Here is a 56,954-nt window from a genome sequence, read left to right on the forward strand (position 1 = left end):
GCCATGGCCGCCGACCGCTCAGGTCTCGATGACCCAGTCTACCGGTACGCCGTGGCGCACCCACTCGACCTCGCTGGCCTCGACCGCGTCTCCAGGCAGTACTCCGGAGCAGGAATCCAGGTGCAGCTCAACGGGATCGAGGGCCCGCTCCCAGGCCCGGAGGCACAGCGTGTGCTCGACGAACGCTGGACCCGCCGGAAGAACGCGCTCGGCCACAGTCCGGCCGACAACCTCTCGGTCGGCTTCGTGTGGGTGGGCGCCGTCGCCCGCGGGATCTGGGACTTCCGGGACGGTTACGTCGGCGGGGTCGCCCCAGTCGACCTGTCCAGCGTCCAGCTGTCACTCGGCTGCACCCGGATCAAGCAGACCATCACCAGGACCTACGACTACACGAACGAGCAGACCCCGAACGCGGCGTACCTGTATCACGGCGGGCTGGGCACCAACGCCCCGATCAGTGCGGTCAAGGATGCGACCTCGGGCCACAAGATGGTCACCGATCACGGTGTGACCGACGTGATCCTCACAAAGCCCAGAGGATGCGGCAAGCACAGCCATGGAGCGCAGTACACCTACGAGCACAACCAGGGACAGTCAGGGTTCAGCGGCTCGGCCGGCTGGGGCTTCCTCAGTGTCAGCTACACCGGCGGCGGCGTGCACTTCCAGAAGGGCACCGACCCGTCCTGGAAGACCTTCTGACATGTACTTGCTGACAGCAACCACTCTCACCGCGACCCTGCTCACCACGCCGACCGCGGTCGCGACGGACTGGATCACCGAGTGCCAGTTCGGCACGTATCGCGACCGGGCGAGCAACGCGCTCAGCTCCGGCAAGCTGGAAACCGGCCTGTGCAGCTACTCCACCAAAGCCGTTTCGCAGGTCAACATCCGCTACGCGAAGGCCCGCGGCGCCACGGTGACGCTGCGGTTCGCGTGGGAGTTCGTGAACAAGCGTGGCACTGTGCTCACCGGCACCCGCCACGACCTGGGGAAGTTCAGGCAGAGCGCGGGCGAGACCAGGTACTACGCCTGGAAGTATCCGTTCCCCGGTACGCCGAGGCCGGCCGCTCCCTTGACCTGTGGTCGCGGGGTGATGGTCGCCTACGACGACCAGGGTGGGACCGTGGCCGGACGGTTCGAGACCGGGGTGATCTGCTGGTGACGATCAGAGCCCGGAGTAGGCGTGGAAGCCGGACAGCAGCAGATTCACGCCGATGAAGTTGAAGAGGAAGACCACCCAGCCGACGATCGCGACCATAGCTGCCCGGCGGCCGCGCCAGCCGGCGGTCGCCCGCGCGTGCAGGTAGGCGGCGTAGACGACCCAGGTGACCAGCGACCAGACCTCCTTGGGGTCCCAGCCCCAGGCGCGACCCCAGGCGTAGTACGCCCAGATCGGTCCGGCTACAAGCACGCCGAACGTCCATACCGGGAAGGCGAAAGCGTGCACCTTGTAAGCGATCGCGTCCATCGCCTCGGCCGACGGCACCCGCAGCAGCGCGGTCGACATCGGCTTGCCGGAATCGAGCGAACGCCGCTCGGCCCTGCTCTTGATCAGGTAGAGCACCGACGTCAGGCCGCCGATGGTGAAGCCACCGCCAGCGATCGCGGCCGCCGAGACGTGGATGACGAGCCAGTAGGAATGCAGGGCCGGCAGCAGGTCTCCGGCGGGCACATAGAAGGCCAGTACTGCGACGCCGAGCGTGCCGGCCAGTACGAACGTCACCCCCAGGCCGAGCCACTGCAGCCGCTGCCGCTTCAGCAGAACCAGGTAGACAGCCGCTACTGCCAACGAAGCGGTGATGGAGAACTCGTACATATTGCCCCACGGCACGCGCCCTGCGGCGAGTCCGCGGGTCAGCACGCCCCCGGCGTGGAACACGAACGCCAGCACGGTCAGCAGTACGCCGATCCGGCTGGCCTGCTCCACCCGCACCGAAGCAGCCGGCTCGGCGGTATCGGCCGGGATCGCGGTATCGGCTGTGATCGCAGGGCCGTCCGCGCCGACCAGCACCTTCTGCTCGGCCTTCTTCGCCACCCGCAGCCCACCGGCCCACTCGCCGGTGTGCGCCAGCAACGCCAGCACGTAGACCACCGTGGCCGTCGGGATCAGCAGATTGGAGACGGATGCGAGGGTCGCCGAATTCATGACTGCTCCTGCTTCTTCAGGATCTTTGCGATCGCGTCGAGCTCGTCGCCGAGGCCACGCTCCGGCCCCCGGTCGAGCCCGGCGACCTCGACAACGGTACGCCCGTCCTCGGTCCGGACCCGCACCCAGGTACGCCGCGGGTGGATGAACAGGGATCCCATCACGCCGAGGATCATCAGCAGGATCCCGGCCAGCGCGAGGTTCAGGCCAGGGGTGTGGCTGATCTGCAGCTTCACCCACTGGTCGTAGGAATCGAACGTGAGCGATCCCCTGCCATCGGGCAGCGTGATGCTCTGCCCCGGCGCGAGCTGGAACCGCAGCTTGTCGCCCTTGCCGTTGTCGAACTGGGTGAGTTTGGACTTGTCCAGCTGGTAGACCGACTCCGGCTTGCCCGATTCGACCCCCGGCCGCCCGTAGTACGCCGTCATCACCAGCGCGGGGTTGAGCGCGTCGGGGAACATCGAGACCGGCCCGCGCTGGTCGATCACCGCGGTCGGCAGGAAGAACCCCTCGAAGCCCAGTTGCTCGGGTCGCGCGTCGGGTGCCTTCACCACGCCGAAGGACGAGAAGTTGGCGTCCTGCGGCAGGAACGGCGCCGGTCCGGAGAACGCGACCTGTCCCTTGCCATCGCGTACGGTCACCTTGGGCGCGTAACCGTGGCCGAGCAGGTGAACCTTGGTGCCGTCCACCGACAGCGGGTGGTTCACCTGCAGGTCCTTGGTCTGCTCCGGCGAGTCCGGCGTCACCTGGTAGGTGATGCCCGCGTCGAAGGAGCGGGCCGCGCCACGCTGCGGGCCGTCGGTCTGGAAGGTCGCCTTGAAGCTGTTCACGGTCAGCGAGAACGGCGGCAGGTCGTCCGGGGTGAAGGCCCGGCCGGGGATGAAGTCGTCGTACTGCGCCACGGAGTTGGAGAATCCGTGGCCTACGACAACCAGAACGGTGCCGCGGTAGCCGAACAGCGATCCCCAGGCGATCCCGACCAGGGCAAGGATCAGCGAGAAATGGAAGACCAGGTTGCCGGCCTCACGCAGGTAGCCGCGTTCCGCGCCGATCGAGGCGTCGTAGGTCTCGACCCGGAAGCGGCGTTCGCGCAGCTCGACCCCGGCAGCGGCCAAGACGTCGGCCTCGCTCTGGTCGGTCTCGAAGCGCTGGTACCCGGGCAGCCGGTTCAGGTTGCGGGGCGCCTTCGGCGGCCGGGCGCGGAGCGCCTTCAGGTAGACCTGGAGGCGCGGGACCACGCAGCCCATCAGCGAGATGAACAGCAGCAGATAGATTGCCGAGAACCAGACCGACTTGTAGACGTCGAAGAGACCGAGCTTGTCGTACCAGGGGGCCAGGTCGGGATGCGCGGTGTAGAAGTCCGACACCTTGATCGGGTCGACCGGCAACTGTGGCACCAGCGACCCCGGCACCGCGCCGAGAGCGAGTAGGAAGAGCAGCACCAGGGCCGTCTTCATCGAGGTCAGCTGCCGCCAGGTCCAGCGCAGCCAGCCGATCGGGCCGAGCGCGGGTGGCTCGCTGGGCGGCTCCTCCGACGGCGCGACGACGCGATCCTTGATCTCGGTCATCTCAGACCGCCGATCCGAAGTTGGCGACCCATTGCCGCAAGTCGGCGGTCATCGAATTCCATACCCCTGTCAGCAGCAGTAGCCCCACGACGATCATCAGTACGCCGCCGATGCGGATCACCAGCAGCTGGTGCTTGCGCACCCAGGCGACGGCGCCGAGCATCCGCCGGAACGCCAGCGCGGCCACGATGAACGGAATGCCCAGCCCGAGGCTGAACACGAACGCCAGCGTAGCCCCCCGCGCGGTACTGCCCTCGGTCGTCGCCAGGCTCATCACCGTCCCGAGCGTCGGGCCGATACAAGGCGTCCAGCCGAACCCGAACAACACACCCAGCAACGGCGCGGCCGCGATCCCGACCGCCGGCACCCGGTGCACGCGCAGATCCCGTTGCAAAAACCCGAACCCACCAAGGAAAATCAGGCCCAGTACTACGGTGGCCGCGCCCAGCACCCTCGTGATCGCCGTCTGGTGATCGACCAAAGCGTTGCCGACGGCACCGAACAGCACGCCGGTCAGGATGAAAACGGCCGAGAAGCCGAGGACGAACAACCCTGTCCCCGCGAGCATCCGGCCGCGCCGCGCGGAGCCGAGCTCGGCGGCGGACAGTCCGGTGACGTACGAGAGGTAGCCGGGCAACAGCGGTACGACGCAGGGCGAGAAGAACGAGATCGCACCGGCCAGCACCGCGATCGGCAGTGCCACCAGCATCGAGCCCGTCATCGACTGGGCGAACCACTCAGCCACGGAGCTCACCCAGCTCGCTGATCCTTTGAGGCAAAGTCATCGCGGCGTCACTCAGCGTCCTTCACCATGCCGACGAGAGTGTCCTTCGTGACCGGCCCCAGGACCTTGGCGGCCACCCGGCCCTGCTTGTCGATCACCAGCGTCGCCGGGATCGAGGTCGCCGAGATCTTCTGGCCGCGGAACCGCAGCAGCTGCTTGCCGTTCGGGTCGTAGATGCTCGGGAAGGGAACACCGAACTCCTGGACGAACTTGAGCGGCGGCGCCTTGTCCAGGTCCCGGGTGTTCAGCCCGATGAACTGCACGCCCGCGCCGAGCTCCTTCGCCGCGGCGGTCAGGTCCGGCGCCTCCTTGCGGCACGGCGGGCACCAAGAACCCCACACGTTCAGTACGACGACCTTGCCGGCCTGATCGGCCGAATCCCACTGCTTGCCGTCCAGCGTGGTGCCCTTGAAGTCGGGCGCCTTCTCCCGCTTGTCCGGCGCGAACGTGGACACCCGGCCGGAACCGCTGACGAAGCCGGTCTGGCCGTCGCGGCTGTCACTCGACTTCTGGCCCGAGCCGCAGCCCGTCGCGGCGATCAGCACCGCGGCGGCGAGGAGCGGCGTACGGCGGAGGCGAAGCATCACGCACCGCCCGCGAACTTCTTCGGGTTCTTCACCGGCAGCAGGTCCTTCGCGGGCTCCGCGTAGCCGACCGAGACGATCTCGTCGCCGTGGAAGGTGAACGAGGTCAGGCTGGCCAGGCTGCACTGCCGCTTACGCGGGTCGTGCATCATCCGGCGGCCCTCGATCGCGGACCGGACGATCCAGATCGGCAGCTGGTGCGACACGATCAGCGCCTCGTGCCCGGCCGCCTTCTGCCGCGCGGTCTCGATCGCGTCGCGCATCCGGCGTACGAGCTGCTGGTACGGCTCGCCCCAGGACGGCTTCATCGGGTTCCGCAGCAGCCACCAGGCGCTCGGGTTCTTCAGCGCGCCGTCGCCGACGCCGAACTTCTTGCCCTCGAACTGGTTCGCCGCCTCGATCACCCGCTCGTCGATGTCCGGGGTCAGCCCGAACACCTTCGCGATCGGCTCCATCGTCTCCTGGGCCCGCTCCAGCGGCGAGCTGACCAGGTGCACGATGTCCCGGCCGGCGACGTGCTCGGCGACCCGGTCGGCCATCTTCCGGCCCAGCTCGGACAGGTGGTAGTCGGGGATCCGGCCATAGAGAACACCGGTCGGGTTGTGCACCTCGCCGTGACGCATCAGGTGCACGACCGTGGTTTCGGTCACCGGGCAGTTCCCTTCAGTTCTGTACTGCGGCGGCCGCGCGGGCCGCCGGGACGAGTGCGGACTCGAGATCGGCCAACGCGTCGTCGTCGATCGCCGCACTCACGAACCAGGCCTCGAAGGCGCTCGGCGGCAGGTAGACGCCGGCATCCAGCATGGCATGGAAGAACGCGGCGAACCTTGGCAGCACCTGGGCACCGGCCCCGGCGAAGTCCCGGATCACTCCGCTTCCTTCCGTTGAGTCCACGAAGAAGACACTGAAGAGGTTCCCGGCGGCCTGGATGACGTGCGGCACACCTTCCTTCTCCAGCGCCGTCGCGACCAGCCGCTGGATCGTCAGCGAGGTCTCGTCGAGCTTCGCGTAGACGTCGTCGGTCGCCAACCGCAACGTGGTCAGACCGGCCATCGTGGCGATCGGATTCCCGGACAGGGTGCCGGCCTGATAGACCGATCCCTCGGGTGCCAGCTGGCTCATGATGTCGGCCCGGCCGCCGAACGCGGCGGCAGGGAAGCCTCCGCCCATCACCTTGCCGAAGGTCATCAGGTCGGGCTGCACGCCGTCCACGCCGTACCAACCGGACTTGGTGATCCGGAACCCGGTCATCACCTCGTCTGAGATGAACAGTGCGCCGTTGTCCGTGCAGGTCTTGGCGAGGAAGGCGTTGAAGTTGTCGGCCGGCGGTACGACGCCCATGTTTCCCGGCGAGGCCTCGGTGATCACGGCTGCGATCAGGTCGCCGTACTGCGCGAAAGCGGCGCTCACGGCGGCCTGGTCGTTGTACGGCAGCACGATCGTGTCGGCCGTGGTCGCTTCGGTGACTCCCGGCGTACCGGGGATGCCGAGCGTGATCACGCCGGAGCCGGCCTGGGCCAGCAGCGCGTCGACGTGACCGTGGTAGCAGCCCGCGAACTTGACGATCTTGTCCCGGCCGGTCGCGCCCCGCGCGAGTCGCAGCGCCGACATGGTCGCCTCGGTGCCCGACGAGACCAGGCGCACCTTGTCCACCGGCGTACGGGCGACGATCTCTTCGCCGAGCTCGACCTCTGTCTGCGTCGGCGTCCCGTACGACGTTCCGCGGCTGACCGCCGCCTGGACAGCGGCGATCACCTCGGGGTGCGCGTGGCCCAGCAGCATCGGGCCCCAGGAGCAGACCAGATCCAGATAGGTATTGCCGTCCACATCGGTGATGTGACATCCGTCACCGGAGGTCATGAAGCGCGGTACGCCGCCAACGGCCCGGAAAGCCCGCACCGGCGAATTCACTCCCCCCGGGGTGACGGCGGAGGCTCGCTCGAACAAGCTGGCGGACTGAATCTGATTTGCGGGGAGGTCGGTGTCGGACACGCCGCCATTCTCCCCGACAGACCAGTGCGTCAGGTGGGCGGGGACCGCCGCGACCCGGCCACGATTCGCTGTCAGTACCGATTGGGGGCTTCACTTGTGCGTTGTTACGCGCCAGTATGGGTACCCGGTGACCGCCCGAGTACTGTCAGCGCCCGCTCGTAACCCCATGCACGGAACGAGCGTTAGACGAGGTAACGGGCGGTGGCCGGGACCGAAGAAAGAGACGTGTCCGCAGCGTGGGGCGGGGCAGGTCGATGAGTCACGGAGGGGATCATCGATGGCGAAGGGCAAGCGTCGCGCCATGAATAGCGGGTGGCGTCAGGTGGCGCCGCTCGTTCCGCTGGCGCTGTTCGCGTGCGCGTTCACCGTCAGCGCCACGGACGATCCGGCCGTCGCGACAGCGGCGCTGGACCAGGGCCTCAACAAGAGCAGTCCGGTGGTGGTGCCGCAGCAGGCCATCGCGGACCCGGCCAACATCCCGGTGCCCGGCAAGGTGGGCAACGGTGTCGATCCCGGTGAGCAGCCGACCCAGGTGATCGGCGGGCTGACCCGCAACGGCATCCCGACCGCGGCCCTGCGGGCGTATTCGCGGGCCCAGCAGGTGATGACGCAGGTCGACCCGGGTTGCAAGCTGCCCTGGACACTCGTGGCCGCTATCGGCCGGGTCGAGTCGAACCACGGCCGCTTCGGCGGGAACGCGCTGACGACCAGCGGCGTCGCCGTACCGGGCATCTACGGACCCCGGCTGGACGGTTCCAGCACCGCACGGATCAGCGACTCCGACGCCGGCAAGCTCGACGGCGACTCCGGCTTCGACCGGGCGGTCGGGCCGATGCAGTTCATCCCCGCCACCTGGCAGTCGGTGGGGGTCGACGGTGACGGCGACGGGATCAAGAACCCGCAGGACATCGACGACGCGGCCATGTCGACCGCTGTCTACCTGTGCTCGGGTGACACCGACCTGTCCGACGCCGGCGACCTGAACAAGGCCGTCCTGCGCTACAACCACTCCCAGGAGTACGTCGACCTGGTGGTCAGCATCGCCAAGGCCTACGCGGACGGCAGCTGGATCGCCGTCGGCAACGGCACCGAGAGCGACGGCCAGGGCGTGGACACGGCCGGCGACCAGATCGGCGACCCGACCATCGACGCACCGGCGGACAACAACCTGCCGCAGGCGATCGACCTGCCGGTCTACCCGGGCGGTGTCCGGCCGACCCAGACGACCACGCAGGGCGGTGACGGGAAGCCGACGACGACCCAGAAGCCGGGCACCAAGCCGACCACCACACCCGGCAAGCCCGGCACCACCAAGCCGCCGGCAGACAAGCCGCCGCCGCCGACCAGCAAGCCGACCCCGCCCCCGTCGACGACACCGACCAAGCCGGGTGCGAACACCCTGCAGACCGCGGCCGGACTGATCGTGGGGACGGTCGGCAGCACGTTGACCGAGCTCACCACGGCCACGACCTACTGCCAGGGGCGGCTGTCGAAGGTCACCATCACCCACCCGACCCAGGAGCAGTTGCAGAAGTGCGTGACCGCCTTCCAGACCGGCGGCGTCGCAGCTGTCGATCAGGCGATCCGCAACATCCTGTCCCTGCTGGGTCTGCTCGGCCTGCTAGGCGGAGGCATCCTCGGGAACTGACCACCACGGACCGGCGCGCCTGCCCCCACCCCTCCCTCGGCGCGCCATTGGCGACGCCACGGAGCACCTCCCCCCAGCTTCGTGGCGTCGCCCTCTTCTGGTCAAGCGCTTACTTGAATCTTTCTCACTTTGTCCACGCCCCGCAACTGCTTGCGTCCGAAGAGGTGCAGGTCAGGACCCTCGGTTCTTCGGACGCAACGGGATCAGGCGAAGCGCTTGGTGATCTGCTCCATCCGGGTGACCAGATCCAGGTCGTACGCGACACCCGGTACGTAGAAGATGATGTAGTCGGCGCCGGCTTCGAGCGCCGCCTCGACCTTGTTCGCGATCTCGTCCTCGGTGCCGATCAGGTTGTCGTTGGAGAACCGCTCCCAGTCCATCGGGCCGAGCGCCTTCGCGGTCGCCCGCTTCGGGTCGTCGCCCTTGTCGATCGGGAACGCGTTGATCCCGGTCGACTTGATGATCTCGTTGTAGTCGCGCCCGATCGTGTCGCAGTGGCCCTTGAGAATGGCCGCCTTCTCCTTGATCACCTCGGGGTTGCCGCCGCCGATGTTGGCCGCGTCGCCGTACTTCGCGACCAGCTTCAGCGTGACGTTCGGGCCGCCGCCGCCGATCCACAGGCTCGGGTGCGGCTTGCGGACGCCCTTCGGCTCGTTGATCGGCTTGTCGATCGAGTAGTACTTGCCGTTGAAGACCGGCTCGTCCTCGGTCCACATCTTGTAGATGATCTCGGTCGCCTCGCGGAACGCGCCCATCCGGTCCTTCAGCTCCGGCCACTCGTAGCCGTAGGCCTTCCACTCGTGCTCGTACCAGCCCGCGCCGATCCCGGCGTACAGGCGGCCGTGGCTCGCAACGTCAACGCTGGAAGCGATCTTGGCGTACAGCGCCGGGTTGCGGTATCCGTTGCAGCCGACCATCTGGCCGATGTTCACCCGCTTGGTGTCCCGCGCCAGCGCGGGCCGTGGCGGTCCAGCACTCGAAGGTGCTCTCCGTGCTCGGCTCCGGCACGGTGTGAAAGTGGTCGAACAACCAGATCGAGTCCCAAGACCCCTCGTCCGCCTTCTTGGCGACCTCCGTCATCGCCTCCCACTGCTCGACGGGATCGCTGAACCCCGCCAGATCCATCTTCCAGCCCTGCGGCACGAACATGCCGAATCGTGTAGTCATACCCCCAATCCAACCGGCCAGCGCTGAACCGGTCCAGCACTCCAGCCACTGAATCCCTTCTCAATTCCCCAACCATTTCTTCTTAATCCCCTCGTACTACACCCACGCCCGCTCCTCCGTCGCCTGCCCCCCAGCGCAGACGGCCACCTTTGTGCACGACCTGAGCACCCGTCGGCGGACGCCCACTCACCCCATGCACAAAGCCGCCTCCGTCCCGAAGCAGCGCCAGCCTTTGTGCACCACCCGAGCGCCCCAGCCACGGCAAACGCTCAACCGATGCACAAAGGCGACAGGCAGGGGGCCCGGGAGCAGCGGGGGAAGCCGGCGCAGAGGCGGCGCGCGGAGGGGTGCGGAGGGGTGCGGGGAGGCGTAGGCAGAAGTGGCGCGATGGACGGTGGTCGTTAGATTCGAGCCATGCGGATTGTGGCTGTGCTGGCTGTTGAAGGGCTGTCGGGCTGGAGTTGGCGGGGGCGTGTCAGGTGTTCGCCGCGGCGTACGACGCCGTCAGCGGAGAACCCCTGTACGACGTACGCGTGTGCGGTAGCGAAGCCGGTACGACGGTGCGGGCGCATCGGCTGGAGATTTTCCGGGCCGAGGTGCTGTACTTCGACGACGGCGACCTGCTCACCTTCGGCCGGAGTCACCGCGGGGTTGGATCTCTGCCTTCATCTGGTCCGCAAGGATCACGGTTCAGCGGTCGCGACCAACGTCGCGCGGCGGCTGGTGATGGCGCCTCATTGCGACGGGTGGCCAGGCGCAGTACCTGACCGCACCCGCGATGGGCGGCGAAGGTTCCCTGCAACCCGTGATGCGGTGGATGCACGAGCAGCTGACCGAGCCGCTGACTCTTGCCGCCATCGCCGAGCAGGCCGCGATGAGTACCCGAACCCTCAGCCGCCAGTTCCGCGCCCAGACCGGAAGCACCCCCCTCCAATGGCTGATCCGCCTCCGCGTCCACCGAGCTCAGGAACTGCTCGAGACCACCGATCTGAGCATCGACCAGATCGCGACCGCCAGCGGCTTCGGTACTGCGGTCCTCCTTCGCCAGCACTTCACGAAGACCACCCCGACCACCCCGACCGCCTACCGCCGGACGTTCACGACTGCCTGACTACTTCGAGAAGGCAGCGAACGCCGCGTACGTCGGGAGGTTGGTGAGACCGACCGTCCACAGCTTGCCGCCGGCCGCATCGGCGCCCGTCAGAGTGCCTTCCGCAGTCGTCGGACTCTTCGCCTTCACGAAGCTGGAACCGTTGAAATCAAGGACGATCGGCTTCGAGACGATCGTGTTGCCGACTTCCTGAAGGCTCTCACCGACGGCGACCGGGCGATTGTTCCGCAACGCCACGTCGTACAACTGCGCCCCACCGGCCGGAGTGGCAATCCTGTTCCAGGACACCCCGTCGAAGTGCAGCGCGAGTGGGCGTTCCCCGAGCGGACCACCACCGTGCTCAACCCCGACCGCCCAGACGTCCTTCGGCCCGGCAGCCACCAACGCGGTCGGAATCTGCGACCCGTCGCTCGGCACCTCCTTCACCAGCTTCCAGCTCTTGCCGTCAAAGTGCGCAAGACCGGCATTCAGGCCGAGCCACGCGTCGTTCTTGGCGATGACGGTCAAGGCGTTGCCGTTGATGGAATTCTCCAGTCCGGCATTCAGAGCCTGCCACGAGCCCCCGGCGTACCGGTAGACCACGGCCCGCTCGACCCCGTCGACGCTCGCCCAACCAGCCACCCAAGGTGCGCCACCAGGGCCGATCGTGACCTCGTCGAAGGAACCGGTCGGCACCGCCGGCCCCGGTACGACGCGCCACGCGGATCCGTTCCAGTGCAGGACGAGCGGCTTCGGCTGCGCGGGATCGGCCCGGTCCAGGCCGACGGCCCAGACATTCTTGCCTCCGGCAACCGCAACGCTGGTCAGGGTCGAGTTCGTCCGCATCGGCTGCGGCGTCGTCTTCCAGTGGCCTCCGATCCATTGGACCGCGAACGGGCGCTGATCCTGGAAATCGTCGATCAGATCGCTACCCACCGCCCAGGTCCCGGCCGCGTTGGCGTCGACATCGTCGAGGATCGCGGGCTGGTGTTTGACCGGGGTCGGCGTCCAGGTCAGCGGCGTACTGGCCGGGCGGGCCTGGGCCGCGGTCGATCCGGTCGCGATCGTCACCGCGACCACCCCGAGAACTGCGAACGTTCGGCACTTCCTCACAGCGAATCCTCCAGCTCGAAGGTCCCTGCAGGGCACACCCCCGCAGACGTCCCTTGTCTGTCTGACGCTGTTACCCCCGCCGCCCGTTACACCTAGGTCTGCCCGGACGGCGCCGTCCGGGCAGGCCGACCGGTACTACGCGTCGAGAGCGCTGAGCAGTTTCTCCAGGCCTGGCCGGGTCATCGGTCTGGTCAGGATGTCCACGGTCTCGCGATCGGCGAAGGTGGCGTGGTCGGCATCGGCCGGGCTGATCGCTTCGCAGATCGTGTTGTAGGTCCAGTTGAGATACCCGGTCACCGCCACCGCGAAGGACGCCAGCTCGAGTTCAGGCCAGTTGCCGGCGGCATCGACATAACCGTCGCGGAACGCCGCGACCGTCTTCTGGTTGATCGACGGACGCAGGGTCCACTGGGTGAGCCCGGTGCCGAGTTCGGACGCGGGCGTCAGCGACCCCGCGAAGTCCCACTCGGTGACGACCAGCTCGTCGTTGTGGCCGGTGCGAACATGCTCCGGGATGAGGTTGCAGTTGCAGAGAATGAGCGCCTCGCCGTCGATCTCGACATCGATCGTGCGCAGGTCCAGCAGGACCGGGAGCGTCTCGGCGAGCCGCTCCGCCCACGGCTTGCGAGCGACGCGCGCCCGCTCGAGAAGTCGTTCCCAATCCGCGTCGGACCCGCGCTGGGTCAGATACGGATTCACCGGCGCAGTACCCGGAATCGCCAACGAATGAAGGGTTCCGTACGTCGTACCGATCCGCCGGGCGATCGCTGCCGGCGGCGGAGCCACCGGCGACGGTCCGACCTGGATCCACTCGTGAACCCGCCAGCTCTGCCCCTGCACGGTTTCGATCAGCCGACCCTCGGTACTGCGGACAGGCGTCGGTGCCACGATGCCGGCGGCAACTGCCGCATCGCGAAGCCGGGAGCCGGCCTCGGCCTGCGCTTCGTCGATCCACGGAAACACAGTCACGGCCAGCCAACGACCACGATCGGTGGTCAGCGACCAGCAGCGGCCCATGGCGGTGAACGAAACCGGCGTTGCCTCCTTGGTGATGCGCCCAAGGCCGAAGGCATCGGCCAGCGCATCCGAAAGCCCCTCCGGTACTACGGGCAGCTCGGTGGCGCGTCGCTCGGCCTCCGACTTGAGCGCGTTCCAATCGCGCAGGCCGTACTCCGAGGCAAGCGCCTGCTGGGCATCGGCAAGTGACGCGCCGGGACTCGATTCGCGCAGGGCTGCCAGCAGGTCCTTGGCCTCTTTGCGCAGAAATCCCAAACTTGGTTTGTCAGGCAGAAATCTCACAGCTCGTCCTCTCGCGCCCGGACTCGCACGGGCCACAAGGGGAGCCTGTGAACTCCACTTCGATCATTGACCAAGCGGGGGTGGCTTCCAGCCTTCCGGCGAGTCTCGACGCGGCCCCTACCACGTAGGGCTCTGACGCTACCCGTGCTCCAACTGCCTGGTCAACAACGGCTTTCGCTCCGAACCAGACGGCCGTCGGCGGCGTCGTACCCGATCGAGTGTTGCCATCAAGGAGGAACGATCATCAAGCCGACGCAGCTTCGACCGGCCAAGTTCGACGAGTTGCACGACAACGCCGTACCGCTGATCGCAGCCGGGAAGCACGGCCGCGACACAGTCCCGGAAGAAGGCGGCCGCTGGCCGGTGAGCGTCGTACTACGGCCTGCCGTCGACGGTGATCTCAGTCGCCGATTGGACGCACTCACCCGAGTAGCCGCCGACCTGGCAGGCCCCCGACACTGGCACACCGGCCGACCCGGATCCGCCCACCTGACAGTCCGCGCCCTCGAGTTGTACCGACCAACCGTCGAGCCGACGGAGCCAGTCGTCCAGCGCTACCAAGCCGCCATGTCGCGCGCGGCCGCCGACTGTGGTCCGGCCCGGATCGAAGTGGTCGGCCTGACTCTCACCGCCGGCACCGTGATGGCGGCCGCAGTCTCCGCGGACGATCAGGCCGACCTGTTCCTGGATCGCCTGGCGGAAGAACTCGGCCCGGATGGCTGGCTCGAAGTCCCCTTCGGGCGCCGCGATATCTGGTACTTCAACCTGCTCCACTTCACCGGCGACATCCGCCGGCCCGGCACCCTGATCGATTGGGTCGCCGCTCATCGCGACCATCACATCGGCGACGAGACGATCCCCGCCGCGGAACTGGTCCGTTTCCACCACTCCCCCGGCCCTGAGCGCCCGTTCATGCGTCCGGAAGTACTCGCCCGGATATCCCTCGCCGGTCTGCCCGGCTGCCCGGGCTCGCGCCCGCGGTCGTTCGTCAGCACCTACTCCGAGACAGAACCGGAGTCCGGCCGGGTGTAGCCGACCTGCCGCCTCCCGCACTTGAGGTTGACACTGTGACAAGGTCTTCACTGGGTGCAGGAGGTGGTCCTCATCAACTCGCCACATGTAAATTCACCGGACGCGCGGCTGCTCGCCGCGTTGGACGCCGGGAACTCGTCGACGCGGCTCCAGGCCGTTCTGGCGGTCGGAACGGACTCCGACCCCGGCCTCGTCGACGCGCTGGTGGCGCGGTGCGCGATCGAGCCGGACTTCTTCGTACGCGACATGCTGACCTGGGCGTTGACCCGGCTGCCGGCGGAGATCACGGTGCCCAGACTGCGTGCGGAGCTCGGTTCCGAGCATGCTCAGGCGCGCAGTCAGGCGTTGCACACGCTGTCCAAGATCGGGGACGCGAGTGTGTGGCCCGCGATCACGCGGTCGTTGCTGCGCGACGCCGACGAGGAGGTCGCGCGAAGCGCCTGGCGTACGGCCGTCCTGCTCGTGCCCGACGGTGAACGGGACAGGCTGGCCGCGGAGCTGGTCACCCAACTCGGCCGCGGCGACCGGAATGTGCAGCTGAGCCTCAGCCGGGCGCTGGTCGAACTCGGCGACCTGATCGTGCCCGCCTTGCAGCCGGGGCTGGCGAGTGAAGACCAGGCGGTGCGTGCTCACGCCCGCGCCACCGAACTGCTCCTCCGCGACCCGGAGGCCGGTTTCGACCCAGCCATCGGCGAGGCGAAGCGGACTATCGCGCTTCATCCGGGGCAGGTCAGGGCAACCACCGGCGTCGCGGCCGGCGATGTCAGGGACGGGATCCCCTGGTGCTGATCGGCGAGGTCGCTCGCCGCTCGGGGGTGAGCGCCCGGATGCTCCGGCACTACGACACCCTCGGGCTGGTGCGTCCGACGGGCCGCACGGTCGGCGGCTATCGCGAGTACTCCGCCGAGGACATCCGCCGGATCTTCCACGTGGAGAGTCTGCGCACCCTTGGCCTGTCGCTGCGCGAAATCGGACGCGCTCTGGAGGACCCCGCCTTCACGCCGTCCGACCTGGTCGGCGACCTGATCCGACGTACTGAGGAGCGACTGCGGCGGGACCAGGAGCTGCTCGAACGACTCCGTACGGTCGATGCCTCGACGCAGTCGGGCTGGCAGGGCGTCTTGCGGATCGTCGAACTACTGCATGGGCTCAACTCGCCCAGTGCCGCCCGCCGGCAGCAGACCGTCTTGGCTCCGACTGAAGACGTGCCGGTTCCCACCGAGTTGCTGGCTGCGGCGGTGCTGGCCGAATCCGACCCGAACGTCGCCGGCGCCCTGCGGTGGGCCCTCGCCCGAGCGGAGGGCGACCCGGTGGCGAACGTTGCCTCCGGCGCCTATTCGGACAACGTCGAGATCCGGCGACGCGCAGTACGGGCGATCGCCGAGCTGCCGGAATCCCCGAGCGCGAACACTGTGCTCGCGGACGCACTCGGCGACTCCGACCCGGCAGTGCGCAGGAACGCTGCTCTGGCACTAGGTGCGCGTGGCGCCACCGCGGCCGTGCCAACCCTTGTCGCCATGGTGGTCGAGGGCACCAACGACGTCGACGCGGCCGAGATTCTCGGAGCCTTGTCGCTGGACCCCGCGAACGCGGCCCAGATCCTGACCGCACTGGCCGACGAACTCGCCGCACCCACTGCGAACTCCGGGGTGCGAATCCGCCTGGCCCAGGCCCTGGCCGAGCTGCCAGCCACCATCGCCCGCGACCTCCTGCAGCAACTGACCTCTGACGACGACCCTCCCGTCGCCCTGATCGCCACCGCCTTCCTCCACACCCTCAACAACCGCTAAGCCCACCCCCTTAGTGCACGGTGTCAGCACCCGGTGCGCGGGAAACGCTCACGCCGTGCACAAAGGCTGACCCCAACCCACCCCTTAGTGCACGGTGTCAGCACCCGGCGCGCGGGAAACGCTCACACCGTGCACAAAGGTCGCCTTGGAGCGGGCCTGGACCGAGGCCGGGCGGGTGCCCGACCTCGGTCGTTCGCGGTTAGCGGTCGTCTGCGGTTAGCGGGCGCTCAGTACGCCGGCGCCGAAGGCTGCTCCGTCGCGGTGGACGGCTCGGGCCGCCAGGATCGCGTTCAGCAGGATCGGGGCGACCCGTCCGCCGAACTCCTGGCGAGTCAGCGCCGCGATACCGACGGCGGTCGGCGCCGACGCCGACGTACCGAAGAAGCGGCATTGACCTTCGACGGCCGTCGGGCAGGTCCCTGAGCCGAACGGGCCTACGCCGCTGACCGAGACACCGTCCGAAGCGGCCCAGTACGGCGCGGGGAAGCTGAGCGTCAACGGACTCGCGACACCGCGGCACGGGCCGGGCTTACCACCCGGGCAACGCGTGCTGGTGATGATCTGGGTCGGCCCGGCCGCGGAGTACGCCTCGAGCGGGACCGTCTTCGGATCGACGGAGACGCTGACGTTGACCGCGCCCGCACTGGTCGCGAAGCCGAGGTAGTTCGAGTCCGGATTCATCGAGCCGGCCCGCTCCGGCGGGTCGATCGTCCGTACGCCGGCCGACAGGGCGCGCCAGCGCAGGTCGAGTACCGGCGCATTCTTGGCCGACGAGGTGCCCTGGACATCCACGACCAACTTCGCCGGCTGCGCGACACCGGTGGTGTTCTGATAGATGAACTGCTCGATGGTGTCGCCGACGCCGTCAGCCTGTACCGCGTTGCTGGCCGCGAGGCATTGCGTCCCGCTCGCGTCCATCAGGTACAGGTTGAGGTCGGTGAATCCGCCCTGACCCGCGGTCGGGAACACCGCCCGCGGCTCACTCCACTGCAGCGTCGGCAGGATCGCCGCACCCGGCAGGAGATTGAGGTCGTACGTCGTGTCGGCGCCGCGCAGCTTCACCACGTTGTCGGGTGCGTTCGGGCAACCGCTGAACGGTCCGACCACGCCGTCCGGCCCACTACCGGTCCCGGTCGCGGTGACTCGCGGCGCGTGCCGCCCACCGAGGTTCCCGGCCGACGAGCTGACGAAGATGCCGTGCTTGGCGAGCCCTTCGGCGGTGGCAGCGCCGATGCCCTGCTGGAAAGCGGGGTCGTCGTCGAGAGCGATGTCCTCGGCGATCATCGTCACGCCCGCGTTCGCGAGGGTGTGGAACGCGGCCACGTAGTCGGCCGTGGTGTCCTGGGTGCTGGCGAAGGCGAGCTTCGCCTGCGGCGCGAGGTCGTGGATGATCTCCAGCATCGCGGTGCCTTCGTCATCGTCGTACGTGCCCTGCTGCAACACCTGTACGTCGGGAGGCAGCTCGCCCTGCGCGACGGATTCGGCGAGGTGGTCCACGTCGCCGGAGATCGCGCCGATCTTCTGCCCACGCCCGGTCAACCCGCTGGACTGAGCGATATCGGCCTTGTGCAGCTGGACGCTCTCGGCGGTGACCGGCCCGACGTCGACGGCCGGCCGCAGCGACGGGCGCATCGCCGTCACCCAACCGAGTCCGGCGACCGCGTCGAGCTTGTCGTACGGGACAGAGGTCGACACCAGGCCGGTGGTCGGCAGGTCGGCGCCGGCTACCGGCTTGAAGTCGGCGGAGTTCTTCAGCACCGACACCCCGAGCGAGGCGAGCGATGCTTCCTGCTGCGCGGTCACCGGCGACGCGGCGTACAGCTGAACCCCGATCCGCCCACCCGCGTCGACGCCGAGCGACTTGGCCATCGGACTACTCTGCTTCGACTTCGCCGCGGCAGCCGCAACCTTGGCGCTGTCACGCAACAGGGTGGGCACTTTGGATGGAGTGTTCTTGGCGGCCTCGGCGCCAGGCGCGGCCAAGGCGGGTTGGACAGCGGTGACAACCACCGCCGGAACAATCAACAACACACTTCCCAGGACGTACGACAACTTCCTCACAGTTCCTCCAAGCTCGCGCATTCCGGAGGACCAACACCGACGGGCATCGGCCGACGGGTGAGACAGCACACCGTGAGCGGACCCCCCAACCCAACGCCCCACCGCAGCCCCAACCGTCACCCACCCCACCCACTCTGTCCAGACCCACTACCAACAACACGGGAATCCCCGCACACTTGCACTCCGCCCCCGCACGCTCCTCCGTCGACCCGCTCCCACCCACCCGGGGTCGCGGCTGTCTACGTCGCCGCTCGACGAACCCGCGCCCGCATCTGCCTCTTCTTGGTCGGCAGGATCAGCTCTCTTGCCACTCCAGCGCCAAGTGATTCCACACCATGGCCTTGACTCTGCCCGTGATCGCAGGGTCGGCGAAGGCGCTCACTGCGGCAATGACGGTTCCGAAGTCGGGTAGCCGGTCGTCCAGCTTCTGTTTGCGAGCCCAGGCTCGCCAGCGCGTTTCACCAAAGGCGACGATGCCGCCGAGTGTCACCGCGAGTGGGGCCAACGACACGCCACGATGGTCGGCAACGACCTGGAGTGAGTCCTGCAGCTCGTTCCCATCGATCGCCTGATGTCTGCTCAGCAAATAGATGTCGGCGAAATCCCGCCGGCGTGTGTTGGCCAACCGTCGCTCCATGGCCGTCACGACCTTCTTCGCGAACACCATCGACAACGGATAGGCCAGCAGGTCGATCTGTCCGCCCAGCAACCGCGGAAGTCGCAGCATGCCCGCGGACGGGCTGATCGGAGCGCCCACGCTGACGTCGACATGGAAGGCAATCCGAGCCTTGGCGAGCTGACAGGCCATGCTCACCCGCGTCCCGCAGTACTGGTCCTGGTCCCGGATCGTGTCTGCGACCGCATCGTCTACCTCGAAGACCAGTCCGTCATCGAGCGCGCCTCGAGCAACCTCCTGAATACGGTCGAGGACCAGATCGGGGTCATTGGAGAGGCAATGGCCTGGAGGTCGACGTCTCGGGTCGGGCGTCGCAGGTCGTAGGCGGCCAGCAGAGTCCCGCCCTTGAGCACGAATCTGTCCGCATCGGCCGAGTGAGAAAGCCGATCCAGGAATCCCTCCAGCGTGTACAGCGCGAGGAGTTCGTCAGTGGGGCGACGATTGCGTCGGGCCAGGTTCTGCAGATCCAGGTAGGCCTGGCCGGCGCGACTCTCTCGCGTCGGCCGGTTCACAACAGGACCTCGAGAGCGTGCTGCAAGGGACCGGCGGCCCTGGGCAACTGGCTCGCCAATTCCAGCAGCTCCCGCTCGATCGGAGCGATGGGCAGGGATGATCCTGCGGATCCGACAGTCACGCTGGGCTAGGTCGACCCGAGGTGTGGGGCACGCCTCAGGCACCAGGTGGGCGAACCGCGAGCGGATGCATTGCGGATCACGAGTGGGAGCGGGCGACGGAGGAGTGCGCGTGGGGCGGAGTACCAGGGTTTAGGGCCTGGTGGGTGGAATCTTGCGGTGTGAGAGCGCTCTAGTTCCGGAACCGGTGGGGTATTGACCGGCGGGGATTCTGCGCTGAGCATCAGGCGACGCGTGCGTGAGGCTCGCGCAGCAAACGAGGAGTCGCCATGCCCAGGTGGACTGCCATCCGCCCGCCGAGACGCCGTACCGCGTTGGTGACGACCGCCGCGCTGTTGACCGGATTACTGCCGTTCGGAATTGCTTCCCAGGCCGCGGCCGTCGACCCGGATCCGATCGTGCTGGCCGCGTTCGAGGGGGCGGAGGCGTTCGCCTCGCCGCCCAACGCGGGCATCTTCGGCTGGGGTAGCGATGCCGACGATCCGCCGACGATGGAGTTCCAGGCTCGCGCCGACGCGCCCGAAGGCGAGAAGGTGCTGCACGGGACGTACAACATCAGCGGGTACGGCGGGCTCAGCCACGACGTCACCTTCGACCAGAACCCCGGCGACTGGTCCGCGCACAAGGGGATCCGGTTCTGGTGGTACGGCCAGAACACCGCGCCGCTCCCGCCCGGTTCCGGTAAGCGGATCTTCTTCGAGATCAAGGACGGCGGCGCGAACGCCGAGGCGTCCGAGCTGTGGAACACGAGCTTCACCGACGACTGGGAGGGCTGGCACCAGGTCGAGATCCCGTTCGCGGACCTGAACTATCGCGGCGACTATCAGCCGGTCGGCGGCATCGACCAGGTGCTCAACCTGACCCAGATGTGGGGCTACGCGATCACCATGCCGGTCGGAACTCCTGGTGAGTTCGCGATCGACCAGGTGGAGGTCTACGGCAAGGCTGACCCGGCTCTGAAGGCCAGCGTGACCACCGACGCCGGGGTTTACCCGGTCAAAGAAGGTGGCACCGCCCAAATCAAGGTGACTCTCGGCACCGCCGGCAGTACTCCGCTGGAAGAGCCCGTCACGGTCGACTACCGCACAGGAACCGGTACTGCGGGCCCAAGCGACTACAGCCCCGTCTCGGGAACCTTCACCTTCCCCGCCGGTACGCCGTCCGGCACCTCCCAGCTCGTCACAGTGACGACCAAGAAGGACAAGATCCCCGAGGTCGCCGAGACGATCCCGCTCGAACTCACGGTCACCGGGGCCAAGGCGCCGGCGAACCCGCAGGTCGTCATCAACGCGCACGACCTGCCTTACTTGAACTCGAAGCTCCCGGTGAAGCTCCGCGTCAAGGACCTGCTCAGCCGGATGAACCTGGCCGAGAAGGTCGGCCAGATGACCCAGGCCGAGCGCAACGCACTCAAGTCGAAGTCCGACATCGCGACGTACGCGCTCGGTTCGCTGCTGTCCGGTGGCGGCTCGGTGCCGACGCCGAACACCCCGGCCGGCTGGGCCGCGATGATCGACACCTTCCAGCTGAACGCGCAGGCGACCAGGCTGCAGGTGCCGCTCATCTACGGCGTCGACGCCGTGCACGGGCACAACAACGTGATCGGCGCGACGATCCTCCCGCACAACATCGGCATGGGCGCCACCCATGACCCGGACCTGTCCCGGCGTGCCGGTGAAGTGACCTCGACCGAGGTCCGCGCGACGGGTATCCCATGGGACTTCGCGCCGTGCGTGTGCGTGGTCCGTGACGACCGCTGGGGCCGTTCGTACGAGGGCATCAGCGAGGACCCCGCATTGGTGAAGGCGATGGCGACTGTCATCACCGGCATGCAGGGCAAGGCCGACGGCAGTCAACTTGCCCAGAGCAACCATGTGCTGGCGACCGCGAAGCACTACGTGGGCGACGGCGGTACGACGTACGGATCGTCGACGACCGGCAACTACAAGATCGACCAGGGCATCACCGAGGTCACTCCGCAGCAACTGGAGGCGATCCACCTCGACCCGTTCAAGACCGCGGTCGATCTCGGCGTCGGTTCCGTGATGCCGTCGTACTCGAGTGTCGACATCATCGGTGACGACCAGGGTCCGGTGAAGATGCACGCGAACGCCGCGCTCATCAACGGCGTCCTGAAGCACCGGATGGGCTTCGACGGGTTCGTCATCAGCGACTGGCAGGCGATCGACCAGATCCCCGGCGACTACCCGAGCGACATCCGTACGTCGATCAACGCCGGCCTCGACATGATCATGGTGCCGACCAACTACCCGGACTTCATCACCGGTCTGACCGCCGAGGTCACGGCCGGCCGGGTCACTCCGGCCCGGGTGGACGACGCGGTCAGCCGGATCCTGACCCAGAAATTCAAGCTCGGCCTGTTCGAGCACCCGTACACCGACACCAGCAACCGGGACCAGATCGGTTCGGCAGCGCACCGGACCATCGCGCGCGAGGCGGCGGCCAAGTCCCAGGTGCTGCTGAAGAACGACGGCAATCTGTTGCCGCTGGCAAGCACTTCGAACATCTACGTCGCCGGTAGCAACGCCAACGACCTGGGCAACCAGATGGGCGGCTGGAGCATCACCTGGCAAGGTGCCTCCGGCAACACCACCACCGGTACGACGATCCTGGACGGGATCAAGCAGGTCGCACCGACGGCAACGTTCAGCCAGGACGCCTCGGCACCGTTGGAGGGACACGATGTCGGTGTCGTCGTGGTCGGCGAGAAGCCGTACGCCGAAGGCATCGGTGACGTCGGCAACAACGGCCACACGCTGGGCCTGACCGACGCCGACAAGGCGACGGTCAGCAAGGTCTGCGCGGCGATGAAGTGTGTCGTCCTGATCGTCTCCGGCCGGCCGCAGGTGATCGCGGACCAGCTCGGCGACATCGACGCCGTCGTCGCCTCCTGGCTGCCTGGCACCGAAGGCGCCGGCGTAGCGGATGTGCTGTTCGGCAAGCGTCCGTTCACCGGCCGGCTTCCGGTCACCTGGCCGCGCTCGGAGGACCAGGAGCCGCTCAACGTCGGCGACGCGGCGTACGACCCGCAGTATCCGTACGGCTGGGGTCTGACCACCCAGGCAGCGGCTCGCCGGCAGTTGGCGACGGCGCAGAAGGAGCTGCTGCGCAAGGGTTCTCGTGACGGCCAGGCGCTCGCAGCGGTGGTCTACATCGAGTTGGCTCTGCGGGTGAAGGACTGGTCAGGTCCGCAGGCGCCGGGCGCGTTGGCCGCACTTGGCCAGGCCGGGAAATTCCTGCAGCGGAGCAAGGTGGACTCGTTCTCGGACGACGACGCCGTGGTGGGGGCGGCCCGCTGGATCGCACAGGACCAGATCGGGCAGAACCTCGACGAGGCCACCTCGAAGCTGACCTCCGACGCGGCGCACCTGTCGCTCACCGGTGATCTGAGCGGCGCGATCAGCAAGTTGACCGTGGCGTACAAGCTGCACTGATCTATCGAAAAAGAAGGGCCGGTGGGAAACCACCGGCCCTTCTTGCGTTTCAGACCTTGACCAGTTCCCGGTCCGTGGCCGGCTCGGCGGCTGATGCGGCGTAGAGCTTGTTCGGCCACCACGCCTTCCGTCCGAGCAGGACCATGATCGAGGGCAGGATCACGATCCGGACCAGCGTCGCGTCGATCAGTACGGCGACCGCGAGGCCGACGCCCATCTGCTTCATCTCGATCATGCCCAGCGTCGCGAAGACCGCGAACACCGACACCATCACCGCCGCCGCGCTGGTCACCACCCCGGCGGATTCAGTGATCCCCTTCCGTACGGCGTCCCGCGGCGACAGCCCGTCCTGGACGCCCTCGCGGATCCGGCCGAGCACGAACACGTGGTAGTCCATCGACAACCCGACCAGGATCACGAACAGGAACAGCGGGATCCACGACACCACGAACCCCGGCGAGGTGAAGTTGAGCAATCCCTCCGCCCAGGTGTGCTGGAAGACCAGCGACAGTACGCCGAAGCAGGCAGCCACCGAGGCCAGGTTGAGCAGCGTCGTCACCAGCGCGATCGCCAGGCTGCGGAAGGTGAAGGCCATCATCAGCAACGTCAGCCCGAGCACGAACGCGATCACATAAGGCAGTTGGTCCCGCTGATGCTGCCCGTAGTCACTCGACGAGGCCGCCTCCCCGCCGACCGCCCATGTTGCTCCAGGCAAGGAACCCAGCGCTGCCGGACCCAGATCGTTCCGCAACTTCAGCAACGCGTCCTTGGCCTCCTGGCTGCTGTCCGGATGCGGCGACGCCATCGTCAGTACTGCGGTGTTCCCCGACGCCCGGATCTCCTCACCGGGCATCGCGACCAGCTCGCCCGTCTTCACCGCGTCCCCACGCAGCTTCGCCAGCGCAGCCGCAGCCGCCTGTCCGTCGGATGCCTTCACCACAACGGAGTACGACGTACCGCGGGACGGGAAGTTCTCCTGCAACGCCGTCATCGTGCGTACCTCGGGAATCGCCTGCGGCAGCGTGTTCAACCCACCAGGCTCTGTCTTCATGTCCAACGCCGGTACTGCGAGCGCCACCACCCCGATGGCCGCGATCACCAGTGCGATGCGGGGGAAGCGCAGTACAGGGGCGAGGATCCGGCGGCTGATACCGCCCGGACCGATGCGCCGGTTGAGCCGCCACAGCAGCGGGACCCGGGGCCGGTCGACCCGGTGGCCGAGCTTCGCCAGCAGAGCCGGGAGGACGGTCAACGAACCGAGGACGGCAACCGCCACTACGACGATGGTTGCCGTCGCCATCGACGAGAAGGTGGCGTCCTGAGCGACATACAGGCCGGCCATCGACACGATCACGGCCATCCCCGAGACGACCACCGAGTGTCCCGACGTGGCTGCCGCGATCTCGACCGCATCGATCGTGCTGTGCCCGCGACGGCGTTCTTCGCGTTCCCGCTTGAGGTAGAACAACGAGTAGTCGACGCCGACCGCCATCCCGATCAGCAGTACTACGTTCGCCACCGAGCCGCCGTCGGGGAAGAGATAGGACAGCGGCGCGTAGAACCCGAGCGCCGCCCCAACCGCGGAGAACGCCAGCAGGACCGGGATCCCGGCCGCGATCAAGGCGCCGAAGGCAAGCAACATCAAGGCGAAGGTGATCGGCAGGCTGAGCTTCTCGGCGTGACCCAGATCGGCCCCGACCTGCTTCCAGATCCCCTTGTCCAGCGAGGCTTCTCCGGTCTCGGCGATGGAGAGGTCCGGGTGCGCGCGCTGTACTTCGGCCGTTGCCGCGACGAGCTTGCCGACGTTGTCCGCGGCGTCGTCCGCGGTGCCCTTCAGCTCGATCGGGAGCAGCGCGGCCTTGCCGTTCTCCGCCCAGACCGGTTGGCCGACGTTGCCGACGGCATTGATCGCGGTCATCTTCTGGCGGAGCTGACCGATCACACTGGTCGCGGACGCCTTGTCCAGCACGGCTCCCGAGTTGGTGATCAGGATCGTCTCGCTCGGCCGCTCGCCGAGGTTCGCGTCCTCGATCAGCTGCGAAGCCACGCCGGACTGACCGACCCAGTTGTCCTTGTCCTTGGTCGCCTGCTTCGGAATCACGGCCGACATCCCGACCGCTACGACGACGAGCAACAGCCAGAGGCCGATCGCCCGCCACGGATGAGTAGCACTCCACCGTGCTGCGCGCACGGTCACCGATCCCCTGCTCATGTTCTGCCTCTCGCCGACCCCGCACCGAGCGCTGTGCCCGTACTGCGTCGAGCGTCGCGTGATCGGCGGCGGAACTCAGGAGCCCCAAACCCCCCTCACCGGTAGACCTAGGTCTACCCCGCGGCCGGGCGGGACCGGAGACGGCGGAGCATCCGCGCGTCCTCGAAGCCGACGGCTCGTGCGGCCGCCTCGATCGTGGTGCCGTGGCCGATCAGATTCTCGGCCCGCTCGAGCCGCAGGATCTGCTGGTATCGCAACGGCGTGAGGCCGGTCGCGGCCGTGAACACTCTGGTCAAGGTCCGCTCGCTCACCCCGACTCCACTGGCCAGCTCGGCCAGCCGGAGCTGATCGGCGTACCGGCTGTCGATGACGTCCTGAACCCGATGGGCGAGGTCGCTGACATGGCCGCGGTGCCGCAGCATCGCGCTCTCCTGGAGTTCGTCGCCGTTGCGCCGCGCGTAGACGACCATCTCACGCGCCACCCGGGCCGCAGCCTCGGCGCCGCGTTGGACCGCGACCAGGTGCAGCGCCAGATCGATCCCGCTGGCGATCCCCGCCGAGGTGATGACGCGGTCGTCCTCGACATACAGGACATCCCGGATCAGCTGCGCCTTCGGGTACCGCGCGGCGAGCGTCTCGGTGAGGTCGTGATGGGTGGTGTACCTGCGGCCGTCGAGTAGACCGGCCGCGCCCAGCGCGTCCGCCCCGGAACACACGCTCGCGACCTGACCGCCGCCCGCGTGGTGAGTCCGCAGCCGCTGCTTCGTCACCGCTGCGAGAGGCGCCTGCGGCGAGAACCTGGGCGACCGCCAGCCCGGTACGACGATGAGGTCGGCGGGGCCCAGTTCCGGCCAGTCCAACCGCGCCTTGACCGGGATCCCCTGCGCCGTGACGATCTCGTCGACCTCGGCCACGTAGTACAGGTCGTAACCATGACCGAGGTCGTTCGCGGTCGAGAACACCTGGGCCGGGCCGGCAAGGTCCAGCAGGTGCAATTTCGGCAGCAGGAAGAACACGACCTTGGTGGGCATGATCCAGTCAGGATGCCACGAGCACCGGGGCGACCTCGTCCAGCGTCCGGATGGTGGCGAACCGGCCGGCCAGGGCGTACTCGGTCCGCTCGGCGATCACCGCCGGGCTGAGCGTGCGGGGGTCGGCCAGGATCTCCTCGAGAGTGGCGTCGGCCGGCATGGTCCAGTGCGGCAGCGGGGTCGTCGCGGTGGCCTCGGTGACGAAGACGACGTCGTACCCAAGGTCGGATGCCACCCGGGTGGTGGTCTCGCAGCACTGCTCGGTGCGGATGCCGCTGATGATCAGTTCGCGGATGCCGCGCTGAGTGAGGATCTGCTGCAGATTCGTTGTGGTGAAGGCGTTGTGCGAAGTCTTGGGGATCACCGGCTCACCATCGATCGGCGTGAGGCCTTCGATCAGCCGGACGTGTCCTTCGGCCGGGTCGAACGCGCCGCCCGTGCCCGGCTCGCTGTGCAGGACCCAGACCACCAGGTCGCCGCGGTCGCGGGCCGCGGCGACCAGGCGGTTGACCCGGTCGGCGATGTCGGGATGGTCGACCGCGCTCCAGTTGGGGCGGACGCGGAAGGATTCCTGAACGTCGATGACGATCAATGCTGTCTGGCTCATACCTCGATCCTGCGGCCTTCCCGGCGCTTGCGGTAGGCACCGACCAGCCCTGAACCGGACGGATCTGGTCAGGGCCGCGCAATTGTCCTGACTTCCGGGCCGGAGCTGTCGGACGGATTCGAACCGTTCCAAACTATTCCAAACACCGGAGAAGCCTGCTTACAGTGCCCACGTCGGCACTGTGTGCACGCTCTCTCGGCCGACGACCGGCTACAACCAGTGAGGGGATCTAATGCCTGACAACCTGCCCCGCCGCCAAGTCCTGCGTACCGCGGGCGCGCTCGGCCTGGGTGCCGCGGCCGCCGGCGCCCTGCAGACCGGGGCCGACGCCGTGGGAACGCCCGATAAGGTCGCCGCCATGGATGCGCAGCGCGGTCACGGACGACTCGACATCCGCAAGGACCCGTTCGGCACCACGCCGGACGGCCAGGCGGTCGACGTCTACACGTTCACCAACGGCCGGGTCACGATCTCGATGCTGACCTGGGGGGCCACCATCCAGCGGGTCGACACCCCGGACCGGCGTGGCCACACCAAGAACATCAGCCTCGGCTTCGACAACCTGCCGGACTATGCGGCACTCAGCCCGTACTTCGGCGCCACCGTCGGCCGCTACGGCAACCGGATCGCCAAGGGCAAGTTCAGCATCGACGGCCACGCCTACCAGATCCCGATCAACAACGGCGAGAACGCCCTGCACGGTGGCACGATCGGCTTCGACAAGAGGGTCTGGAAGGCCAAGGTCGTCCAGAGCTCGTCTGCCGTCGGCGTCGCGTTCACCTACGTCAGCCCCGACGGCGAGATGGGCTTCCCGGGTGAGCTGACCAGCAAGGTGACCTACACGCTCGACAAGCATGACAACCTGCGGATCGACTACCACGCCACAGTTACCGGCAAGCCGACCATCCAGAACCTGACCAACCACGTGTACTTCAACCTGGCCGGCGAGGGTTCGGGCTCGATCGACGGACACATCCTGCAGCTCAACGCGCCGAAGTTCACGCCCGTCGACGCGGGGCTGATCCCGACCGGCGAGCTCACCCCGGTGGCCGGTACGCCGTTCGACTTCAACCAGCCGACCGCGATCGGCGCGCGACTGCGCGACGACCACCCCCAACTGGTGATCGGGCGTGGGTACGACCACAACTTCGTGCTCGGCAAGGCCGGCGCCGACGGGATGCGCTTCGCCGCCCGCTTCTGGGAGCCCGCGGCAGGCCGGACCGTGACGGTCCACACCAGCCAGCCCGGAGCACAGTTCTACAGCGGCAACTTCCTCGACGGCACCTTCCAGGGCATCGGCAACCGGGCCTACCGCCAGGGCGACGCCTTCGCCTTCGAGACCCAGCACTTCCCCGACTCCCCCAACCAGCCCAACTTCCCGTCCACGGTCCTCCGCCCCGGCGAGGTCTTCACCTCCACCACCGTCTACACCTTCGGCACCAAGTAGCCGGCAGCCCCTCCGCCGCCGGCTGGCGGCGGAGGGGCTGGGGAGATGTCCCGAGCGACAGGTAATGGCCGTCATTTCGGACCGCGTCGACCGCCGGGCACGCTCAGCACCCCCGGCCGGTCGCGACTATTACCTGTCCGTCGGGACACGATCGCCCGACCTGGCGTACGCCTGACAGAGCGGCGCAGTACGCCGAGGTCACCGGGGTGGTGGTCCGGGGCCCGACCCGCTTGGATGCGAGCGAAGGCCTACCTGACTCACTTAGGGTCGGGGTATGTCGGAGCCGGTGCTTGAGATTCCGTTCAGCGATGCGTTTCAGTTCGATCCTTCGCCGACGTTCGCCGCGCTGCGGGAGAACCGGCCGGTGGCGCGGGTGCGGACGTTGGCCGGGGCCGAGGTCTGGTTGGTGACCCGGTACGACGACGTGCGGATGGTGCTCGCGGATCCGCGGTTCTCGCGGGCCGCGGTGGTCAAGCAGGGGGCCCCTCGGGTCGCGTTGGCCAAGCCGATGCCGAACAGCCTGACCACGACGGATCCGCCCGGGCACACCCGGCTGCGCAAGCTGGTGTCGTCGACCTTCGCGCATCGGCGGATCGAGCGCACCCGGCCGTGGGTGGCCGAGTTGTCGGCCAAGCTCGCCGACGACGTCGCGGCGGCCGGGGACGGTGCGGACATCCGCGAACTGGTCGCGCTGCCGTTGCCGATCCAGGTGATCTGTCAGCTGCTCGGGGTCCCGTACGAGGATCGCAACCAGTTCCGCGAGTGGACCGAACTCGGCTACAGCATGCGGATGGCCGAGAAGGATCTGGTCGAGCAGGCGATGACCGACCTCACGGCGTACATCGAGGAACTCGTCGACCGGAAGCTGGCGAACAGCGACCAGCCGGCCGAGGACCTCCTCGACGAACTGGTCCGCGCCCGCGAGGAAGGCGACCGGCTCAGCCAGGAGGAGCTGATCTCGTTCGGCGTCAACCTGCTGGTGGCCGGCCACGAGACGTCCGCGAACCAGATCTCCAGCGTCATCGCGACACTGCTGCGCTGGCCGGACAACTGGGCCCGGCTGGTCGCCGACCACTCGCTGGTGGACTCCGCGATCGAGGAACTGCTGCGCTTCAACCGGTTCAGCGAGGTCGGGCAGTTGCGGGTCGCGATCGAGGACGTCGAACTGCACGGCGTACAGATCAAAGCCGGCGAAGGCGTGATGGCTGCCCTGAACTCGGCCAACCGGGATCCACGCCAGTACGACGATCCGGACGAGCTTCGCCTGGACCGCAAGGACAACAAGCACCTCTCGTTCGGCTTCGGTCCGCACTTCTGCCTCGGCGCCCAACTGGCCCGCATCGAACTCCAGGAGTCGTTGCTGGCTCTGCTCCGCCGCTTCCCCGACCTCTCGTTGGCCAAGCCCGCCGAATCCCTCAAATGGCGCCAGGTCCTGGTCAGCGGCCTGGCCGAACTCCCGGTGAACCTCGGCCGTACTGCGTGAGCCTGCTCAGGTGGTTGTCGGCAACGTGAGGATCTCGGCTCCGTCGTCGGTGATCGCGATCGTGTGCTCGCTGTGTGCTGTCCGACAACCTGTTGCACTTCGCAGCGTCCACCCGTCGGCGTCGGTGACGAGCACAGCGGTGTCGACCATCACCCATGGCTCCAGTGCGAGCAGCAGCCCGGGGCGCAGCTTGTAGCCACGACCGGGACGTCCGGTGTTCGAGATATGCGGGTCCTGGTGCATCGTCGATCCGATGCCATGACCGCCGAACTCGGTGTTGATCTCGTACCCGGCCTCGCTGAGGACGGTGCCGATGGCGTGGGAGATGTCGCCGATGCGGGCTCCCGGGCCGGCAACGGCTATGCCCGCACTCAAGGCGCGTTCGGTCGCGCTGATCAGCGCGACGCTCTCCGGGGCCTTCGACTCGCCCACGATGAAGGTGATGGCAGAGTCCGCGGCGATTCCGCCTTGGGAGACGGCGAGGTCGAGTGTCAGCAGGTCGCCGTCGGCCAGCGTGTAGTCGTGCGGCAGTCCGTGCAGCACGGCGTCGTTGACGGACGTACAGATGTAGTGGCCGAACGGCCCTCGCCCGAAGGACGGCTCGTAGTCGACGTAGCAGGACACCGCGCCGGCCCCGACGATCATGGCCTTGACCCACTGGTCGATGTCCAGGAGGTTCGTGCCGACCGCGCTACGGCTCTTCATCGTCTGCAAAATGTCGGCGACCAGGGCGCCTGCCTCCTTCGCTCGAGGCAGTTCGGTGGAGTTCAGGATCTCGATCATGCGGCGCCTTCCTCACGCAACCAATAACTATCCCGTCCATATTATCCCGGTACTATCATCGGGTCATGGTCAGGTTGCCGCTCACACCCGCGGAGGTCGAGCGTGGACAGCGTCTCGGCGCCCTGTTGCGTCGCGCCCGGGGTGAGCGCTCGATGCTCCAGACCGCGCTCGACGCACACGTCTCACCGGAGACCCTACGGAAGATCGAGTCGGGCCGGGTAGCGACACCTGCGTTCCCGACCATCGCGGCGATCGCCGATGTGCTCAACCTTTCCCTGGACACGGTCTGGGCAGAGATCAACCAGCCTGAACCGACCAACACCCGCAGGCGGTTGGCCTCGTAGCGGGTTCGAGGTCTTGGGTAGCTGGGCACTCTGGAGGGGTGTCTTCTTCTGTGAACCCCAAGGGCGAGTACAACCGGGACAGCGACTACCTCAGCACCCGGATCACGAACGACCCCGATGCCGAGTATCCCGTCGAGCCGGGGCGGTACCGGCTGGTGGTGGCGCGGGCTTGTCCATGGGCGAACAGGGCGATCATCGTTCGCCGGCTGCTCGGGCTGGAGGACGTGCTGTCGATCGGGTTCTGCGGACCGACACATGATCAGCGCAGCTGGACGTTCGATCTCGACCCGGGCGGCGTCGACCCGGTGCTGAAGATTCCGCGGTTGCAGGACGCGTACTTCAAGCGCGACCCGAACTACCCGAAGGGCATCACGGTGCCCGCGATGGTCGACGTACAGAGCGGTGCCGTGGTGACCAACGACTTCGCGCAGCTCACGCTCGATCTGTCGACCGAGTGGACGGCGTACCACCGCGACGGCGCTCCGCAGCTGTACCCGGAGCCGTTGCGGGACGAGATCGACGAAGTTGCCAAGCGCATCTACACCGAGGTCAACAACGGCGTGTACCGCGCTGGTTTCGCCGGTTCGCAGGAGGCGTACGACGCGGCGTACGAGCGACTGTTCACTGCCCTCGACTGGCTGTCCGAAAGGCTTGGCGACCAGCGGTACCTCGTGGGCGACACCATCACCGAGGCCGACGTGCGGCTGTTCACCACGCTGGCGCGGTTCGACGCGGTGTACCACGGTCACTTCAAGTGCAACCGCAACAAGCTCACCGAGCTGCCGGTGTTGTGGGCGTATGCGCGCGACCTGTTCCAGACCCCGGGGTTCGGCGACACGGTCGACTTCGTCCAGATCAAGCAGCACTACTACCTGGTGCACACCGACATCAACCCGACCCAGATCATCCCCGACGGCCCCGACCTGTCGACCTGGCTCACTCCGCACGGCCGCGAAGCCCTCGGCGGCAGGCCGTTCGGAGACGGCACGCCGCCCGAGCCGACCCGCGACAGCGAGCGGGTCGCCACCGGCCACGGCGCCGGCTGACCTCACCCACGCGGCGTATCGTCGCCCTACGGCGACCGGCACGCAGGAGCCGGGCGGAGTTCAACTCTTCCCAAGAGGGGACTGGCATGTCTGGTTTCGAGCTCTACGAGAAGTTCATGGCCTTGCACACCCGCGACGGTGGCCTCGTGATGCCGAATGCCTGGGACGGGCTGTCCGCGCTGATCCTCGCCGATGCGGGCTTCGAAGCGATCGCGACCTCCTCGGCCGCCTTCGCCGCCACCCTCGGCCGCTTCGACGGACGCCACGCGGTCAGCCGCGAGGAACATCTCGAGCACGCTCAACTACTCGGCCGGCTCACCGCCCTTCCGGTCAACGGCGACTTCGAAGACGGCTACGGCGAGACCCCCGAGGAGGTCGCCGGGACTGTCGAGGCCGCGATCGCCGCGGGCCTCGCAGGAATCGGCATCGAAGACACCAGCGGCAACCCCGAGCAGCCCATTCGCGCTTTCGACGACGCCGTACTGCGAATCCGCCACGCCGTCGCCGCCGCGAAGGGCAGGATCGTCATCACCGGCCGAACGGACAACTTCTTCCAGGGCAACCCCGACCTTGACGACACCCTCCGCCGCCTGACCGCCTTCGCCGAAGCCGGCGCGGATGTCCTCTACGCCCCCTTCCCACCCGACCTGGCCACGGTCCGCGCCATCGTCGCGGCCGTCGCACCAAAGCCGGTCAACGTCGTCATCTCCCCCGCAGACAAGATCCTGACGGTCGCCGAACTCCACCAGGTAGGCGTAAAGCGCATCAGCCTAGGCATGTCCCTCTACGGCCACACCATGCTGTCGCTGGAACAAGCAGCCAGGTCCCTGTCTTCCGGAGACATCGCCACAGCCTCCGCCGGCTTGGGCTTTCCCCGCCTCACGGAACTTCTGGGGCAGGCCAAGAGCTGACACAGCCGTACCCGGCGCGGGTGGTCGAGCGGGCGACGGAGGAGCCGCTAAGCGGGGCGTCGTACGAAAGCAAACAGCCGGCCAGAAGAAATCTGGCCGGCTGTTTGGTGGGGCTCAGTTCTGGTTGGCGGTTGCCAGGTTGTTCTCGGCGTCGTACTGCACGATGAACGCGGCAGCGTCGTCGTTGCTGGAGGCAATCGCCGAGGCGAGCACCTCCGGGGTGCGCGGGCGGTCGGACGGCCAGTCGCCGAGCAGCGCCCAGGCACGCTGGCGCTTCTTGTCGAGATCGCCACCACCCCGCGACGACGAGGCCTTCGGCTTCGGCGCGGGACGGCTGTTGGACGGCGTCGTGCGGGATGTGACCTCGCGCGCGATCACGGTCGGCTCCTCGGCCCGGACGGGCTCGGAACCACCCGGTACGACGGGCTCCGGCGTCGCCGCGACCACCGGCTCCTCGAGCGTCGGCACCGGCGCGGCCGACTGCGGAACGCTGTTGCGCACGGTCTTCGCCTTCCGGGTCGCGGCCGGCTTCGGCAGCGGCGGCTTCACGACCGGCTTCGGCGTCGCCTGGACGACGTGCTCCTGCTCGGCGACCGGCTGGGCCATCGGCTGTGCGACCGGCAGGTCCGCCCGCGGCACCCTCGGTGCGACCGGCTCTGGCACGACAGGTGCGACCGGCTGCACGTACTGCGGGGCGGCCCCCTCCTCGACGACCTCGGCCTCGTCCGCATCTTCCGTACTACGGTCGTAAGGGAGGTACTCGACCGCCATCAGCTCGCCGGTCATCGCCTCCTCCCACTGCTCGTCATTGCGCAGCGGCACTCCGGCGGCGGGCCGAAGCTGCTCAACCGGAACCTGCTGAGCGGGCAACTGTTGCACCGGCGGCGTCGTGCCTTCGACGACCCAGACGGCCGCGCGCAGGTCGGTCCGCTCGTCCTTCTGCGGTTGCGGCTCCGGCTCCGGCGGGGGCGGCGAGATCGCGAGGGTCAGCTTGTTCGTGACGACCTCGTAGTTGATCCGCTCCTCCAGCATCCCGGCCAGCCGGTCCGCGTCGTACGTCGTCTCGGCGATCTTCGCCAGCCGCTCGTCCTGGTGCTCGGACCGGATGTACTCGGCAACGGTGCCGGCGATCGCGTCGCGACGCGCGTTGTTGCGGATCTGGTGCCGCGCGGCGCGCAGGCTCTCGTACAACCCGTACCCGTGCTCGAGCGCGATCGACCGCGCGAGCCAGGTGACCTTCGGCTCGCGGGCCCACTGGACCACGCCGTACACGGGTCCGGTGGTCGCCATCTGGCCGGCCTTGCGCAACGCGTCGCGGCGGCGGGCCGAGCTGTGGATCAGCCAGAGGACATAGGCGAACGCGGACAGACCACCGAAGCCGAAGGCGAGGAACCGCTCCTCCGGCCGCCAGTGGCCTACCACGTTGAAAACGAGCGCGACGATCGCCGCGAACAGCGACATCGCGCGGTAGGCGTAGGCCTGCTCGCCCTTACGGCGGCGAAGATCGGCGAGCGCCGCGGTCGCGACACCACCGAGCTCGATGACGGCGACCGCGGGCGTGACGAGGGCGATCTTCAGGAATGGCGAGAATCCCTCGTCCGGCCACGGGATGTGCGTGACGCCGGCCCAGACCTGACCGACGAGGGCCGCTGTGGCGGCGGTGGCGTAGAAAGCGTAGGCAACTTTGTCAGCACCGGTGAGAGGTACGTTGGCGAGCTCGCCAGTACTGGTGCTGGTGGTGTTCTCCTGCAAGACGTGGTCTCCTGACCGGTTTGGGCTCTCCGGCAGTTCGTCGGCGATGGTAGTGCGGCCTCCCCAGGTGGCTGGACGAGGCTACCGGTTCGGGGGCCGTCCCGGGGAGTCGATCCCGGAATCGATCTGCTACTGCTACCCGAACTTCCCCAACGAACGTCTGCTTCACACTTCCAACGGAGCCACCCCCTCGACCATCACGGAGGAAAACCCGCGCATCCTCCGAGCCCTCGCAGTACGGAACAGCCCTGCTCCGTACTACGAGGTCGCCCAGGGCGCCCCGAGTTCGGTGAACAAGGCAAGCTCCTCGCCCGCACGCGTGACCCACTTCTCGACCTCGGCCACGATCGGGCGGCGCTCCAAGCCCTCGCCCTCCCAGCGGACCAGCGAAGCAGGAATCTCGGCAGGCGGCGCCGAGACCCGCACCGCCTCGACGACCCGGGTGAATGCGCCCGTCTCTGCAAACGGTGCCAGCAACGGCACAGCAGGGTCGGCCCGATGGTCGATCAGATTCTCCAGCAGATCGTCCCGCCCGTACTGCGTCTCCGTCGTCTGCCCGTCGACCGTCAACTCCAGCCGATCCTTCGTGTACCGCAGGACCGCACGTCCGGCCGACCCATGCACGATCACCACCGGCTCGTCATCGTGCACCTCGGCACACAACGTCAGCGCCGTCACCACCGTCGTACCGCGACTGGTGAGCACCCGTACGACGGAAGTGTCGTCGGCCTCGATCGCATTGGCCCGGAACAGCTCGGTCTCGACAGACCTCACCTGGTCGGCGCACCCCGAGCCGTCGATCATCAGCGCAGCCGCCGTCCCATGAGCGAAGGGATTCGTCACGGCGCCACCGACCACATCGACCCCGTCGAGCGTGCGGATACCCGCCCACCGCGATCGTTGCCAGTACTGCGCGGTGCGCACCCACGTGCCGACCACCCCGATCCCCCGCAGCTCGCCCAGCCGCCCGTCCGCCACCATCGCTGCCAACGCCTGGGCGGCATGGGAGCCGGCCGTCTGGAACCCGACCTGGCAGCTGCGCCCGGTCTCTTCGATCACCGACAACAGGTGCTCGAACTCCGCCAGCGAGGCGGCCGGAGGTTTCTCCAGCAGTACATCCGACCCTGCCCGCAGGGCCAGCTCCGCCAGCGGGATGTGGGTCTGGATCGGCGTCCCGATGATCACCACGTCGACCTCGACGGCATCGAGCAGCTCGCGCAGCTCGGAGTACACGGCGACGTCCGGCGGCAACTCCTCGCCAGGCGGTCGCGGATCCGCGACGGCCACCAGACGGACCCGCCCTTCGGCCGCCAGCCGGGTCACGTTCCGCAGATGCACGGCCCCGAAGCCGTGCACTCCGGCCAGCCCCACGGTGACCGGCCGGAACCCCGCCCCGGCGTCCCGGCCGGTCACCACGAATCAGTTGCTGATAGCAACGTCACTTGGCCAGCTCTCCGTTGACTTCGTTGATGAACGCCTCGGCCGCCTGGTCCGGCTTCATCCGGGCGAACATCACCTCGGTGGTGTAGCGCTGGATGATCTTCTCCACCTGACCACCTCCGACCGGCGGGGGCGGCGAAGGCTCGCCGAGTTCGCTGGCGATGCTCGCGATGAAAGCCTGCGACGCGGCGTCGGCCGGCTTCAGCTTCGACGCGACGGCGGCCCGGATCTCGGTGTTCGGCAGGACCCCACGCTCGGCCAGCAGGATGTTGCCCGCCGCCGGGCTGTTCGCCAGGTAGTTGACGAACTCGGCCGCCTCCTTGGGGTGCTTCGAGCGCGAGGAGATCGACCAGAACATGGATCCCTTGTAGTACGCGCCGTTCTCACTCGCCTTGCCGCTCACGCTCGGCAGCCGCAGCAGCTCGAGGTCCTGACCGGAGGCCTTGCTGAGCGCGTTCAGCTGGTTGCTCCAGCCGTAACTCATCGCCAGCTTGCCGGTCGCCATCCCGGACTGGTCGAGCGGCGCGGTAATGTCCTGCGCGGTGAACGCCGCGGACGGCGTCGCCTTCGCTTCCTGCATCTTCACCACGTTGGACCAGAACTCGGTCACGCCTTCCTTGGTGACGCCGAGTTTGCCGTCCTTGGTGAACAGCGACTGCCCGTGCTGCCGGGCCCACATGTTCAGGCCGGCGTCGTTGCTCCCGGGCGCCGCGGTCCCCCAGCCCTTCCCGTTGAGCTTCGTGCTGATCTGCGCGGCGAGCTGGGTGTACTGATCCCAGGTCCAGGTCTTGTCGTCGGGCATGGCGACACCCGCGGCCTTGAAGACCGCCGGGTTGGCCACGATCGTGAACGCGTTGATGCCCGCGTCGAGTCCGTACAGCCCGTTGTCGAACTCACCCGTGCCCAGCGTGTCCGGCTCGAACTTGCCGGTGTCCAGCCCGTCGGCCTTCTTCAGGTCCAGCAGCGCGCCGCGGTCGGCGTACTCGCGCAGGTACTTCTCGTCCATCTGGATGATGTCGGGAGCGTCGTTGGCGGCCACGGTGGTGGCGAGCTTGTCCCAGTAGCCGGCCCATTCGCCGTACTCACCCTTGATCTTGATGTTCGGGTGTTCCTTCTGGAACTCCTCGATCACCTGCTGGGTGAGCTTGTGCCGGGTGTCGGAGCCCCACCAGTTGAAGCGAAGGGTGACCTCGCCGTTGGCGGACTGTCCACCAGACGAACCGCCGCAGCCGCTCGCGACGAGCAGGGAGGTGGCGATCGCGACGGCAGCCAAGACTCGCAAGCCTCTTGATGACGACGGCGGGGCACCGGTGGAACGGGAGAGCGGCCTCATGATGTGCACCTTTCAGCGGGATTACTTGATGCCGGTGGTCGCGATCCCCTTGATCAGGAAGCGCTGACCGAAGAGGAAGGCAAGGAAGACAGGGACGAGCGAGACGACCGACATCGCGAACATCGATCCCCAGTTGGTACTGGCGGTGGCGTCGACGAACGACCGCAGCGCGACCGGGACGGTGTACATCTTCGGATCGGTCAGGTAGATCAGCTGGCTGAAGAAGTCGTTCCAGGTCCAGATGAACGTGAAGATCGTCGTGGTCGCCAGCGCGGGCACCATCAACGGCAGGATCACCCGCAGGAAGATGCCGGCCCGGCCGCAGCCGTCGATCCGGGCCGCCTCGTCCAGTTCGCGCGGGATGCCGCGGATGAACTGCACCATCAAGAAGACGAAGAACGCGTCGGTGGCCAGGAACTTCGGCACCACCAGCGGCAGGAACGTGTTGATCCAGCCGGCCTGCGAGAACAGGATGTACTGCGGCACGATCACCACGTGGATCGGCAGCATGATCGTCACCAGCATGATCGAGAACCAGAACTTCTTGCCGGTGAACTCCAGCCGGGCGAACGCGTACGCCGCCATCGAGCAGGAGACCAGGTTCCCCAGCACGGCCCCGAGGACGACCACGGCCGAGTTCAGCAGGTACCGGGTGAACGGCTCGCTCAACGCGTTCCAGCCGACCTTGTAGTTGCCGATCTCCAGGTCCCGGACGAGCAGCCCGGGTTCGCGGAAGATCTCGTTGCCCGGCCGCAGCGAGCTGACGACCATCCAGATCAGCGGATAGAGCATCACCAGGGCGCCGGCTGCCAGCGCCAGATGCGTGAGTACCGGCCGGATCCTGGTCCAGCCGAAGGTGCCGGCGCGTCGGCGTACGACCGCCGATCGCAGCGTCTCAGTCGTCATAGAACACCCAGTACTTCGAGGCGATGAAGTTGATCGCGGTGAAGACCCCGATGATCACGAGCAGGAACCACGCCATCGCGGACGCGTAACCCATGTCGAAATTCCCGAAGCCACGGTCGTAGAGATAGAGCGTGTAGAACATGGTCGAATCGGACGGCCCGCCGGTCCCACCGGAGACGACGAACGCCTGGGTGAACGACTGGAACGCGTGGATGATCTGCAGCACCAGGTTGAAGAAGATGATCGGGGTGAGCAGCGGCAGCGTGATGCTGCGGAACCGGCGGAAGGCACTCGCGCCGTCCACTGACGCGGCCTCGTAGTACATCGCCGGGATCTGCCGCAGCCCGGCCAGGAAGATCACCATCGGCGCACCGAAGGTCCACACGTTCAGCACCACCAGCGTGCCGAGCGCCGTACTGGGGTCGGAGATCCAGCCCTTGCCTTCGAACCCGAGCGGCGCGAGCACCTGGTTCAGCAGGCCCTCTGTGCCGAACACCTGCTTCCACAGGATCGCGATCGCCACGCTCGACCCGAGCAGCGACGGCAGGTAGAAGATCGATCGGTAAAAGGCCATTCCGCGAACGCCACGATCCAGTACAACGGCCAGCAGGAGAGCGACGGCGAGCTGCAGTGGGACCGAGACGAACACGTAGGTGAAGGTGACCTGCAGCGAGTTGTGCAGCCGCTGGTCGGACAGCATCCGGGTGAAGTTCTCGAACCCGATCCACTCCGGCGCCTGGATCAGGTTGTAGTCCGTGAAGGCCAGGTAGAGCGAGGCCAGCATCGGCCCGATCGTGATCACGAACAGCCCGACCAGCCACGGCGACAGGAACAGGTACGCCGCCAGGTTGTCCCGCTTCTTGACCTTCCCGGCCCGGCCTGGTTTCTGCCCGGGCGGCTTATTCCGACCGAGCGTGCTCAACTCTCCCAGCGCGCTCATATTTTCTTTCCTCCAGCAGCCTTACAGTCACGGAAAGCGTTTACCCAGGCCGATAAGTTAGCGCTATCATCTGACTTGGGCAAGACCTCGCGGACAGCTTCTTTGACCGATTCCGGACAGCTGCGAAGTCTTGACACGACATTCGTGTCCAGCGACAGTACTGAGCATTTGGCAACCGCTTTCCCCGCCTGCAGGAGGCACCGACGCATCGTCGTACGTTCCTGGCCGGATCGCTCACCAGCCTGTCCGCGGGGGTCCTGCTGCCGGCCGCGGCCGCTGGTTCCGCAACTGCCGCGGGAACGCTGGACGAGGAATTCCTGGCGTTGCTCACCAAGGCCAACACCGCGCAGATTCCGCTGGTTCTGGGCAGCCTGGAAAATGCCGCTGACAGCGTCCGGGCGGTCGCACGGAAGGTGCGTCGGCTGGTCTCGGGCTATGTCTGGAGCCGGTCCGGCTGTTTCCGTGACCCGGCCCTGCTCGGTCCACTCGAGAAATTGGTCGACCGGCTGGCCGGATTGCAGCACGACGACGGCACCTACGACGTCGGCAACTGCACTCGCCGCCGGACACCGCCTTCGCCATCCAGGATCTCTGTCTGATCTGGGCGCTGCTGGACGCCGATGACCAGCGGCCCACCGAGACGCATCGCGCGACGCTCGAACGGATCCTGCGCAAGGCCGGTCCAGCCCTGGCGTCGGGTGGCGTCCACACTCCCAATCACCGCTGGGAGGTATCCGCCGCGCTCGCCCGCACCCACCACCTCTTCCCCGACCGCCGGTACGCCGCGCGGATCGACGACTGGCTCGGCGAAGGCATCGACGCGACTCCGGACGGCCTCTACAGCGAGCGGAGTTCGACGTACTCCGCCGAAGTCACGAACCCGAGTCTGCTGACCATCGCCTGGCTCCGGAATCGGCCGGAACTGATCGGCTACGTCCGCCGCGACCTGGCAGCGACGCTGTTCCACCTGGAGCCGAACGGCGAGGTCGAGACGGTCGCTTCCCGCCGCCAGGACCAGAACAGGATCCGGGATGTCTGGTGGTACCTGACCCAGTTCCGCGAGCTGGCTCTGCTCGACTCCGACGGCAGGTTCGCGACTGTTGCCAAGGACATCGAACGCCGTGGCACCGGCGAGCTCGGCGACTTCCTGGCCGAGGTGCTCGAACGGCCGTCCCTCGCCGAGCGGCTGCCTACCGCAGTACCGGCGCCCGACGACTTTCTATGCCTCGATGGACTTCCCGCACCGCCCCAAGCAGTACCGCGTACTGCGAACCTCGATCACCGTCACCGAGGTCACCGGCGGCTTCGACCTGACCTTCGACCTGGCCGGCTCCGCGGTCCCACTGGCGATCGAGCTCTGCTTCCGGGCGGGCGGAACGCTGACCGGTGCCGACCCGCTCGATGCCCCCGGCAACTACCAGCTGAGCACCGGGACCGGCCGGTACACCGTCGGTGCCGACTGGATCGAGTTCGGCCCGGGCAACGGGGACACCAGGGTCGCCATGGACCCAGGTGAGCGATACACCCAGCTCAACGGCAGCCTCACCCCGGACGGTCTCCGCGTCTACCTCACCGGCCGATCGCCACTGCGGCATACGGTAAAACTGCGGACCAGCTGACTCGCTCACCCGACCGGTTCGTCGCCTGACCGCCACCGCTCACGAACCCGTACGTCGCGGGACGGCATGCGTATGTCTCTGCTAATTCGTATTATCACTGCGATCACTCCTTGACGGGCAACCTCACCGGCTCTACGGTTCCGGCATACCAGCTCGCAAATACGTATTACTCAAGGCAGGTGAGGCATGACCGTACGGCTGACGCAGCGCGACATAGCTCGCCTCGCCAGGGTGAGCCAGACGACGGTGTCGCTGGTGCTGAACAACCGGACGGCCGCCTCGGCCCGGATCCCGGCCGAGACGCGGGACCGGGTGCTGAAGGTGATCCGGGAGACCGGGTACGTCGCGGATCCGCTCGCCCGCAGGTTGCTCCAGCAGCGGAACCAGATCGTCGGGGTGTTCACCTACGAGCCGGTGTTCCCGAGTGCGAGCGCGGACTTCTACCACCCGTTTCTCAGTGGGATCGAGGAGACGGTCGAGGAACTCGGCTGCGACCTGCTGCTGTTCACCAGCGCACCCGTCACGGACGGGCGCCGTCGCGTCTTCCACGAGAACAACCGCCTCCGGATCGCCGACGGCGCCCTGCTCCTCGGCCGGCGGATCCCCGCGGAGGAGCTGAGCCGCTTGGTCGCCGAGAAGTACCCCTTCGTCTGCGTCGGCCGCCGCGACGATCCCGGACCCGAAGTCCGCGGCCTGGTCCCGTACGTCGGAGCCGACTACGTGACCGCCACGGCCACCGTCACCAGCCGAGCCCTGGAGCTGGGCCACCGCCGAGTCGCGTTCGTCGGCCCGGGCACGGGTGCCGAGTCCTCGGCAGACCGTCTCCGCGGCTTCCGTAGCGTCGCGCCCCAAGGGATACAGCTCTCCCCCACCCAGGGCCGGCGCGGAGGGAGCGGCCGGGTGGGAGTTGAGCGCCGTGCTGGATGAGTTGCTTGCGGATGGCGTGACGGCTGTCTTCGTGGAGGACCTGGCGGATGCTGATGCGTTGGCCGCGGCAGCGAGGGACCGCGGGCTCGACGTACCGGCGCAGTTGTCCGTGGTGGCGCTTGGTGATGCGAGCCGGCCGGTGCCCAGCGATGCCGACTACTCGGGGTTCCACATCCCCCGCAAGGAGATGGGCCGCCAGGCGGTCGGGCTCCTCGAAGCGATCCTGTCCGGCGACGACGCCGAGATCCAGCAACTGCTGCCCTGCGAACTCGTCGAGGGCAGCACTCTCACCGCACCGGAAGGCCTTTAGATGGAAGCGGATCTACTCGTCATCGGCGGCGGCCTCGGCGGAGTAGCCGCCGCGCTGTCAGCCCTGCGTGCGGGCCACCGGGTGGTGATGACCGAGGAATACGACTGGCTTGGCGGCCAGCTGACCAGCCAGGCCGTACCGCCGGACGAGCACACCTGGGTCGAGCAGTTCGGAGTCACCGCCTCCTACCGCGCCTTACGGGAAGGAATCCGGGACTACTACCGCCGGCATTACCCGCTCACTGCTCGCTCTGCCGCGGCGAAGGAGCTCAACCCCGGCGCGGGCTATGTGTCGAAGCTCTGTCACGAGCCGCGCGTGGCCGTCGCAGTACTGGAAGCCATGCTTGCTCCCTACCGCGCCAGCCGCCGCCTGCAGGTCCTGCAGCCGTACAAGCCGGTCAGTGCGACGACGGATGGCGACCGGGTCACCTCTGTGGTGGTTGAGCATCGAGAGAGCGGCGAGAGGGTCGCCCTGACTGCGCCGTACGTGCTAGACGCTACTGAGACCGGCGAACTCCTGCCGCTGACCGGTACGGAGTACGTGACCGGCTTCGAGGCGCAGAGCACGACCGGCGAACCGAGTGCACCGGCGGAGGCGCAGCCGCTGAACATGCAGGCGGTCTCGTTCTGCTTCGCGGTCGACCATGTCGACGGCGACCAAGTCGGCGACAAGCCTGCGAACTACGCGTTCTGGCGGAACTACCAGCCGTCGTTCTGGGGCGACCGGATGCTCTCCTGGCACGCACCGGATCCCCGGACCCTTGCGCCCTCGCTGCGGACGTTCACGCCCAATCCAGACGAGGATCCGCTGAACGTGGTGGCCGACCAGCGGCGTACGGGCGGTGACACGAATCTCTGGACCTTCCGGCGGATCGCTGCCCGGCAGCACTTCCTGCCCGGCGCCTACGAGAGCGACATCTGCCTGGTGAACTGGCCGATGATCGACTACCTCGAAGGACCCGTGTTCGACGTACCGGATGCGGACAAGCATCTGGCCGGCGCCAAGGAGTTGTCGCACTCGGTCTTCTACTGGCTGCAGACCGAGGCGCCCAGGCCGGATGGCGGCACAGGGTTCGCCGGGCTGCGGCTGCGTGGTGACCTGCTGGGCTCTACCGACGGCCTTGCGCAGGCGCCCTACATCCGGGAGTCGCGGCGCATCGCAGCGGAGTACACGATTGTGGAACAAGACCTGTCCGTTGCGGTGCGCGGCGACGCGGGAGCCGCGCAGTACGAGGACAGTGTCGGTGTGGGGATGTATCGGATCGACCTGCACCCGTCGACCGGGGGCGACAACTACATCGACGTCGCCAGCAGCCCGTTCCGGATCCCGCTCGGCGCACTGATTCCCCAGCGGGTGGAGAACCTGCTGCCTGCGAGCAAGAACCTCGGCACCACCCACATCACCAACGGCTGCTACCGGCTTCATCCGGTCGAATGGAACGTCGGCGAGGCCGCGGGGCTGCTCGCCGCCTTCTGCCTGGACCGTGGCGTCAGCCCGCGCGCGGTCCGCAACACCCCTGCTCTGCTCAGCGACTTCCAGGCACGGCTGGTCGCCCAGGGCGTCGAACTGAGCTGGCCGGCCATCTCAGGCTACTGAGCACCGGCTACTGATGGAGGACTGACACCATGAAACTCCGTACGCTGACAGCCGCCGGCATGGCCGCGGCACTACTGGCCCTGGCAGGTTGTGGGGGCGGGTCCGATGACGCCTCGTCCGGACCGGTCGATCTGCGGATGACCATCTGGAGCGCGAACGCCAAGCACACCGCGCTGTTCGACCAGATCGCCGCCGCCTACAAGAAGGATCACCCCGACGTCGGCAAGATCACCTTCGAGTCGATCCCGTTCGACAGCTACACCACCGCGCTGACCACCCAGATCGGCGGCGGCAACGTGCCCGACCTGGCCTGGATCCTGGAGAGCACCGCGCCGGACTTCGTCTCCTCCGGCGCCCTCGCGCCGATCGACAAAGATCCTGATCTGCTCCCCAGTACGACGGCGACCTGGGAGCAGGGCGGTCAGTTGTACGCATACCCGTTCTCCACCTCACCGCTGGGCGTCTTCGTCAACACCGACCTGGTGGCGGCGGCCGGACGCAAGACGCCCGCCCAGGAGATTGCCTCCGGCAACTGGACCTGGGACGAAGCGGTGGCCACGGGTGCCGCAGTACAGGCCAGGACCGGCAAGGGCGGCATCGTGGTCGGCGACTTCGACTACAAGGGCTGGGACGCGCTGAACTCGATCTGGAGCGCCTGGGGTGCCCGGCCGTGGAGCGAGGACGGCAAGACCTGCGGGTTCGACCAGCCCGCGATGGTCGACGCGATGACCTACATTCACAAGATGGTCTTCACCGACAAGGCGATGCCGGGGCCGGGCGTGACGAAGGACTTCTTCGCCGGCGACTCGTCGATGGTGATCACCCAGATCAGCCGGGCAGCCCTGCTGGACAAGGCGAAATTCAAGTGGGACCTCGTCCCGCTGCCGAAGGGACCAGCCGGTCCGTACGCCGTGGTCGGGCAGGCCGGGATCGGCGTACTCAAGCGGGGCAAGCACGTCGACGCCGCCAAGGCGTTCCTGGCGTACTTCACCAACCAGGAGAACTCGGCCAAGCTCGCACAGTTCTTCCCGCCGGCCCGCAAGTCACAGCTGAACACCGCCACCCTGGCGAAGGCGAACCCGTTGCTGAAGCCCGCACAGCTGCAGAGCGTTGTGATCGACGGTGTCGAGCGCGGTGACATCAAGACGAGCCACACCGGGTACGCCGAGCTGCAGCAGACCGTCCGGGCCGCGCTCGATCCGCTCTGGAAGCCGGATGCCGATGTGAAGGCCGTCCTGTCCGGAGTGTGCTCGAAGATCAACCCGTTGCTGAGCAAATGACCTTGATGCTGGACAAACCCGCACGCTCGGCGGATCGGGCCGCCGAGCGAGCGCCGTACTGGACCACGCGGCGGCGGGACGAATTGGCCGGCTGGCTGTTCGTCGCGCCACAGCTGGCCGGGATCATTGCCTTCGTCATCGTTCCGCTCGGGCTGGTGGTCTGGTACAGCCTGCACGAGTGGAACGTACTGGCCGGGACCTTCGATTTCGTCGGCCTGGGCAACTTCGACCAGCTGACCTCGGATCCGAAGCTCGGCCCGGCGCTGCGGGCGACCGCGGTGTTCTCGGCCGGGCTGGTGGCGCTCAACCTGACCTTGGCGCTGTTCCTGGCCGTCCTGCTGAACCAGAAGCTGCGCGGGACGGTCGTCTTCCGGACGCTGTTCTTCTCCCCGGTCGTGGTGACGCTGGTCGCCTGGACGATCGTCTGGGGGTTCCTGCTCCAGGACAACGGCGGGATCAACGGCTTCCTGGACAGCATCGGGGTGGACGGGCCGAACTGGTTGCGCGGCAACACCACGGCGATGATCTCGGTGATCGTGGTCCAGCTGTTCAAGGGCGTCGGACTGAACATGGTGCTGTTTCTTGCTGCCCTGCAAGGGGTTCCGGCCGACCTCTACGAAGCGGCGAAGATCGACGGGGCCTCGGCCTGGGCCCGGTTCCGGCGCGTTACCGTGCCGCTGATCAGCCCGACGATCCTGCTCACCTCGATCCTCACGGTGGTCGGGTCGCTGCAGGTGTTCGCGCAGATCGCGGTACTGACCCAAGGCGGGCCGGGGACGTCGACGACGGTGCTGGTCTATTACCTCTACCAGCAGGCGTTCCAGTTCCACCACTTCGGCTACGGCGCGACGATCTCGCTGCTGCTGTTCGTGATCGTGCTGGCGTTGACGATTCTGCAGTGGCGGATGCGGAGAAGGTGGGTATTTCATGAGGACTAGCACGGGCATGAGTCGTAGGCTCAAAGTCGGCGTGTACGCCGTGCTGCTGGTCTGCTGTGTTCCGTTCGTCTTTCCGACCTGGTGGATGGCGACCGCTTCACTGAAGCCGGTGAACGAGATCTTCGCGTTCCCACCGTCGCTGCTGCCGCGATCGGTGACCCTGGACGCGTACCGGAAGGTCTTCGAGCTGCAGCCGTTCGGGCAGCAGTACCTGAACAGCTTCTACATCGCCGTCCTGGTCACCCTCGGGACGCTGGTGATCTCGTCGCTGGCCGGCTACGGGTTCGCCCGGATCAAGTTCCGCGGCTCCGGGGTGGTCTTCATGATCGTGCTGACCGGACTGCTGGTGCCGAACGAGGTGACGATCATCCCGCTCTACCGGATGTTCGACGGGCTCGGCCTGGTGAACACGCACTGGCCGCTGATCCTGATCCCGGTCCTCGGCGCGCCGAGCGTGCTGGCCACCTTCATCATGCGGCAGTTCTTCATCACGCTGCCGCGTGAGCTGGAGGAAGCCGGCCGGATGGACGGGCTCGGGCGGTTCGGGCTGTTCTGGCAGGTTTCACTGCCACTGGCCAAGCCGGCCGTCGGGGCGGTGTCGATCTTCACCTTCCTGCACAGCTGGAACCTGTACCTCGAACCGATCGTGTTCCTCTCCAGCAAGGACAAGTTCACCATCCCGCAGGCGCTCACGCAGTACGTCGACGCGTACGGCGGCGCGATGTGGAACGTCCAGCTCGCCGCTGCCACCCTGAGCGCGCTGCCCGTCCTCATCGTCTTCGTCCTCGCCCAGCGGCACTTCGTCGAAGGCCTCGCCCAGACCGGCCTCAAGGGCTGAGGCCCCGCGTTTCTCCCGCGGTTTCTGAACTTGTCCTTGGCAGGCTGTACAAAGGGAGCGTGACTTTTCATGCCGCGGTTTTCATTGCGACCAGCCTGGACGGATTCATCGCGCGCCCGGACGGGACGATCGACTGGCTGACCGACCGGGACGAGAAACCGGGCGACACCGGGTACCAGGAGTTCATGGCCGTCATCGACACCGTCGTGCTGGGCCGGAAGACCTACGAGACGGTGCTCGGCTTCGACTTCTGGCCGTACGAGGGCAAGCAGGTCGAAGTCCTCAGCACCTCGCTGCCGGTCGACACCGATGAGCGGATCATCGTGCACCGGACCCTCGACGGACTGGTCCAGACGCTGAACGACCGCGGCGCCAAGCGGGTGTACGCCGACGGCGGCCGGGTCATCCAGACGTTCCTGCGGGCCGGCCTGCTGAACGAGATCACCATCACCACCGTCCCGGTCCTGCTCGGCTCCGGTATCCGCCTGTTCGGCGAGCTGGACCACGACATCGACCTCGCCCACAACGCCACCCGCAGCCTGAACGGCGGCTTCACCCAGTCGGACTACACCGTCCACCGCCACAACTGACCCCGGCCGGCGGTCACCGCCGCCGACGAAAGAGTTCGGAGGAGGCGCCGCCGCCTGTCAGGGAATGCGGGCGGCGGTGCTGGTCAGAGGGTGAAGGCCCGCGGTGGTGGTCAGAGGTCTCTGAGGGCGCTTTGGGTTGCTTCGGCGGGGCGGCGGGCTGCGTCCTGGTCGGCGGCGGAGCCGGGTTTTGCCTGGTCGGCGGCCCGGGTCGGGTTCGCGGCCACCCTGGCGGTGTTGGCAAGGTCGGCGCCTTGCTGTGCGGCCACGGCAGCCTGCGGCTGGGCATTGTCCAGGTCCTCACTCAGCCCTACCAGCCGGCGCTGCACCGACATCACGTCGTTGTCGGCACCGGTGCCGGTGCCGGCCTCAGCGATCATGGCGGCGGTCCGGTTTGGATCATCGACATGGCTGGACGCATTGAGCAGCGGTTCGACGTTCTGCCGGGCAGCGCCCAAGCGGGCACCGACGGCCTCGACCACGTCACCGGCATCCCGGACCGCGCGACTGAGCACCTCGACCCGCTGCCTCAGCTGCTCGGTCTCGGCCACCTGCCGCTCGGGCAACTGCTCGAGCTCCGCCACGAACTGCCGACCGGCGTTGAGCGCGCGAGTCGCCTGCGCCAGGTCGTCGCCGACCTCACCCAGTCCGCGCTGCCCGTCGCGCATCCGGCGGTCGACGCCGTCCGCAAGCTCCTGGGCGTTCCGCAGATGCGGCCGCGGCTCGTCGGCATACCTCACCCGCGACGCCTGACCAGCCAGCTCGGCGATATCAGCCTCGCCGCGTCGCAGTCCCTGCCGGACCTCATCCGTGATCGCCGCCGCCGACCCCAGCGAACTCCGCGCCGCATGCAACGCGGCAGCAGTCTGTTCAGTCAGCGCCGCCACCCGCTCCTTACTCATTCCGCCTGCCCACCCTGAGCCAACCCACCGGCGAGCCCGTCGGCCTGCTCAGCAGACCCGACGCCCAGCTCGCCCGACCCGGGGGCGACCGGCGCGATGGTCCCGTCCGCGGCGAGGGCGTCGTCGTCGGCCAGCGCCTTCCGCAGGACGGCGCTGAGGTCGTCGAGTCCCTCGATGGCGGCGCGAAGATCCGCGTCCGGCACCTCCGGCTGCTGGTTCTCCGGCTGCTCCACCACGCTCGGCACTCCTTTGCTCAGACAGATACACGGCCGCATCGACGATAGCGGGGACCAGGCTCACGGCGTACGGGCGGTTAATGGTTGGTGTGGGCAACCGGCACGGGCGAGAATCACTTCTCGTGCCCCGAAGGTTGTTCGCCGATGTGACGCCGCTGCGGGAGTCAGTGGATTTCCGCTGGCTCTGGGCCGGCCAGTCCCTGTCGTCGATCGGCAGCCTGATGACCGGTGTCGCGGTGGCCATCCAGACCTACGACCTGACCCACTCGTCGGTGGCGGTCGGCGCGGTCAGCCTGGCGAACCTGGTACCGACCCTGCTGCTCGGCCTGTTCGGCGGCTCGATCGCGGACGCGGTCGATCGCCGCCGACTGGTCCTGTTGACCGGATCCGGGCTGACCGTGGTCGCTCTGTTCTTCGCTCTGCAGGCATTTCTCGACTGGCGACAGGTCTGGCTGCTTTATTTGCTCACGGCAATCAGTGCGGCACTGGGCGCGATCGACACCCCGGCCCGGCGGACCTTCATCCCCCGCATCCTTCCGCTCGAACGGCTTCCGGCCGCGGCCGCGCTGAGCCAGTTGTCCTTCCAGGTCGCGATCATCGCCGCGCCGGTGCTGGCCGGCGTACTGATCGCCTCGGTCGGCCTCGAGGCGGCGTACGCCGTGGACGCGGCCACCTTCATCGCCGTACTGATCAGCGTCCGCCGCCTCCCCGCGATGCGTCCCGAGGGCGGTGGCTCGACGATCGGACTGAGCTCGGTGCTGGAAGGCCTCCGGTACGCCGCTTCGCACCCGCTGATCGGGATGATCTTCCTGATCGACCTCAACGCGACCGTGCTCGCGATGCCGACCGCGCTCTTCCCGGCCTTGGCCGACACCCACTTCGGCGGTGGACCGCGAACGGTCGGCTATCTGTTCGCCGCGATCGGCATCGGCGGCCTCGTTGCCGCGGTGCTGTCCGGCCCACTCGGCCACATCCGGCACCAGGGCCGCGCGATGCTCATCTCGGTAGCGGTCTGGGGCGCCGGGATCGGCTCGGTCGGCCTCACCCATCACCTCTGGCTGGCGGTCGCCTTTCTGGCCACAGCAGGCGCGGCCGACATCGTCACCACCGTCTTCCGCGCCACCATCCTCCAGACCAAGACCCCCGACGAACTCCGCGGCCGCCTCAACTCCCTCGACTTCATCGTCGGCCTGGGCGGCCCCAACCTGGGCAACGTCCGAGCCGGCTCGATCGCCGGCCTCACCACCCCGGTCACCAGCATCGTCCTGGGCGGCGCCCTCTGCCTCCTCGGCATCACCACCCTCGCCCTGACCTCCAAACCCTTCCGCCAGTACGACGCCAAGGCCTGAGCAGCGCTGGTCGTACAGGCGATGGGCCGGGCCGTGGCCGAACCGTTCCCAGTGCCGGAAGGCTTCCTCGATCTGTCCTGGCCAGAAACGGGTCACCTCCAACCGCGCGAGCACCTTCCGGCCGTGCGGAGAGAGCCCGGGGAGTCTGGAGAAGCTGACTGGATACCCACCGGAGCGGGGTCTTCTCAGTCGGCACAGCGCATCGACGCGGAGTTGCGCGGGTCGCCTACGCGGCATTGCCCTTTCGTGGGTTCAGCATGCGATCAGGATGCCATCCCGCTCAAGGCTTTGTCAGCGGGATTCGAGGGCGGTGAGGTCGCGGGCGGCGTAGAGGTGGTGTTCCCATTCCTCGTTGAGGATGGTGCGCAGACAGCGGCGTACGGCGAAGCTCTTCGACTCTGGGTAGCCGGGGGCGGGGACTGGAGTGGTGTCGCCGGCGAGTTGATCGTCGGTGAGGGTGGCGAGGACGTGGCGTACGACGGCTTGGCGGTCGGCGCGGAGTACGAGGAGCTCTTCGAGGGACGGGCGAGCGTCGAGGTCACGCGGTACGCCGGGGTGGTCGGACATCTCGTCGTGTGGGAGGTCCAGCGGGTCCCACGGGTTCGGTTCGCCCAGGACGGCCCGGCTCACCCAGGCGTCGGTCGCGAAGGCGAGGTGGCGGAGGGTCTCGATGAACGACCACTCGCCGTCGACCCGTTCGTGCAGGAGTTTCGGGTCCAGCGCCTGCGCGCGGACGACGAGTTCCTGCCAGCATCGTTCGAGGATTTCCCAGGCCTCCCGGAATCCGTCCGCGTCGTCCGGCCGCATCTTGGTGCGCTCCGGATACCGCCGGTTCAGCTCCGCCTCGACCAGCGGTCCGACGTCGACCCCGTTGATCTGGAGATTCTCGATCTGGCCGCTGATCTCGGCATTCACCACCAATGCACCACGAATGGTCACCCCGGACAGATCGACCAGACTGAACCGCGCGTTCTTCAGATCCACATCGTGAAACCGCGCGTCCGTCAGATAGACGTCGTCGAACCGCGAGCCGCTCAGGTTCTGCTGGGTGAAGTCAGCCATCCACCCAGCATCGCCCGAGGCATCCGGTCGCGTCCAGCGCGGCTCGCCCAACCCCATCCACCACCAGGGCACCGCCAGGCTCATCGAGTCAGCCGGTCCCGGAGGAAGCCGGCGATCCGGTCCCGCGCGAGCTTGGCCTGTGGAACCAGGCCCGGCATGCTGAGGAAGGCGTGGCCCGCCTTCGGGAGTTCGATCAGCTCAGCCTCCGTCCCGGCCTTGCGGAGCGCCTCGAAGTAGGTGCGGGCCGTGATCGGCCACCGGGTCGAGAACCGGCACCACCACGAGCGCCGGCGGCAGCCCGCTGAGGTCATCGGCGTACAGAGGCGACACCGCCCGAGCATCAACACCGCGCGGAGCAGCCAGCGAGATGAAGAACTCCATCTGCGGCACGGTGAGAGTCGGAGTATCGGCGTACTCGGCCATCGACACATAGTCGTAGGCGGTCTGGGTCACATCGACACAGGGATTGACGAGCACCTGAGCGCGCAGCGGCAAACCCGACTCCCGGGCCCGGAGAGCGGACAGCGCCGCGATCATCGAGCCGCAACTCTCCCCGAAGACGGCCACCCGCGCCGGGTCGATCCCCCATCGCGCAGTGTCCTGTACGACGGAACGCAGCACGTCCCAACCGTCGTCGACCGCCGCGGACAGCGGAGTCTCCTGGTCGATGAGGCGATGCTCGACCGACACCACCACCGCAGGCAACCGTGCGGCGAGGTGACTGTTGATCCAGTCGCATTGCACCGCAGTACCGACAAAGCCACCCCCGTGGATGTGCAGCACGAGCGGCAGAATCGCCGCCGGACCCGTCGGCCGATAGACGCGAACCCGAAGCGCCCGATCGGGAAGCGTCACCTGCTCCCAGCCAATCGACACGCCACGATCCGGGAAGCCTGTCGCCACCCGGATCAGCGGCGAGTTCAGCCGGCGGTTCTGCGTTTCCCTGAAGACGACCAGTTGCTCGCGCGACAGCGTCGACCAATCCGGCTCCCCGCGCAGGGAGTACAGCACCCGGACCCCCAGCGAAGGCTGCTCAACGGTTGTCATCTCTCGCACCCCTTTCACTTTCGCTACGACCAGTATCGATACTGAAAGTAGCATAAGTCGGTAGGGTGAGACCATGGCTCAAACCGGACGCCCCAGGGCAAGCGTGGATGCGGAGGTCTTCGCGGCGACGCTGAAGACGGTCCACGAAGTCGGCTACACGCACGCGACCGTCGACCGGATCGCGGCCGAGGCAGGCGTCGCGAAGACCACGGTCTACCGGCGCTGGCCGACCAAGGGCGCACTGATCACCGCGTGCCTGGTGGACACCTTCGGCCCACTCCCCCTGACCGGCACCGATCGCGCCGGCCACCTCGCGTCAGCGATCCGGTACGGCGCCGCCAAGATCGGCGAACCGGGCGTCGCCGCGGCCTTCGCAGGTGTCTTCACCGACGCCATCGGCGATCCCGTACTCCGGGACATCCTGTCCACGCAGCTCCAGGACCCCTACCGGATCGTGCTCCAGGAGGTGCTCGGCGAATCCGGGCAGCGCGTGCTCTTCTTCATCGACGTCGTGATCGGCACCCTGCTGCACCGGATGGGCATGACCGGCCGCCCGATGGTCGACGCCGACCTCGACGCGCTGGTCGAGATGATCCAGCGCGACTTCAAGTAATCAGCGCTGGAAGTTGATCAGCGCCGAAAGTCATCAGCGACGGGCGTCGAGCAGAGCCACCGCTTCGGCAGCCCAGTACGTCAGAATCTGGTCCGCGCCCGCGCGACGGATCGACAGCAAAGTCTCCAGGATCGCTTTCTCACGGTCGATCCAGCCGTTCGCCGCAGCCGCTTCGACCATCGCGTACTCACCGGAGATGTTGTACGCCGCAACAGGTACGTCGACGTGGTCGCGGACCTGCCGGATGATGTCGAGATACGCCAGCGCGGGCTTCACCATCACGATGTCGGCCCCTTCGGCGAGGTCGAGATCGACCTCGCGAATCGCCTCGCGCGCGTTCCCCGGATCCTGCTGGTACGTCTTCCGATCGCCTTGCAGCGAAGAGCCCACGGCCTCGCGGAACGGCCCGAAGAAGGCCGACGCGTACTTCACCGAATAGGCGAGGATCACCGTGTCGAGATAGCCGGCCCCGTCGAGCGCAGTACGGACGACTCCGACCTGGCCGTCCATCATCCCGGACGGCCCGACGACATGCGCACCGGCCGAGGCCTGCGCGACGCCCATCTCCGCGTAGAGCTTCAGCGTCGCGTCGTTGTCGACCCGACCCTCGGAATCCAGCACACCGCAGTGCCCGTGCGAGGTGAACTCGTCCAGGCACAGATCGCCCATCACCAGCAGGTCGTCGCCGACCTCGCTGACCGCGTCCCGGATCGCGACGTTGAGGATGCCGTCCGGATCGATACCACCCGACCCGGTCTCGTCCTTCTCCGCCGGTACGCCGAACAGCATCACGCCGCCCAGCCCGAGTTGCGCGGCCTCGGCCACCGCCTTGCGAGCCGTGTCCCGGGTGTGCTGGCAGACGCCCGGCATCGAGCTGATCGGGATCGGCTCGTCGATGCCTTCCCGGACGAACATCGGCAGGATCAGCTGCCTCGGCTCGAGCGTGGTCTCGGAGACCAACTTGCGGATCGCCGCCGACGACCGCAGCCGGCGGGGCCTCACACCCGGGAATCCAGTCATCTCAGCTCTTCCTGCGTGAACCCGAACGACGCTCTGACGGCCGCGTGACGACTTCACCGGCCTCCACCATGGTGTCACGGCGGTTCGCACCGAACCGGGCGAGCGCCTCTGCCAGCTCTTCGGCGGACGGCGAGTCGGCCATCGCGTCGACCCGCAGGCCGTGCTCCTCGGCGGTCTTCAGCGTGGCCGGGCCGATCACCGCGATCACCGTCGACGCGTGCGGCTTGCCGGCGATGCCGACCAGGTTGCGCACGGTCGAGGACGAGGTGAAGACGACCGCGTCGAACTTGCCCGACTTGATCGCCTCGCGGGTCGGCGCGGGCGGCGGAGCGGCCCGGACGGTCCGGTACGCCGTGACGTCGTCGACCTCCCAGCCCAGATCGGTCAGGCCGGCCACCAGCGTCTCGGTGGCGATGTCCGCGCGCGGCAGGAAGACCCGGTTGATCGGGTCGAGCAGCTCGTCGAACGGCGGCCAGTCCTCGACCAGCCCGGCGGCGGACTGCTCACCGGTCGGGGTCAGGTCGGGCCGGATGCCCCAGGCCGCGATCGCCTCGGCGGTCTTGTCGCCGACCGCCGCGATCTTCAGGCCGGAGAAGGCGCGGGCGTCCAGGCCGTACTCGTCGAACTTCTCCCGGACCGCCTTCACCGCGTTCACCGAGGTGAACGCGACCCACTCGTAGCGGCCTTCGACCAGGCCGCGAATGGCCTTGTCCATCTGCTGCGGGTTGCGCGGCGGCTCGACGGAGATCGTCGGCACCTCTTCCGGCATCGCGCCGTAGCGACGCAGCCGGTCCATCAGCGGGCCGGCCTGGTCCTTGGTGCGCGGCACCAGGATCCGCCAGCCGAACAGCGGCTTGGTCTCGAACCAGCTGAGCGCCTCGCGCTGTTCGACCACGGTGCCGACGACGATGACTGCCTCGCCGGTCAGCTTGGCGGCCCGCAGGTCGGCCACGATCGTGCCGAGCGTTGCGATGACGCTCGCCTGAGCCGTCGTCGTACCGCCGACGGTCGCGGCGACCGGCGTACCGGCGTCGAAGCCGGCCTCGATCAGCGCGGCGGTCGCGTCCTTGAGCACGTCGGTGGCGTTCAGCAGCACCAGGGTCTGCTTGGGGTGCAACTTGGCGAAGTCGAGCTTGGCCTCGGCCAGGTCGAGCACGGTCACCTCGCGCTCACCCTTGACGGTCAGCGGGATGCCCGCGTACGTCGGGACGCCGCTGACCTCGCTGACACCGGGCACCACGTTGAAGCCGATCCCGGCCTTGCGGCAGGCGGCGGCCTCCTCGGCCCCACTGGAGAAGGTGAACGGGTCACCGGTGAGCAGGCGGACCACGTTCGCCGCGGTCTTGGCGGTCTTCACCACCAGCCGCGCCCGGGCCGCGATCTTCAGCGCCCGGCTGCCCTCGGCACCGGAGCCGTCGACGATCTCGACGCCCGGCTTGCAGTAGGTCAGGAAGGCGTCGTGCTCAGGACCCTCGACCACGACGGCGTCGGCGTTCGCCAGCACGTCGCGGCCGGCCAGGGTCAGCAGGGAGGGGTCCCCCGGGCCGACACCGACGAATGTGACGTGGCCGAGCGGTTTGGGTTGCCGCGCCGCGGCCGCACCGGTACTGGCCGCTGCCTTGGCGGGCACGGTCTGGGGCGCCGTGGTGGCCGCTGCTGTCTTCGCGCTGCTCACGTCTGCTGTCGCCTTTGCCCTTGTCTTGCTGCTCGTCTTCGTACTCGTCGTTCCCCGTGCCGCTGTCATTCCTCCAGCAACTCCTTCGCCAGCGCCCGTCCGAGCGACACCGGGTCGTCCATCGGGCCGCTGGCCGACAGCCGCCGTACGCCGCCGTCCTGGCCGAGAGCTCCCCGCAGCCACAGCTCGGGGCCGTCATCACCTTCGACCACCTCGGCGAGCGCGCCGACCGGAGCCGTACACCCTGCCTCGAGAGTGTTGAGCAATTGCCGTTCGGCCGTCACCGCTGCCCGGGTGGCCGGGTCCTCCAACGGCGCAAGAGCTGCGAGTACCGCGGCGTCGTCGGCGCGGCATTCGATGCCCAGGGCACCTTGTCCGGGAGCAGGCAGGACCTGGATCGGATCCAGGGTCTCGGTGACCTCGGCAAGACGTCCCAACCTGGCCAACCCTGCCCTCGCGAGCACCACCGCGTCCAATTTGCCATCGGCGACCATCGCGATCCGGGTGTCCACGTTGCCGCGGATACCGGTCAGTTCGAGGCCGAGGCCGAGCGCTTCCAGCTGGGCCTGCCGCCGCGGCGATCCGGTCCCTACCACCGCACCGGTCTGCAGCTCACCGAGGCTCAGTCCGTCCCTGGCGATCAGCACGTCGCGCGGGTCCTCGCGGACCGGGATCGCGCCGAGGGTCAGCTCGTCGACCGGCACCGTCGGCAGGTCCTTCAGCGAGTGCACGGCGATGTCGATATGGTTCGCCAGCAGGGCGTCGCGCAGCGCGCTGACGAAGATCCCGGTGCCGCCGATCTGTGCCAGCGGCGCCCTGTTCACATCCCCGGTGGTGGTGATCAGCACCAGCTCGACCTCGTGACCGAGCGCGCGCAGCGAGTCGGCGACGTAGGTGGCCTGGGCGGTCGCGAGTGCCGACCGGCGGGTTCCGAGCCTGATCATGCCGATTCACCTCCGGTGGTCGTCTTGGGTGCGGTGACCGCGTCCACGGTCGCGGGGTCCAGCGCGAACAGCTCACGCAGCGCGTCGGCGTACGTCGGGCCGCCTGGATCCGCGGCCAGCTCCTTCACCCGGACGGTCGGGGTGTGCAGCACCTTGTCGACCACCCGGCGTACGGTCCGGGCCACCTCGCCACGCTGTACTTCGTCGAGCCCCGGCAGTCTGCGATCGAGCCGGCTCAGCTCGGCCTCGACCAGCTCGGCCGCCATCGCGCGGAGCGCGACCACGGTCGGGGTGACGGACGCGGCCCGGCGGGTCGCCTCGAAGGCACCCGACTCCTCGCCGACGATCCGGCGTACCTCGTCGATGTCCTGCTCGCTGCCGCCCGCCGTACCGGCCAGATCCGCCAGGGTCACCAGCGTGACCCCAGGCAGCCGCGCCGCAGCGGGATCCACATCGCGCGGAAGAGCTACATCCAGTACGCCGAAAGGCCGGCCATCGGCGGCATTGCGGACCATTTCCTCGGTCAGCACGACACCACGGGCGCCGGTGCAGGACACCACCAGGTCGGCCTGCGTCATCGCCTGCGGGACCTCGGCCAGCGGGATCGCCAACCCACCGATCCGGTCGGCCAGCGCCACGGCGCGATCGAAATTCCGGTTCGCGATCGTGACGCTGGTGGCGCCGCCCGCGAGCAAGGTCTGAGCCGCCAGCGAGGCCATCGAGCCGGCCCCGACGACCA

Annotated in this window: 54 protein-coding genes and 1 pseudogene (2 of these 55 running past the window's edge); 24 read left to right on the forward strand and 31 right to left on the reverse strand. The window is 67.8% G+C overall.

Annotation, left to right across the window (positions count from 1 at the left end):
• Window positions 1-699 carry the 3' portion of a hypothetical protein gene (locus F1D05_RS16410; protein WP_185448476.1) on the forward strand. Its footprint begins 63 nt before the window's first position, so 699 of the gene's 762 nt are visible here — the last part of the coding sequence; its start codon lies beyond the left edge, outside the window; the stop codon is at window positions 697-699.
• Window position 700: 1 nt separating this feature from the next.
• The gene (locus F1D05_RS16415; RefSeq protein ID WP_185448477.1) at window positions 701-1,162 is read left to right on the forward strand and encodes a hypothetical protein; all 462 of its coding nucleotides are present in this window, start codon (window positions 701-703) and stop codon (window positions 1,160-1,162) included.
• Window positions 1,163-1,165: 3 nt separating this feature from the next.
• Here the strand turns inward: F1D05_RS16415 and ccsB are convergent, their stop codons facing one another.
• From ccsB to hemL, 6 genes are read right to left on the reverse strand one after another with little or no spacing between them, the layout of a single operon-like run.
• The gene (gene ccsB / locus F1D05_RS16420) at window positions 1,166-2,146 is read right to left on the reverse strand and encodes a c-type cytochrome biogenesis protein CcsB (RefSeq protein WP_185448478.1); all 981 of its coding nucleotides are present in this window, start codon (window positions 2,144-2,146) and stop codon (window positions 1,166-1,168) included.
• Window positions 2,143-3,714, reverse strand: a complete 1,572-nt coding sequence (gene resB, locus F1D05_RS16425; protein ID WP_185448479.1) for a cytochrome c biogenesis protein ResB — start codon at window positions 3,712-3,714, stop codon at window positions 2,143-2,145. The genes ccsB and resB overlap by 4 nt, the downstream gene beginning before the upstream one ends.
• A gap of 1 nt (window position 3,715) precedes the next feature.
• Window positions 3,716-4,459 carry a cytochrome c biogenesis CcdA family protein gene (locus tag F1D05_RS16430; protein WP_185449197.1) on the reverse strand — a complete coding sequence of 248 codons (744 nt, stop codon included), beginning with the start codon at window positions 4,457-4,459 and terminating at the stop codon, window positions 3,716-3,718.
• Between the two features lie 47 nt (window positions 4,460-4,506).
• Complete coding sequence (locus tag F1D05_RS16435; protein ID WP_185449198.1) at window positions 4,507-5,082, reverse strand: TlpA family protein disulfide reductase; 576 nt, start codon at window positions 5,080-5,082, stop codon at window positions 4,507-4,509.
• Complete coding sequence (locus F1D05_RS16440; RefSeq protein WP_246486870.1) at window positions 5,082-5,705, reverse strand: histidine phosphatase family protein; 624 nt, start codon at window positions 5,703-5,705, stop codon at window positions 5,082-5,084. Before F1D05_RS16440 ends, F1D05_RS16435 begins: the two co-directional genes overlap by 1 nt.
• Before the next feature lie 40 nt (window positions 5,706-5,745).
• Entirely contained in the window at window positions 5,746-7,074 is a 1,329-nt protein-coding gene (hemL, locus tag F1D05_RS16445) for a glutamate-1-semialdehyde 2,1-aminomutase (protein ID WP_246486748.1), read from the reverse strand.
• Between the two features lie 301 nt (window positions 7,075-7,375).
• Between hemL and F1D05_RS16450 the strand changes: the two genes are divergently transcribed.
• On the forward strand, window positions 7,376-8,722 hold the full coding sequence (locus tag F1D05_RS16450) for a lytic transglycosylase domain-containing protein (protein ID WP_246486749.1): 1,347 nt from the start codon (window positions 7,376-7,378) through the stop codon (window positions 8,720-8,722).
• A 203-nt stretch (window positions 8,723-8,925) separates the two neighbouring features.
• Here F1D05_RS16450 and F1D05_RS16455 read toward each other — a convergent pair whose 3' ends face one another.
• Together F1D05_RS16455 and F1D05_RS40325 are read right to left on the reverse strand one after the other, a co-directional pair.
• Window positions 8,926-9,654: an LLM class flavin-dependent oxidoreductase gene (locus F1D05_RS16455; protein WP_246486750.1), complete on the reverse strand. Its 729-nt coding sequence runs from the start codon at window positions 9,652-9,654 to the stop codon at window positions 8,926-8,928.
• On the reverse strand, window positions 9,578-9,889 hold the full coding sequence (locus F1D05_RS40325) for a hypothetical protein (RefSeq protein ID WP_246486751.1): 312 nt from the start codon (window positions 9,887-9,889) through the stop codon (window positions 9,578-9,580). The genes F1D05_RS16455 and F1D05_RS40325 overlap by 77 nt, the downstream gene beginning before the upstream one ends.
• A gap of 479 nt (window positions 9,890-10,368) precedes the next feature.
• Here F1D05_RS40325 and F1D05_RS40330 point away from each other — a divergent pair, with 479 nt between their 5' ends.
• Together F1D05_RS40330 and F1D05_RS40335 are read left to right on the forward strand one after the other, a co-directional pair.
• Window positions 10,369-10,656, forward strand: a complete 288-nt coding sequence (locus tag F1D05_RS40330; protein WP_246486752.1) for a hypothetical protein — start codon at window positions 10,369-10,371, stop codon at window positions 10,654-10,656.
• A 50-nt stretch (window positions 10,657-10,706) separates the two neighbouring features.
• Window positions 10,707-11,000 carry a helix-turn-helix domain-containing protein gene (locus F1D05_RS40335; RefSeq protein ID WP_246486753.1) on the forward strand — a complete coding sequence of 98 codons (294 nt, stop codon included), beginning with the start codon at window positions 10,707-10,709 and terminating at the stop codon, window positions 10,998-11,000.
• Here the strand turns inward: F1D05_RS40335 and F1D05_RS16465 are convergent, their stop codons facing one another.
• Both F1D05_RS16465 and F1D05_RS16470 read right to left on the reverse strand, forming a co-directional pair.
• Complete coding sequence (locus F1D05_RS16465) at window positions 11,001-12,092, reverse strand: hypothetical protein (RefSeq protein ID WP_185448482.1); 1,092 nt, start codon at window positions 12,090-12,092, stop codon at window positions 11,001-11,003. It lies immediately after the preceding gene.
• Window positions 12,093-12,227: 135 nt separating this feature from the next.
• The gene (locus F1D05_RS16470) at window positions 12,228-13,391 is read right to left on the reverse strand and encodes a hypothetical protein (RefSeq protein WP_185448483.1); all 1,164 of its coding nucleotides are present in this window, start codon (window positions 13,389-13,391) and stop codon (window positions 12,228-12,230) included.
• A gap of 144 nt (window positions 13,392-13,535) precedes the next feature.
• Here F1D05_RS16470 and F1D05_RS16475 point away from each other — a divergent pair, with 144 nt between their 5' ends.
• The 3 genes from F1D05_RS16475 to F1D05_RS16485 are packed head-to-tail and all read left to right on the forward strand — an operon-like array spanning window position 13,536 to window position 16,213.
• Entirely contained in the window at window positions 13,536-14,423 is an 888-nt protein-coding gene (locus F1D05_RS16475) for a hypothetical protein (RefSeq protein ID WP_185448484.1), read from the forward strand.
• A 54-nt stretch (window positions 14,424-14,477) separates the two neighbouring features.
• Window positions 14,478-15,212 (forward strand): HEAT repeat domain-containing protein, encoded by a 735-nt coding sequence (locus F1D05_RS16480; protein WP_185448485.1) that lies wholly within the window; start codon window positions 14,478-14,480, stop codon window positions 15,210-15,212.
• Window positions 15,206-16,213: a HEAT repeat domain-containing protein gene (locus F1D05_RS16485; protein ID WP_185448486.1), complete on the forward strand. Its 1,008-nt coding sequence runs from the start codon at window positions 15,206-15,208 to the stop codon at window positions 16,211-16,213. The genes F1D05_RS16480 and F1D05_RS16485 overlap by 7 nt, the downstream gene beginning before the upstream one ends.
• A gap of 216 nt (window positions 16,214-16,429) precedes the next feature.
• Here F1D05_RS16485 and F1D05_RS16490 read toward each other — a convergent pair whose 3' ends face one another.
• The 3 genes from F1D05_RS16490 to F1D05_RS42005 form a co-directional block, all read right to left on the reverse strand.
• Entirely contained in the window at window positions 16,430-18,274 is a 1,845-nt protein-coding gene (locus F1D05_RS16490; RefSeq protein WP_185448487.1) for a S8 family serine peptidase, read from the reverse strand.
• 295 nt (window positions 18,275-18,569) lie between these two features.
• Window positions 18,570-19,208: a nucleotidyl transferase AbiEii/AbiGii toxin family protein gene (locus F1D05_RS16495; RefSeq protein WP_343066636.1), complete on the reverse strand. Its 639-nt coding sequence runs from the start codon at window positions 19,206-19,208 to the stop codon at window positions 18,570-18,572.
• Window positions 19,142-19,462, reverse strand: a complete 321-nt coding sequence (locus F1D05_RS42005; RefSeq protein ID WP_185448489.1) for a nucleotidyl transferase AbiEii/AbiGii toxin family protein — start codon at window positions 19,460-19,462, stop codon at window positions 19,142-19,144. The genes F1D05_RS16495 and F1D05_RS42005 overlap by 67 nt, the downstream gene beginning before the upstream one ends.
• Before the next feature lie 389 nt (window positions 19,463-19,851).
• Here F1D05_RS42005 and F1D05_RS16505 point away from each other — a divergent pair, with 389 nt between their 5' ends.
• Complete coding sequence (locus tag F1D05_RS16505; protein ID WP_185448490.1) at window positions 19,852-23,037, forward strand: glycoside hydrolase family 3 N-terminal domain-containing protein; 3,186 nt, start codon at window positions 19,852-19,854, stop codon at window positions 23,035-23,037.
• A gap of 49 nt (window positions 23,038-23,086) precedes the next feature.
• Here the strand turns inward: F1D05_RS16505 and F1D05_RS16510 are convergent, their stop codons facing one another.
• From F1D05_RS16510 to F1D05_RS16520, 3 genes are all read right to left on the reverse strand, one after another.
• Window positions 23,087-25,228 (reverse strand): MMPL family transporter, encoded by a 2,142-nt coding sequence (locus tag F1D05_RS16510; RefSeq protein WP_246486754.1) that lies wholly within the window; start codon window positions 25,226-25,228, stop codon window positions 23,087-23,089.
• A 134-nt stretch (window positions 25,229-25,362) separates the two neighbouring features.
• The gene (locus F1D05_RS16515; RefSeq protein ID WP_185448492.1) at window positions 25,363-26,280 is read right to left on the reverse strand and encodes a GlxA family transcriptional regulator; all 918 of its coding nucleotides are present in this window, start codon (window positions 26,278-26,280) and stop codon (window positions 25,363-25,365) included.
• 7 nt (window positions 26,281-26,287) lie between these two features.
• Window positions 26,288-26,887 carry an isochorismatase family protein gene (locus tag F1D05_RS16520; protein WP_185448493.1) on the reverse strand — a complete coding sequence of 200 codons (600 nt, stop codon included), beginning with the start codon at window positions 26,885-26,887 and terminating at the stop codon, window positions 26,288-26,290.
• A 232-nt stretch (window positions 26,888-27,119) separates the two neighbouring features.
• Here F1D05_RS16520 and F1D05_RS16525 point away from each other — a divergent pair, with 232 nt between their 5' ends.
• Window positions 27,120-28,334 (forward strand): aldose epimerase family protein, encoded by a 1,215-nt coding sequence (locus F1D05_RS16525; protein WP_185448494.1) that lies wholly within the window; start codon window positions 27,120-27,122, stop codon window positions 28,332-28,334.
• A 274-nt stretch (window positions 28,335-28,608) separates the two neighbouring features.
• Window positions 28,609-29,817 (forward strand): cytochrome P450, encoded by a 1,209-nt coding sequence (locus F1D05_RS16530; RefSeq protein ID WP_185448495.1) that lies wholly within the window; start codon window positions 28,609-28,611, stop codon window positions 29,815-29,817.
• Between the two features lie 6 nt (window positions 29,818-29,823).
• Here the strand turns inward: F1D05_RS16530 and map are convergent, their stop codons facing one another.
• Window positions 29,824-30,600, reverse strand: a complete 777-nt coding sequence (gene map, locus F1D05_RS16535) for a type I methionyl aminopeptidase (protein WP_185448496.1) — start codon at window positions 30,598-30,600, stop codon at window positions 29,824-29,826.
• 65 nt (window positions 30,601-30,665) lie between these two features.
• On the opposite strand from map, the gene F1D05_RS16540 reads away from it, so the two are divergent.
• The 3 genes from F1D05_RS16540 (at window position 30,666) to F1D05_RS16550 (ending at window position 32,901) form a co-directional block, all read left to right on the forward strand.
• Entirely contained in the window at window positions 30,666-30,944 is a 279-nt protein-coding gene (locus tag F1D05_RS16540; protein ID WP_185448497.1) for a helix-turn-helix domain-containing protein, read from the forward strand.
• 38 nt (window positions 30,945-30,982) lie between these two features.
• Complete coding sequence (locus F1D05_RS16545) at window positions 30,983-31,990, forward strand: glutathione S-transferase family protein (RefSeq protein ID WP_185448498.1); 1,008 nt, start codon at window positions 30,983-30,985, stop codon at window positions 31,988-31,990.
• A gap of 86 nt (window positions 31,991-32,076) precedes the next feature.
• Entirely contained in the window at window positions 32,077-32,901 is an 825-nt protein-coding gene (locus tag F1D05_RS16550) for an isocitrate lyase/PEP mutase family protein (protein ID WP_185448499.1), read from the forward strand.
• Window positions 32,902-33,015: 114 nt separating this feature from the next.
• On the opposite strand, the gene F1D05_RS16555 is transcribed toward F1D05_RS16550, so the two are convergent.
• The 6 genes from F1D05_RS16555 to F1D05_RS38890 form a co-directional block, all read right to left on the reverse strand.
• Complete coding sequence (locus F1D05_RS16555) at window positions 33,016-34,653, reverse strand: hypothetical protein (protein WP_185448500.1); 1,638 nt, start codon at window positions 34,651-34,653, stop codon at window positions 33,016-33,018.
• A 258-nt stretch (window positions 34,654-34,911) separates the two neighbouring features.
• Entirely contained in the window at window positions 34,912-36,066 is a 1,155-nt protein-coding gene (locus F1D05_RS16560; protein WP_185449200.1) for a Gfo/Idh/MocA family protein, read from the reverse strand.
• 25 nt (window positions 36,067-36,091) lie between these two features.
• Window positions 36,092-37,426 (reverse strand): ABC transporter substrate-binding protein, encoded by a 1,335-nt coding sequence (locus tag F1D05_RS16565; protein WP_185448501.1) that lies wholly within the window; start codon window positions 37,424-37,426, stop codon window positions 36,092-36,094.
• A 21-nt stretch (window positions 37,427-37,447) separates the two neighbouring features.
• On the reverse strand, window positions 37,448-38,332 hold the full coding sequence (locus F1D05_RS16570; RefSeq protein WP_185448502.1) for a carbohydrate ABC transporter permease: 885 nt from the start codon (window positions 38,330-38,332) through the stop codon (window positions 37,448-37,450).
• Window positions 38,322-39,272, reverse strand: a complete 951-nt coding sequence (locus F1D05_RS16575; RefSeq protein WP_185448503.1) for a carbohydrate ABC transporter permease — start codon at window positions 39,270-39,272, stop codon at window positions 38,322-38,324. Before F1D05_RS16575 ends, F1D05_RS16570 begins: the two co-directional genes overlap by 11 nt.
• A 535-nt stretch (window positions 39,273-39,807) precedes the next feature.
• The gene (locus F1D05_RS38890; protein WP_206686234.1) at window positions 39,808-40,239 is read right to left on the reverse strand and encodes a hypothetical protein; all 432 of its coding nucleotides are present in this window, start codon (window positions 40,237-40,239) and stop codon (window positions 39,808-39,810) included.
• Between the two features lie 262 nt (window positions 40,240-40,501).
• Between F1D05_RS38890 and F1D05_RS38895 the strand changes: the two genes are divergently transcribed.
• The 8 genes and pseudogenes from F1D05_RS38895 (at window position 40,502) to F1D05_RS16610 (ending at window position 47,370) form a co-directional block, all read left to right on the forward strand.
• On the forward strand, window positions 40,502-40,891 hold the full coding sequence (locus tag F1D05_RS38895) for a hypothetical protein (protein WP_206686235.1): 390 nt from the start codon (window positions 40,502-40,504) through the stop codon (window positions 40,889-40,891).
• 186 nt (window positions 40,892-41,077) lie between these two features.
• A pseudogene (locus F1D05_RS40340) lies at window positions 41,078-41,176 on the forward strand (LacI family DNA-binding transcriptional regulator); the annotation flags it as partial.
• A gap of 514 nt (window positions 41,177-41,690) precedes the next feature.
• The gene (locus F1D05_RS40345) at window positions 41,691-42,128 is read left to right on the forward strand and encodes a substrate-binding domain-containing protein (RefSeq protein ID WP_246486755.1); all 438 of its coding nucleotides are present in this window, start codon (window positions 41,691-41,693) and stop codon (window positions 42,126-42,128) included.
• Entirely contained in the window at window positions 42,129-43,724 is a 1,596-nt protein-coding gene (locus F1D05_RS16590) for an FAD-dependent oxidoreductase (protein WP_185448504.1), read from the forward strand.
• A gap of 29 nt (window positions 43,725-43,753) precedes the next feature.
• Entirely contained in the window at window positions 43,754-45,004 is a 1,251-nt protein-coding gene (locus F1D05_RS16595) for an ABC transporter substrate-binding protein (protein WP_185448505.1), read from the forward strand.
• Window positions 45,001-45,942, forward strand: coding sequence for a carbohydrate ABC transporter permease (locus tag F1D05_RS16600; protein WP_185448506.1), 942 nt, complete (start codon window positions 45,001-45,003; stop codon window positions 45,940-45,942). The genes F1D05_RS16595 and F1D05_RS16600 overlap by 4 nt, the downstream gene beginning before the upstream one ends.
• A gap of 7 nt (window positions 45,943-45,949) precedes the next feature.
• A complete protein-coding gene (locus tag F1D05_RS16605) occupies window positions 45,950-46,780 on the forward strand; it encodes a carbohydrate ABC transporter permease (RefSeq protein WP_185448507.1) in 831 nt (276 codons plus the stop codon).
• A gap of 59 nt (window positions 46,781-46,839) precedes the next feature.
• Window positions 46,840-47,370 (forward strand): dihydrofolate reductase family protein, encoded by a 531-nt coding sequence (locus tag F1D05_RS16610; RefSeq protein ID WP_185448508.1) that lies wholly within the window; start codon window positions 46,840-46,842, stop codon window positions 47,368-47,370.
• 110 nt (window positions 47,371-47,480) lie between these two features.
• Here the strand turns inward: F1D05_RS16610 and F1D05_RS16615 are convergent, their stop codons facing one another.
• Both F1D05_RS16615 and F1D05_RS16620 read right to left on the reverse strand, forming a co-directional pair.
• The gene (locus F1D05_RS16615) at window positions 47,481-48,269 is read right to left on the reverse strand and encodes a hypothetical protein (RefSeq protein WP_185448509.1); all 789 of its coding nucleotides are present in this window, start codon (window positions 48,267-48,269) and stop codon (window positions 47,481-47,483) included.
• Window positions 48,266-48,505 carry a hypothetical protein gene (locus tag F1D05_RS16620; protein WP_185448510.1) on the reverse strand — a complete coding sequence of 80 codons (240 nt, stop codon included), beginning with the start codon at window positions 48,503-48,505 and terminating at the stop codon, window positions 48,266-48,268. The genes F1D05_RS16615 and F1D05_RS16620 overlap by 4 nt, the downstream gene beginning before the upstream one ends.
• Window positions 48,506-48,627: 122 nt before the next feature.
• Between F1D05_RS16620 and F1D05_RS16625 the strand changes: the two genes are divergently transcribed.
• On the forward strand, window positions 48,628-49,854 hold the full coding sequence (locus F1D05_RS16625) for an MFS transporter (RefSeq protein WP_246486756.1): 1,227 nt from the start codon (window positions 48,628-48,630) through the stop codon (window positions 49,852-49,854).
• A 291-nt stretch (window positions 49,855-50,145) separates the two neighbouring features.
• Here F1D05_RS16625 and F1D05_RS16630 read toward each other — a convergent pair whose 3' ends face one another.
• Together F1D05_RS16630 and F1D05_RS16635 are read right to left on the reverse strand one after the other, a co-directional pair.
• Entirely contained in the window at window positions 50,146-50,916 is a 771-nt protein-coding gene (locus F1D05_RS16630; protein WP_185448511.1) for a DinB family protein, read from the reverse strand.
• A 198-nt stretch (window positions 50,917-51,114) separates the two neighbouring features.
• On the reverse strand, window positions 51,115-51,963 hold the full coding sequence (locus F1D05_RS16635) for an alpha/beta hydrolase fold domain-containing protein (RefSeq protein WP_206686236.1): 849 nt from the start codon (window positions 51,961-51,963) through the stop codon (window positions 51,115-51,117).
• Between the two features lie 73 nt (window positions 51,964-52,036).
• On the opposite strand from F1D05_RS16635, the gene F1D05_RS16640 reads away from it, so the two are divergent.
• Entirely contained in the window at window positions 52,037-52,576 is a 540-nt protein-coding gene (locus F1D05_RS16640; protein WP_185448512.1) for a TetR/AcrR family transcriptional regulator, read from the forward strand.
• Window positions 52,577-52,609: 33 nt separating this feature from the next.
• On the opposite strand, the gene hemB is transcribed toward F1D05_RS16640, so the two are convergent.
• The 4 genes in view from hemB to F1D05_RS16660 are tightly spaced (at most 1 nt apart) and all read right to left on the reverse strand, a layout consistent with a single transcriptional unit that may run on beyond the window.
• Window positions 52,610-53,596, reverse strand: coding sequence for a porphobilinogen synthase (gene hemB / locus F1D05_RS16645; protein WP_185448513.1), 987 nt, complete (start codon window positions 53,594-53,596; stop codon window positions 52,610-52,612).
• 1 nt (window position 53,597) lies between these two features.
• Complete coding sequence (locus F1D05_RS16650) at window positions 53,598-55,340, reverse strand: uroporphyrinogen-III synthase (RefSeq protein WP_246486757.1); 1,743 nt, start codon at window positions 55,338-55,340, stop codon at window positions 53,598-53,600.
• Window positions 55,337-56,215 carry a hydroxymethylbilane synthase gene (gene hemC / locus F1D05_RS16655; protein ID WP_185448514.1) on the reverse strand — a complete coding sequence of 293 codons (879 nt, stop codon included), beginning with the start codon at window positions 56,213-56,215 and terminating at the stop codon, window positions 55,337-55,339. Before hemC ends, F1D05_RS16650 begins: the two co-directional genes overlap by 4 nt.
• Window positions 56,212-56,954, reverse strand: the 3' portion of a protein-coding gene (locus F1D05_RS16660; RefSeq protein ID WP_185448515.1) for a glutamyl-tRNA reductase. It continues 544 nt past the right edge of the window; the window shows 743 of its 1,287 coding nt (coding positions 545-1,287); its start codon lies off the right edge, out of view; it ends in the stop codon at window positions 56,212-56,214. Before F1D05_RS16660 ends, hemC begins: the two co-directional genes overlap by 4 nt.

Source organism: Kribbella qitaiheensis, assembly GCF_014217565.1.
Lineage (GTDB): Bacteria > Actinomycetota > Actinomycetes > Propionibacteriales > Kribbellaceae > Kribbella > Kribbella qitaiheensis_A.

What these genes read in the sequence shown, in the direction of transcription:
- F1D05_RS16415 (WP_185448477.1), top strand. Translation starts at nt 701, where the DNA reads ATGTACTTGCTGACAGCAACCACTCTCACCGCGACCCTGCTCACCACG.
- ccsB (WP_185448478.1), bottom strand. Translation starts at nt 2,146, where the DNA reads ATGAATTCGGCGACCCTCGCATCCGTCTCCAATCTGCTGATCCCGACG.
- resB (WP_185448479.1), bottom strand. Translation starts at nt 3,714, where the DNA reads ATGACCGAGATCAAGGATCGCGTCGTCGCGCCGTCGGAGGAGCCGCCC.
- F1D05_RS16435 (WP_185449198.1), bottom strand. Translation starts at nt 5,082, where the DNA reads ATGCTTCGCCTCCGCCGTACGCCGCTCCTCGCCGCCGCGGTGCTGATC.
- F1D05_RS16440 (WP_246486870.1), bottom strand. Translation starts at nt 5,705, where the DNA reads ATGCGTCACGGCGAGGTGCACAACCCGACCGGTGTTCTCTATGGCCGG.
- F1D05_RS16450 (WP_246486749.1), top strand. Translation starts at nt 7,376, where the DNA reads ATGAATAGCGGGTGGCGTCAGGTGGCGCCGCTCGTTCCGCTGGCGCTG.
- F1D05_RS40325 (WP_246486751.1), bottom strand. Translation starts at nt 9,889, where the DNA reads ATGACTACACGATTCGGCATGTTCGTGCCGCAGGGCTGGAAGATGGAT.
- F1D05_RS40335 (WP_246486753.1), top strand. Translation starts at nt 10,707, where the DNA reads ATGCACGAGCAGCTGACCGAGCCGCTGACTCTTGCCGCCATCGCCGAG.
- F1D05_RS16505 (WP_185448490.1), top strand. Translation starts at nt 19,852, where the DNA reads ATGCCCAGGTGGACTGCCATCCGCCCGCCGAGACGCCGTACCGCGTTG.
- F1D05_RS16515 (WP_185448492.1), bottom strand. Translation starts at nt 26,280, where the DNA reads ATGCCCACCAAGGTCGTGTTCTTCCTGCTGCCGAAATTGCACCTGCTG.
- F1D05_RS16520 (WP_185448493.1), bottom strand. Translation starts at nt 26,887, where the DNA reads ATGAGCCAGACAGCATTGATCGTCATCGACGTTCAGGAATCCTTCCGC.
- F1D05_RS16525 (WP_185448494.1), top strand. Translation starts at nt 27,120, where the DNA reads ATGCCTGACAACCTGCCCCGCCGCCAAGTCCTGCGTACCGCGGGCGCG.
- F1D05_RS16530 (WP_185448495.1), top strand. Translation starts at nt 28,609, where the DNA reads ATGTCGGAGCCGGTGCTTGAGATTCCGTTCAGCGATGCGTTTCAGTTC.
- map (WP_185448496.1), bottom strand. Translation starts at nt 30,600, where the DNA reads ATGATCGAGATCCTGAACTCCACCGAACTGCCTCGAGCGAAGGAGGCA.
- F1D05_RS16540 (WP_185448497.1), top strand. Translation starts at nt 30,666, where the DNA reads ATGGTCAGGTTGCCGCTCACACCCGCGGAGGTCGAGCGTGGACAGCGT.
- F1D05_RS16550 (WP_185448499.1), top strand. Translation starts at nt 32,077, where the DNA reads ATGTCTGGTTTCGAGCTCTACGAGAAGTTCATGGCCTTGCACACCCGC.
- F1D05_RS16565 (WP_185448501.1), bottom strand. Translation starts at nt 37,426, where the DNA reads ATGAGGCCGCTCTCCCGTTCCACCGGTGCCCCGCCGTCGTCATCAAGA.
- F1D05_RS16570 (WP_185448502.1), bottom strand. Translation starts at nt 38,332, where the DNA reads ATGACGACTGAGACGCTGCGATCGGCGGTCGTACGCCGACGCGCCGGC.
- F1D05_RS16575 (WP_185448503.1), bottom strand. Translation starts at nt 39,272, where the DNA reads ATGAGCGCGCTGGGAGAGTTGAGCACGCTCGGTCGGAATAAGCCGCCC.
- F1D05_RS38895 (WP_206686235.1), top strand. Translation starts at nt 40,502, where the DNA reads ATGGACTTCCCGCACCGCCCCAAGCAGTACCGCGTACTGCGAACCTCG.
- F1D05_RS16590 (WP_185448504.1), top strand. Translation starts at nt 42,129, where the DNA reads ATGGAAGCGGATCTACTCGTCATCGGCGGCGGCCTCGGCGGAGTAGCC.
- F1D05_RS16595 (WP_185448505.1), top strand. Translation starts at nt 43,754, where the DNA reads ATGAAACTCCGTACGCTGACAGCCGCCGGCATGGCCGCGGCACTACTG.
- F1D05_RS16600 (WP_185448506.1), top strand. Translation starts at nt 45,001, where the DNA reads ATGACCTTGATGCTGGACAAACCCGCACGCTCGGCGGATCGGGCCGCC.
- F1D05_RS16605 (WP_185448507.1), top strand. Translation starts at nt 45,950, where the DNA reads ATGAGTCGTAGGCTCAAAGTCGGCGTGTACGCCGTGCTGCTGGTCTGC.
- F1D05_RS16615 (WP_185448509.1), bottom strand. Translation starts at nt 48,269, where the DNA reads ATGAGTAAGGAGCGGGTGGCGGCGCTGACTGAACAGACTGCTGCCGCG.
- F1D05_RS16630 (WP_185448511.1), bottom strand. Translation starts at nt 50,916, where the DNA reads ATGGCTGACTTCACCCAGCAGAACCTGAGCGGCTCGCGGTTCGACGAC.
- F1D05_RS16635 (WP_206686236.1), bottom strand. Translation starts at nt 51,963, where the DNA reads ATGACAACCGTTGAGCAGCCTTCGCTGGGGGTCCGGGTGCTGTACTCC.
- F1D05_RS16640 (WP_185448512.1), top strand. Translation starts at nt 52,037, where the DNA reads ATGGCTCAAACCGGACGCCCCAGGGCAAGCGTGGATGCGGAGGTCTTC.
- hemB (WP_185448513.1), bottom strand. Translation starts at nt 53,596, where the DNA reads ATGACTGGATTCCCGGGTGTGAGGCCCCGCCGGCTGCGGTCGTCGGCG.
- F1D05_RS16650 (WP_246486757.1), bottom strand. Translation starts at nt 55,340, where the DNA reads ATGACAGCGGCACGGGGAACGACGAGTACGAAGACGAGCAGCAAGACA.
- hemC (WP_185448514.1), bottom strand. Translation starts at nt 56,215, where the DNA reads ATGATCAGGCTCGGAACCCGCCGGTCGGCACTCGCGACCGCCCAGGCC.